At 39.3% G+C, this 57,671-nt stretch carries 55 protein-coding genes and 3 pseudogenes (2 of these 58 cut by a window edge); 18 read left to right on the top strand and 40 right to left on the bottom strand.

Annotated features, from left to right (window positions below; all coding sequences use genetic code 11):
* Both J2Y67_RS11895 and J2Y67_RS11890 read right to left on the bottom strand, forming a co-directional pair.
* Nucleotides 1–110: the 5' portion of a purine/pyrimidine permease gene (locus J2Y67_RS11895; protein WP_310174226.1), read on the bottom strand. The gene continues 1,207 nt to the left of window position 1, outside the view; 110 of the gene's 1,317 nt are visible here — the first part of the coding sequence; its start codon is at nucleotides 108–110; the stop codon falls past the left edge of the window.
* Complete coding sequence (locus tag J2Y67_RS11890; protein ID WP_396954070.1) at nucleotides 111–470, bottom strand: rhodanese-like domain-containing protein; 360 nt, start codon at nucleotides 468–470, stop codon at nucleotides 111–113. It lies immediately after the preceding gene.
* Nucleotides 471–676: 206 nt separating this feature from the next.
* Between J2Y67_RS11890 and liaG the strand changes: the two genes are divergently transcribed.
* Nucleotides 677–1,528, top strand: coding sequence for a LiaG family protein (liaG, locus tag J2Y67_RS11885; RefSeq protein ID WP_310174223.1), 852 nt, complete (start codon nucleotides 677–679; stop codon nucleotides 1,526–1,528).
* A gap of 174 nt (nucleotides 1,529–1,702) precedes the next feature.
* Here liaG and J2Y67_RS11880 read toward each other — a convergent pair whose 3' ends face one another.
* The gene (locus tag J2Y67_RS11880; protein ID WP_310174221.1) at nucleotides 1,703–2,638 is read right to left on the bottom strand and encodes a COX15/CtaA family protein; all 936 of its coding nucleotides are present in this window, start codon (nucleotides 2,636–2,638) and stop codon (nucleotides 1,703–1,705) included.
* Nucleotides 2,639–3,012: 374 nt separating this feature from the next.
* Here J2Y67_RS11880 and J2Y67_RS11875 point away from each other — a divergent pair, with 374 nt between their 5' ends.
* On the top strand, nucleotides 3,013–3,258 hold the full coding sequence (locus J2Y67_RS11875; protein WP_310174220.1) for a hypothetical protein: 246 nt from the start codon (nucleotides 3,013–3,015) through the stop codon (nucleotides 3,256–3,258).
* Nucleotides 3,259–3,438: 180 nt separating this feature from the next.
* Here the strand turns inward: J2Y67_RS11875 and J2Y67_RS11870 are convergent, their stop codons facing one another.
* Nucleotides 3,439–5,664, bottom strand: a complete 2,226-nt coding sequence (locus J2Y67_RS11870; RefSeq protein WP_310174218.1) for a sensor domain-containing protein — start codon at nucleotides 5,662–5,664, stop codon at nucleotides 3,439–3,441.
* A gap of 263 nt (nucleotides 5,665–5,927) precedes the next feature.
* Here J2Y67_RS11870 and J2Y67_RS11865 point away from each other — a divergent pair, with 263 nt between their 5' ends.
* Nucleotides 5,928–6,443, top strand: coding sequence for a DoxX family protein (locus tag J2Y67_RS11865; protein WP_310174216.1), 516 nt, complete (start codon nucleotides 5,928–5,930; stop codon nucleotides 6,441–6,443).
* Between the two features lie 44 nt (nucleotides 6,444–6,487).
* Here the strand turns inward: J2Y67_RS11865 and J2Y67_RS11860 are convergent, their stop codons facing one another.
* The 5 genes from J2Y67_RS11860 to J2Y67_RS11840 all read right to left on the bottom strand — a co-directional run bounded on the left by J2Y67_RS11860 (nucleotide 6,488) and on the right by J2Y67_RS11840 (nucleotide 13,017).
* The gene (locus J2Y67_RS11860; RefSeq protein ID WP_310174214.1) at nucleotides 6,488–8,152 is read right to left on the bottom strand and encodes a glycoside hydrolase family 13 protein; all 1,665 of its coding nucleotides are present in this window, start codon (nucleotides 8,150–8,152) and stop codon (nucleotides 6,488–6,490) included.
* Between the two features lie 34 nt (nucleotides 8,153–8,186).
* The gene (locus tag J2Y67_RS11855) at nucleotides 8,187–9,212 is read right to left on the bottom strand and encodes a LacI family DNA-binding transcriptional regulator (RefSeq protein ID WP_310174212.1); all 1,026 of its coding nucleotides are present in this window, start codon (nucleotides 9,210–9,212) and stop codon (nucleotides 8,187–8,189) included.
* Between the two features lie 253 nt (nucleotides 9,213–9,465).
* On the bottom strand, nucleotides 9,466–10,308 hold the full coding sequence (locus J2Y67_RS11850; RefSeq protein ID WP_310174211.1) for a sugar ABC transporter permease: 843 nt from the start codon (nucleotides 10,306–10,308) through the stop codon (nucleotides 9,466–9,468).
* Nucleotide 10,309: 1 nt separating this feature from the next.
* Nucleotides 10,310–11,602: a carbohydrate ABC transporter permease gene (locus tag J2Y67_RS11845; protein WP_310174209.1), complete on the bottom strand. Its 1,293-nt coding sequence runs from the start codon at nucleotides 11,600–11,602 to the stop codon at nucleotides 10,310–10,312.
* Nucleotides 11,603–11,748: 146 nt separating this feature from the next.
* Nucleotides 11,749–13,017, bottom strand: a complete 1,269-nt coding sequence (locus tag J2Y67_RS11840; RefSeq protein WP_310174207.1) for an extracellular solute-binding protein — start codon at nucleotides 13,015–13,017, stop codon at nucleotides 11,749–11,751.
* 258 nt (nucleotides 13,018–13,275) lie between these two features.
* On the opposite strand from J2Y67_RS11840, the gene J2Y67_RS11835 reads away from it, so the two are divergent.
* Nucleotides 13,276–15,036 carry an alpha-glycosidase gene (locus J2Y67_RS11835; RefSeq protein ID WP_310174205.1) on the top strand — a complete coding sequence of 587 codons (1,761 nt, stop codon included), beginning with the start codon at nucleotides 13,276–13,278 and terminating at the stop codon, nucleotides 15,034–15,036.
* A gap of 81 nt (nucleotides 15,037–15,117) precedes the next feature.
* Here J2Y67_RS11835 and J2Y67_RS11830 read toward each other — a convergent pair whose 3' ends face one another.
* Nucleotides 15,118–16,785 carry a glycoside hydrolase family 13 protein gene (locus tag J2Y67_RS11830; RefSeq protein ID WP_310174204.1) on the bottom strand — a complete coding sequence of 556 codons (1,668 nt, stop codon included), beginning with the start codon at nucleotides 16,783–16,785 and terminating at the stop codon, nucleotides 15,118–15,120.
* A 201-nt stretch (nucleotides 16,786–16,986) separates the two neighbouring features.
* On the opposite strand from J2Y67_RS11830, the gene J2Y67_RS11825 reads away from it, so the two are divergent.
* Nucleotides 16,987–19,215 carry a SpoIID/LytB domain-containing protein gene (locus tag J2Y67_RS11825; protein ID WP_310174202.1) on the top strand — a complete coding sequence of 743 codons (2,229 nt, stop codon included), beginning with the start codon at nucleotides 16,987–16,989 and terminating at the stop codon, nucleotides 19,213–19,215.
* Nucleotides 19,216–19,709: 494 nt separating this feature from the next.
* Here J2Y67_RS11825 and J2Y67_RS11820 read toward each other — a convergent pair whose 3' ends face one another.
* From J2Y67_RS11820 to J2Y67_RS11800, 5 genes are all read right to left on the bottom strand, one after another.
* The gene (locus J2Y67_RS11820) at nucleotides 19,710–20,261 is read right to left on the bottom strand and encodes an ECF transporter S component (protein ID WP_310174200.1); all 552 of its coding nucleotides are present in this window, start codon (nucleotides 20,259–20,261) and stop codon (nucleotides 19,710–19,712) included.
* 104 nt (nucleotides 20,262–20,365) lie between these two features.
* Nucleotides 20,366–20,569, bottom strand: coding sequence for a hypothetical protein (locus J2Y67_RS11815; protein ID WP_396954069.1), 204 nt, complete (start codon nucleotides 20,567–20,569; stop codon nucleotides 20,366–20,368).
* A 73-nt stretch (nucleotides 20,570–20,642) separates the two neighbouring features.
* Nucleotides 20,643–21,119, bottom strand: coding sequence for an ATP-binding cassette domain-containing protein (locus tag J2Y67_RS11810; RefSeq protein WP_310174198.1), 477 nt, complete (start codon nucleotides 21,117–21,119; stop codon nucleotides 20,643–20,645).
* Nucleotides 21,119–21,970 carry an energy-coupling factor transporter ATPase gene (locus J2Y67_RS11805; protein WP_310174196.1) on the bottom strand — a complete coding sequence of 284 codons (852 nt, stop codon included), beginning with the start codon at nucleotides 21,968–21,970 and terminating at the stop codon, nucleotides 21,119–21,121. Before J2Y67_RS11805 ends, J2Y67_RS11810 begins: the two co-directional genes overlap by 1 nt.
* Before the next feature lie 179 nt (nucleotides 21,971–22,149).
* Nucleotides 22,150–23,184 (bottom strand): TDT family transporter, encoded by a 1,035-nt coding sequence (locus J2Y67_RS11800; protein ID WP_310174194.1) that lies wholly within the window; start codon nucleotides 23,182–23,184, stop codon nucleotides 22,150–22,152.
* Between the two features lie 244 nt (nucleotides 23,185–23,428).
* On the opposite strand from J2Y67_RS11800, the gene J2Y67_RS11795 reads away from it, so the two are divergent.
* The gene (locus J2Y67_RS11795; protein ID WP_310174192.1) at nucleotides 23,429–23,953 is read left to right on the top strand and encodes a DinB family protein; all 525 of its coding nucleotides are present in this window, start codon (nucleotides 23,429–23,431) and stop codon (nucleotides 23,951–23,953) included.
* Nucleotides 23,954–24,202: 249 nt separating this feature from the next.
* Complete coding sequence (locus J2Y67_RS11790; RefSeq protein ID WP_310174190.1) at nucleotides 24,203–24,631, top strand: VOC family protein; 429 nt, start codon at nucleotides 24,203–24,205, stop codon at nucleotides 24,629–24,631.
* A gap of 86 nt (nucleotides 24,632–24,717) precedes the next feature.
* On the opposite strand, the gene J2Y67_RS11785 is transcribed toward J2Y67_RS11790, so the two are convergent.
* The 9 genes from J2Y67_RS11785 to J2Y67_RS11745 form a co-directional block, all read right to left on the bottom strand.
* Complete coding sequence (locus tag J2Y67_RS11785) at nucleotides 24,718–25,335, bottom strand: exonuclease domain-containing protein (RefSeq protein WP_310174188.1); 618 nt, start codon at nucleotides 25,333–25,335, stop codon at nucleotides 24,718–24,720.
* Nucleotides 25,336–25,607: 272 nt separating this feature from the next.
* Complete coding sequence (locus J2Y67_RS11780; protein WP_310174186.1) at nucleotides 25,608–26,282, bottom strand: DUF2642 domain-containing protein; 675 nt, start codon at nucleotides 26,280–26,282, stop codon at nucleotides 25,608–25,610.
* 27 nt (nucleotides 26,283–26,309) lie between these two features.
* Nucleotides 26,310–27,674, bottom strand: a complete 1,365-nt coding sequence (locus J2Y67_RS11775; RefSeq protein ID WP_310174184.1) for an arsenic transporter — start codon at nucleotides 27,672–27,674, stop codon at nucleotides 26,310–26,312.
* Nucleotides 27,675–28,056: 382 nt separating this feature from the next.
* A complete protein-coding gene (locus J2Y67_RS11770; RefSeq protein WP_310174182.1) occupies nucleotides 28,057–28,623 on the bottom strand; it encodes a TetR/AcrR family transcriptional regulator in 567 nt (188 codons plus the stop codon).
* Nucleotides 28,624–28,627: 4 nt separating this feature from the next.
* Nucleotides 28,628–29,344, bottom strand: coding sequence for an MBL fold metallo-hydrolase (locus J2Y67_RS11765; protein WP_310174180.1), 717 nt, complete (start codon nucleotides 29,342–29,344; stop codon nucleotides 28,628–28,630).
* A 318-nt stretch (nucleotides 29,345–29,662) separates the two neighbouring features.
* Nucleotides 29,663–29,893 (bottom strand): hypothetical protein, encoded by a 231-nt coding sequence (locus tag J2Y67_RS11760; RefSeq protein WP_310174178.1) that lies wholly within the window; start codon nucleotides 29,891–29,893, stop codon nucleotides 29,663–29,665.
* Nucleotides 29,894–30,229: 336 nt separating this feature from the next.
* Entirely contained in the window at nucleotides 30,230–30,367 is a 138-nt protein-coding gene (locus J2Y67_RS11755) for a hypothetical protein (protein ID WP_310174175.1), read from the bottom strand.
* 12 nt (nucleotides 30,368–30,379) lie between these two features.
* Nucleotides 30,380–31,639: a helix-turn-helix domain-containing protein gene (locus J2Y67_RS11750; protein WP_310174173.1), complete on the bottom strand. Its 1,260-nt coding sequence runs from the start codon at nucleotides 31,637–31,639 to the stop codon at nucleotides 30,380–30,382.
* Between the two features lie 107 nt (nucleotides 31,640–31,746).
* On the bottom strand, nucleotides 31,747–33,378 hold the full coding sequence (locus J2Y67_RS11745) for a M4 family metallopeptidase (RefSeq protein WP_310174169.1): 1,632 nt from the start codon (nucleotides 33,376–33,378) through the stop codon (nucleotides 31,747–31,749).
* Between the two features lie 247 nt (nucleotides 33,379–33,625).
* Here J2Y67_RS11745 and J2Y67_RS11740 point away from each other — a divergent pair, with 247 nt between their 5' ends.
* The 4 genes from J2Y67_RS11740 (at nucleotide 33,626) to J2Y67_RS11725 (ending at nucleotide 37,546) form a co-directional block, all read left to right on the top strand.
* Nucleotides 33,626–34,219 (top strand): biotin transporter BioY, encoded by a 594-nt coding sequence (locus J2Y67_RS11740; protein ID WP_310174165.1) that lies wholly within the window; start codon nucleotides 33,626–33,628, stop codon nucleotides 34,217–34,219.
* A 211-nt stretch (nucleotides 34,220–34,430) separates the two neighbouring features.
* On the top strand, nucleotides 34,431–35,894 hold the full coding sequence (locus J2Y67_RS11735; protein WP_310174162.1) for an AMP-binding protein: 1,464 nt from the start codon (nucleotides 34,431–34,433) through the stop codon (nucleotides 35,892–35,894).
* Entirely contained in the window at nucleotides 35,890–36,981 is a 1,092-nt protein-coding gene (locus tag J2Y67_RS11730) for an acetyl-CoA C-acyltransferase (RefSeq protein ID WP_310174252.1), read from the top strand. The genes J2Y67_RS11735 and J2Y67_RS11730 overlap by 5 nt, the downstream gene beginning before the upstream one ends.
* Nucleotides 36,982–37,072: 91 nt before the next feature.
* Nucleotides 37,073–37,546 carry a hypothetical protein gene (locus J2Y67_RS11725; protein ID WP_310174160.1) on the top strand — a complete coding sequence of 158 codons (474 nt, stop codon included), beginning with the start codon at nucleotides 37,073–37,075 and terminating at the stop codon, nucleotides 37,544–37,546.
* A 44-nt stretch (nucleotides 37,547–37,590) separates the two neighbouring features.
* On the opposite strand, the gene J2Y67_RS11720 is transcribed toward J2Y67_RS11725, so the two are convergent.
* Nucleotides 37,591–38,835 (bottom strand): MFS transporter, encoded by a 1,245-nt coding sequence (locus J2Y67_RS11720; protein WP_310174157.1) that lies wholly within the window; start codon nucleotides 38,833–38,835, stop codon nucleotides 37,591–37,593.
* Nucleotides 38,836–39,338: 503 nt separating this feature from the next.
* Here J2Y67_RS11720 and J2Y67_RS11715 point away from each other — a divergent pair.
* Nucleotides 39,339–39,749, top strand: coding sequence for a VWA-like domain-containing protein (locus tag J2Y67_RS11715; RefSeq protein WP_310174154.1), 411 nt, complete (start codon nucleotides 39,339–39,341; stop codon nucleotides 39,747–39,749).
* A 49-nt stretch (nucleotides 39,750–39,798) separates the two neighbouring features.
* Here J2Y67_RS11715 and J2Y67_RS11710 read toward each other — a convergent pair whose 3' ends face one another.
* Entirely contained in the window at nucleotides 39,799–41,046 is a 1,248-nt protein-coding gene (locus J2Y67_RS11710; RefSeq protein WP_310174152.1) for a cation:dicarboxylate symporter family transporter, read from the bottom strand.
* Between the two features lie 351 nt (nucleotides 41,047–41,397).
* Nucleotides 41,398–41,859 carry a hypothetical protein gene (locus J2Y67_RS11705; protein ID WP_310174149.1) on the bottom strand — a complete coding sequence of 154 codons (462 nt, stop codon included), beginning with the start codon at nucleotides 41,857–41,859 and terminating at the stop codon, nucleotides 41,398–41,400.
* A gap of 183 nt (nucleotides 41,860–42,042) precedes the next feature.
* Here J2Y67_RS11705 and J2Y67_RS11700 point away from each other — a divergent pair.
* Nucleotides 42,043–42,333 (top strand): annotated as a pseudogene (locus J2Y67_RS11700) (glutathione-dependent formaldehyde dehydrogenase); the annotation flags it as partial.
* 347 nt (nucleotides 42,334–42,680) lie between these two features.
* Here J2Y67_RS11700 and J2Y67_RS27980 read toward each other — a convergent pair.
* Nucleotides 42,681–42,988: pseudogene (locus J2Y67_RS27980) on the bottom strand (aminoglycoside 6-adenylyltransferase).
* 151 nt (nucleotides 42,989–43,139) lie between these two features.
* Between J2Y67_RS27980 and J2Y67_RS11690 the strand changes: the two are divergent.
* The 3 genes from J2Y67_RS11690 to J2Y67_RS11680 all read left to right on the top strand — a co-directional run bounded on the left by J2Y67_RS11690 (nucleotide 43,140) and on the right by J2Y67_RS11680 (nucleotide 43,797).
* On the top strand, nucleotides 43,140–43,238 hold the full coding sequence (locus J2Y67_RS11690; RefSeq protein ID WP_310174143.1) for a YjcZ family sporulation protein: 99 nt from the start codon (nucleotides 43,140–43,142) through the stop codon (nucleotides 43,236–43,238).
* 37 nt (nucleotides 43,239–43,275) lie between these two features.
* Complete coding sequence (locus J2Y67_RS11685) at nucleotides 43,276–43,413, top strand: YjcZ family sporulation protein (RefSeq protein WP_310174139.1); 138 nt, start codon at nucleotides 43,276–43,278, stop codon at nucleotides 43,411–43,413.
* Between the two features lie 234 nt (nucleotides 43,414–43,647).
* Complete coding sequence (locus J2Y67_RS11680; protein ID WP_310174135.1) at nucleotides 43,648–43,797, top strand: hypothetical protein; 150 nt, start codon at nucleotides 43,648–43,650, stop codon at nucleotides 43,795–43,797.
* Nucleotides 43,798–43,895: 98 nt separating this feature from the next.
* On the opposite strand, the gene J2Y67_RS11675 is transcribed toward J2Y67_RS11680, so the two are convergent.
* The 6 genes from J2Y67_RS11675 to J2Y67_RS11650 form a co-directional block, all read right to left on the bottom strand.
* Entirely contained in the window at nucleotides 43,896–44,927 is a 1,032-nt protein-coding gene (locus J2Y67_RS11675; RefSeq protein ID WP_310174132.1) for a DUF4030 domain-containing protein, read from the bottom strand.
* A complete protein-coding gene (locus J2Y67_RS11670; protein WP_310174250.1) occupies nucleotides 44,917–45,450 on the bottom strand; it encodes a sigma-70 family RNA polymerase sigma factor in 534 nt (177 codons plus the stop codon). The genes J2Y67_RS11675 and J2Y67_RS11670 overlap by 11 nt, the downstream gene beginning before the upstream one ends.
* 283 nt (nucleotides 45,451–45,733) lie before the next feature.
* Nucleotides 45,734–46,021 (bottom strand): hypothetical protein, encoded by a 288-nt coding sequence (locus J2Y67_RS11665; protein ID WP_310174130.1) that lies wholly within the window; start codon nucleotides 46,019–46,021, stop codon nucleotides 45,734–45,736.
* A gap of 140 nt (nucleotides 46,022–46,161) precedes the next feature.
* Nucleotides 46,162–48,393, bottom strand: a complete 2,232-nt coding sequence (locus J2Y67_RS11660) for a sensor histidine kinase (protein ID WP_310174127.1) — start codon at nucleotides 48,391–48,393, stop codon at nucleotides 46,162–46,164.
* Nucleotides 48,371–49,063, bottom strand: a complete 693-nt coding sequence (locus tag J2Y67_RS11655) for a response regulator transcription factor (RefSeq protein ID WP_310174126.1) — start codon at nucleotides 49,061–49,063, stop codon at nucleotides 48,371–48,373. Before J2Y67_RS11655 ends, J2Y67_RS11660 begins: the two co-directional genes overlap by 23 nt.
* A gap of 221 nt (nucleotides 49,064–49,284) precedes the next feature.
* Entirely contained in the window at nucleotides 49,285–49,551 is a 267-nt protein-coding gene (locus J2Y67_RS11650) for a hypothetical protein (protein WP_310174124.1), read from the bottom strand.
* A 90-nt stretch (nucleotides 49,552–49,641) separates the two neighbouring features.
* Here J2Y67_RS11650 and J2Y67_RS11645 point away from each other — a divergent pair, with 90 nt between their 5' ends.
* Nucleotides 49,642–50,403: a hypothetical protein gene (locus tag J2Y67_RS11645; RefSeq protein ID WP_310174123.1), complete on the top strand. Its 762-nt coding sequence runs from the start codon at nucleotides 49,642–49,644 to the stop codon at nucleotides 50,401–50,403.
* Between the two features lie 747 nt (nucleotides 50,404–51,150).
* Here J2Y67_RS11645 and J2Y67_RS11640 read toward each other — a convergent pair.
* The 5 genes and pseudogenes from J2Y67_RS11640 to tnpA all read right to left on the bottom strand — a co-directional run bounded on the left by J2Y67_RS11640 (nucleotide 51,151) and on the right by tnpA (nucleotide 55,985).
* Entirely contained in the window at nucleotides 51,151–51,642 is a 492-nt protein-coding gene (locus J2Y67_RS11640; RefSeq protein WP_310174121.1) for an SRPBCC family protein, read from the bottom strand.
* Nucleotides 51,643–51,736: 94 nt separating this feature from the next.
* Nucleotides 51,737–51,925: pseudogene (locus tag J2Y67_RS11635) on the bottom strand (hypothetical protein); the annotation flags it as partial.
* An 863-nt stretch (nucleotides 51,926–52,788) separates the two neighbouring features.
* Nucleotides 52,789–53,856, bottom strand: coding sequence for an undecaprenyldiphospho-muramoylpentapeptide beta-N-acetylglucosaminyltransferase (locus tag J2Y67_RS11630; RefSeq protein WP_310174119.1), 1,068 nt, complete (start codon nucleotides 53,854–53,856; stop codon nucleotides 52,789–52,791).
* Nucleotides 53,857–54,159: 303 nt separating this feature from the next.
* Nucleotides 54,160–55,575 carry a transposase gene (locus J2Y67_RS11625; RefSeq protein ID WP_310174116.1) on the bottom strand — a complete coding sequence of 472 codons (1,416 nt, stop codon included), beginning with the start codon at nucleotides 55,573–55,575 and terminating at the stop codon, nucleotides 54,160–54,162.
* 5 nt (nucleotides 55,576–55,580) lie between these two features.
* Nucleotides 55,581–55,985 carry an IS200/IS605 family transposase gene (gene tnpA, locus J2Y67_RS11620; protein WP_310174114.1) on the bottom strand — a complete coding sequence of 135 codons (405 nt, stop codon included), beginning with the start codon at nucleotides 55,983–55,985 and terminating at the stop codon, nucleotides 55,581–55,583.
* 218 nt (nucleotides 55,986–56,203) lie between these two features.
* Here tnpA and J2Y67_RS11615 point away from each other — a divergent pair, with 218 nt between their 5' ends.
* Complete coding sequence (locus tag J2Y67_RS11615) at nucleotides 56,204–56,695, top strand: hypothetical protein (protein ID WP_310174113.1); 492 nt, start codon at nucleotides 56,204–56,206, stop codon at nucleotides 56,693–56,695.
* 202 nt (nucleotides 56,696–56,897) lie between these two features.
* Here J2Y67_RS11615 and J2Y67_RS11610 read toward each other — a convergent pair whose 3' ends face one another.
* A protein-coding gene (locus tag J2Y67_RS11610) for a LysR family transcriptional regulator (protein WP_310174111.1) crosses the window boundary here: on the bottom strand, nucleotides 56,898–57,671 show its 3' portion. The gene runs 135 nt beyond the window's last position; only the last 774 of its 909 coding nucleotides appear in the window; its start codon lies beyond the right edge, outside the window; the stop codon is at nucleotides 56,898–56,900.

The following is a 57,671-nucleotide window of genomic DNA, read 5'->3' as shown; positions in this document are numbered from 1 at the left end:
TCCCCGACGACTACAGGGACGGCAATAATATTGGTAAGCATGAAGACCGCCCACTGAATGCTTTGAATACCAGTCAAAAACCCGCTTCTTTTTTTTGTTAAATCATTCATTTATTTTTTTTCCAGTGATTTTTGATATTCCTTCCATGCCGTTAGACCACCATCTAAAACTTTTACTTTATAATCAAGGCTGCTAAGGATATTCGCACATTTTGCTGCTGAATTTCCGGTAGTACAGGTTACAATAATCTCATCTTCTTTTGAAAGGGATAATTTCGCATCCTCTTTTGTTTCCTCCGCTTCAAAAATGATCGTTTTAGGAATGTTTAAACTCTCCATTTGAGGGGCAGATATGTGTTCAGCCTGAAATTTTTCTTCCGCTCTGACATCGAGGAGAAAAACCTTTTCATTTCGTTTTAATCGTTCATGTAATTCTTTTGGCGTAATTTTTTCCGTTAACAACTTAAACACCTCCATTACAAAGAATATCACAAATTCTAATAAATTGAAGTATTTCGACGTCCAAAATATTACCATTTACAATTCATTTTAAAAGTCCTTAGTTCTATACGTCTTAAGTCTTAAAAATAATTAAATCTCCAGTGCATTGTGGAAATCCCCTTTCCCCTATATGATGTCACTAGAGATAAAAATTGGAAATAAGAAAGGGGAAAAGTATGAAAAGAATTGTAATTTTATTATTGATCATTACCGGTTTATATATTATTTTTCAACAATCGTTGCGGTTCGATTGGTTTTTAGCGGGGAATCGGGAAGGAAAGGCAGCTATTTCGAGTGATATTCATGTCATTAAAGTAGATGTTTCGGCTGTAAATGCTGATATTATCCCAGAGGATCGGATGAATTTAAAAGCCGTTCTTGATGGAAATGGCAAACTGACCGTGAAGGAAGACGGGGATACAGTCGTGGTAACCGTGAAAAAGAAATGGTTTGACTGGTTTGATTGGGCTCCATTTACAAAGAAATCGTTAAAAATCTATGCCCCTGAAAGTTATCATGAGAATATGGAAATCGATTTGGGATCCGGAAATCTTAACTATTCGGGGAAATCCATGAAATTAGATGAATTATCAGTCGGTATTGGATCAGGAAATATGAATCTTAACAACCTTACCGTCCATCATTTTATCCATGACGGTTCATCAGGTAATGTTCATATCAATTCATTAACCACCAAAACCGGTTCATTTGATCTTAGTTCAGGAAATCTCGATATTCAACATTATATAGGTAAAATAAACGGAGATGTTTCATCCGGAAGAGCGAAAATCCAGGTAGACAAATTAACAGATTCAATTGATCTTGATTTAAGTTCCGGTATTGTCGATCTTGACCTGCCAAATAATGCTGACTTTAATTTAGACGGGGAAGTGAGCAGCGGGACTATTTCCTGTGATTTTCCTTTGAAATCCAAAGAATTTAATCGAAAAAGCATTAAAGGAACACATGGCAACGGAGAACATAAAATCAATTTGTCCGTTTCAAGCGGAAAAATTGATATTCATTAGGAAAAAAGCGTTTGGATTTTTGATATCCAAACGCTTTTGAATTTATCAGCGTATTTTTCACTTTTATCAGCGAATCTGAGCAATTTATCAGCGAATCAAGACAATTTATCAGCGAATTTAAGTGTTTTATCAGCGATTCAAAGAAAGCAACAATCATTTAGAACCGGAAGCTTTTCAAAAACTCCCTCGTTGCCCATGCTCTTCCACTTTGGGCTTAAACGCAGGTCCTGTTTTAATAGACAAATTCCCCGCATAAACCCTTGCTTCCATAACAAAAGCGAACAAAGCAGTAGCAATGGCCAGATGGAAAACAGCCCATGGAAGATCAAGCTTTGTGATAATGACCATTGCGCCAATCACGAGCTGTAAAAGCACTGTAAAGGCACACAGCAGCATGCGTCTCCTTAAAGCTCGGCCCCATTTTTTTGAAAAAGCATAATAGGTTACAAAAAGAAGGTAAAGTGCCGTGACAACAGCTAACCCTCTATGAATCGATTGGAACAGCTCTGGTGTTGTCCCCGGGAAGATCGATTGCCTGCAGCCAAGCCAGCCACAGGCCAGCCCATATGTTTCATGCTTGATAAAAGCTCCAAATCCAAGTGTTAAAAGGGTAAGACCCAGCACGATGTTTAAATGAAACATAATCGATTTCTGAACACGGAGATGAATCTGATTGACCTGTTGCGCACCATCTAAATAAGGATACCTCCATATCCATATTAAACATCCCATAAAAAGCATAGCAATTAATAAATGAATGGTAATGATAATCGAAGGCAGGTCGCGTACCACAACCACTGCACCAAGAAGAACCTGAACCGTGAGCAGCCCGAGCATTGTAAAGGATACAATACGAGCCATAAAACCCAGCTTGGAACGGAGAATTTGGAAAAATAACAGTAATGAAAGACCGCCAAGTAAGGCTCCTATCACCCGATGCAGGTACTCAATCAATGTAGCTCCTTTTAAGGATGGAACAATTTCACCATTACACATCGGCCATTCCGGGCCGCACCCCATACCGGAATTCGAAGAAGCCACATACCCGCCAAAAACAATTAAAAAATAGGTAAGTAAAATAGTCAGCAATGCTAAATTTCGTTTGTTCAACCTTCATCCCCCTGTATTGAATATTTTGAATCTAGGAACAATTTACCAAAATAAGACAACCATTTCGGTGATATGTATCACGTTACCCGAGGAATTCTCCAATAAACCTTCCGACACCGTTTTACATTACTCACCCGCTATGAAAGGTATTGTTATAAAGTAACTAAAATATTCCACCCCACATAAGGTATAATGCCTTGTGTTTTTCTACTATGGAAGGAGAGTTACGAATGTACTATAACCCTTTTCATTACCCAATTTATCCTCCCGTATCTGCCTACCCTGGTTATTATGTAAACCACCCCATACCGAGAACGTATCCTCCCGTTGACATAAAAATATTTTCAAATTCAGTGAAGTCCTTTCGCCTCTTAATGGAACAGGGAAGTATTTTATTAGACCGTTTAGGGGATGCCGGATTTGCTCAGAAAATGATGACAGTCGCCCAACAGGGGAAAAAAGCGGAGGTCGACCAGTTAATAAAATCCATTGGCTTGAAAGTCCCTGTGATTACTAAGTTTACTCCCTCCGGTATAATCTTTGAGCTCATCACCCAAGCCACCCAGCAAGCACCGATGAGTTGCTGCACTTTAACCGTTTCCATGAAATGGGGAACATAGCTTATTAAATATGAATTACCTATTCTAAAAAACCCACATAAGAGTACAATGATTTTTATAGTTTAAAAGAGTGAAGGTGATTCAACTTTGGAGGAGAATTCCTACAAATATAAATAAGAAAAGCGCAAGCGCCAGCTGGTGTGGGTCATAACCTAATTATGTAAAAAAGCAGTGTTTCTCTTATCCGAGAGAGACACCGCTTTTTTTCCTAATATATTCAGCCATTTCTTTTGCAGGAACTGGCTTGCTATAAAAATAGCCTTGACCAACCTCACAATGATTATCCCGTAGAAACTGTACTTGTTCCTCTGTTTCAATCCCTTCAGCAATAACGGTAAACTGCAGATTATTCCCCATATCGATAATCGTTTTTACCATCATTCCTTGGTTGGAGTGATACAGAATATCGTCTACAAATGATTTATCAATCTTGATTTTATCAATAGGAAGATGCTTTAGATAACTTAATGAAGAATACCCTGTTCCAAAATCGTCTACCGACAGCAGCACGCCAATTTCCTTCAATTGATTAAGGATAATTGTAGACTGTTCGATATTTTGCATGATGCTTTCTGTAATCTCCAACTCTAGAAATCTGCCTTCCAATCCAACCTGATCCAATATCTCAGAAATATAGTCGATTAAATGATCATCCTGAAACTGCCGAACAGATATATTTACTGCAATCAGAACAGCTTGTAACCCCGCCTTCTGCCAGGCACTCATTTGCTCACAAGCTTTTCTGATAATCCATTTTCCTAATGGAACGATTAAACCTGTTTCTTCAGCAAGCGGGATAAACTCGGATGGTGAGACAAATCCAAACTTAGAATCGTGCCAGCGGATTAATGCCTCAATCCCCACTACTTTTCCAGTTTTCAATTCAATTTGCGGTTGATAATACAGCTCTAATTTTTCCTGTTCAAATGCTTTTCGGAGACGGTTTTCTATTTCCATTTTCCGATCCGAATTTCCATTAAAAGCAGTGGAATAGAATTGATAATTGTTCCCTAGCTCTTTTGCTTTGTACATGGCTGTGTCAGCATGTTTAATTAACATTTCCTCATCTTGTCCATCCGAAGGGTATAGACTGATCCCAATGCTCGGTGTGACAAAAAATTCTTGGCCATTGATATGAAATGGAATGGAAAAGTCCTCAAGTATTCTTTTCGCTATCTCTATCACACGTTCTTTTTTCAGTTCTTCTAAAACAATAATAAACTCGTCGCCACCTTGTCTTGAAACCAAACCCTCTTGTTGGACTGAGTTTTCCAGCCTGTTGGCTACTTTTTGGAGGATTAAATCTCCAACGGTATGTCCTTTTGTATCATTAATAATTTTAAATCGATCTAAATCCAGGAACATAACGGCCAGACATTTGGTTCCATTTCGATTTAATACTTTGTTTAAATGTTTTTTAAATTTATTTCGATTTGGCAGCCCCGTCAATGTATCATAGAAGGCCATCGTTTGAATTGTCTTTTCCGCCTTCTTTCGTTCTGATATATCCCTGCCTACGATCTGCTTAGCCAGCCTTCCTTCAATTAAAATCGTTGTTGCCGTCATTTCTACATCAATTGTTTGTCCATCTATCCGCTTCACTTGGAACTCATGTCTAATTTTTTTATCATTGCGGTCCAAGACATTTTCTTTCACTTTAAACATGTTAAAAATCTCTGGAGGGACAAAGTCCAAAACAGCCCTTCCAATAATCTCATCAGGATTTTTTGCACCAACAAGCTTGGAGCCCGTTTCATTTATATAATCGATTACTCCTCCGCTTGTAACTGCAATAATGTCCGGTGACATTTCTACTAAACTTCGGTAACGTTCTTCACTTTCTTTGCGGTCTGTAATATCAAATAGAACACTATTAAAATCTACAAATTTCCCTTTTTGATCAAAGGTTGGAAAACCTCTGTCAAGAATCCAGCGTACCTCCCCGTCCGGTCGAATAATCCGATATTCGCTCGTAACCGTTTCTCCCAACGCAATTTTCCGTTTTCTTTCCGCTATTACCGGCAAATCCTCAGGAAAAATCACCTTTTCCCAAAGAGATTGGTCATGGTAAAAATCGTCTAATGAATACCCATATAATTTTTCAATCCCTGGAGTGATTAATAATGTGTCGGTGATTAAGTCATGAGACCAGATGGCAGTATCAAATGTATCGAATATATTTTTTAGCTTTTGCTTATTTTCCATTAATTCTTTGGTCGTCTTCTTCATCACCTTTAACGTGGAAAAAAAAACGGTTAAAGGACATAGCAAAACGAAAATAGAGGTATAGCTAAAAAGGTGAACAGACGAAAAAATGGCCTCTCCAATTTCGTTTAGGAGCTCTATGACAATCAGGACACAAATAAAAATCCAATTATACTGATATTTTTTCTGATTTTTGTTCATTTATTAGCCTACTTTCACTTGTAATCCTTATTTTAAAATAACAAATATTTAAAAAAATCTCAATCTACCTTTTTTTTCATCTAAGAATCGTAGTATTGGATGCAATTAAGAATGAAATCTGTCTCGCTAACAAACCCATTCAACAGTTTGTCAAAACATTTCGAACAAACGGTGAACTTAATCATATCAATAGGTTAAAAAGATGGCAGGCGAATAAATTGTAGTATAAAGAATCAATAAAAAAATGAAAGGTGGAATGAGTTATGTTTAATCAATTTTTACGGGAAAATAAAAGCGCTACCGTCATTTTAACGATCTTACGTTTATACTTGGGCTACTCTTGGTTCACTGCAGGTTTACACAAAGTAATGGGAGGATTCGACGCAACTGGCTATTTAAAAGGAGCGATTGCTAACCCTGTAAAAGGTCCTGAAGGAGAGGTGGTATTCGGCTGGTTTGTAGGTTTCTTAAAAGGATTTGCCCTTCCAAATGTTGATTTATTCAATATTCTCGTACCATGGGGAGAACTATTCATTGGACTTGGATTAATTTTAGGCTGCTTTACCACTGCTGCTATTTTCTTCGGATTAATGATGAACTTCACTTTCTTCCTAGCAGGTACAGTATCTCACAATCCAAGGGACATATTCCTAGGCTTCATCATCCTAGCCGCTGGATATAACGCCGGTAAAATTGGCTTAGACCACTGGGTTATTCCTTTCATCCGAAAAACTACTAAAAACCGAATCGAAAAAGAAAAGCCTAAAGCAGTATCTTAATAGAGATTTAAAAAGCGGAGGTACGTATAACCCTCCGCTTTTTTCTATAATCGATAGACTCTTGTTTCGTATGGTCTTAACATGATTTTCTTAAGTGGTTCATGCTTCTCTAATTTATAGTTGTTTAAAAGTAAGTTTTTATGATCAAATACAATGCCGAGTGCCTCCGGTATGTCGGCGGACCGGTCAGAAAGATTGGCCATCACAACCACCCGGTCTTGCGATAATGTTCTTGTGTAGGCATAAATCTGCGGATCTTCCGCCAATAACAAATCATACGCCCCATAAGTAAACACTTCGTTCGCTTTTTTTAACTGAATCATTTTTTTATAAAAATTCAAGACAGAATCTGGAATCTTCTCTTGGCCGGCAACATTGATAGCTTGATAATTGGGATTGACCTTCATCCAAGGTGTACCAGTAGAAAAACCTGCATTTTGTTCAGCAGACCATTGCATCGGTGTACGGGAGTTATCACGGCTTGACGCCCAAATGATCCTCATAATTTCTTCATGTGGAACACCGGCTGCCGTTTTCAAGTAATAAAGATTTTTCGTTGCAACATCGTCGTAATCATCGATGGAATCAAACTTTACATTGGTCATCCCAATTTCCTGCCCCTGGTAAATAAAAGGAGTTCCCTGCATCAAAAAGTACATCGCCGCAAATGCCTTTGCACTTTCCTGCCAATATTCCTGGTCATTTCCCCACGTGGAAACAACCCGGGCCTTATCATGATTCTCGATAAATAGGGCATTCCATCCCTTACCTTCAAGTCCTTTTTGCCAGCGCGATAAAACGCCTTTTAGTTCAACCATATCCAGTTCTTTTTTCAACTCCGCATCCCAAAGGTTGAGGTGCTCGAATTGAAAGACCATATTGAATTTCCCCTGCTTCTCATCGACCCAAAGCTCAATATCGTCAACTGACACGCCATTCGCTTCGCCAACAGTCATAATGTCATATTTCGCAAAGGTTTCCTTTTTTAACTCTTTTAAAAAGGTGTGAATCCCTTTTACATTCATATGTTTATCAAAGGAAGAGACATATTTTACGCCTTCTGGATTTGGCATATTCTCTAGACCCGGTTCCTTTTTAATATGGCTGATGGCATCCACACGGAAGCCGTCGATTCCTTTTTCAAGCCACCAATTGATCATTTCATAAAGGGAATTCCGCACCTCGGGATTTTCCCAATTCAGATCAGGCTGCTTTCGAGAGAATATATGTAGAAAATATTGATCCGTTTTCTCATCATATTCCCATGCTGATCCGCCAAAAATGCTTTCCCAATTATTCGGCTCTTCCCCATTTTTTCCATCACGCCAAATATACCAATCCCGTTTTGAACTTTCCTTAGAAGAACGGGATTCAATAAACCATGGATGTTCATCACTCGTATGATTGATCACTAAATCAAGGATTAATTTCATACCACGGCGGTGAACTTCTTGTAAAAGTTGGTCAAAATCAGCCATCGTCCCGAATTCATCCATGATTTGTTGATAATCGCTAATATCATAGCCATTGTCATCGTTCGGAGATTTGAACATGGGGCAAACCCAAATGACATCAATCCCCAACCCTTTTAAATAGTCCAATTTTGCGATAATCCCCTGGATATCTCCAATCCCATCCCCATTTGAGTCCATAAAACTCCGGGGATATATCTGATAGGCAACCGCTTCTTTCCACCATAATTTATTCATATTCTTTCCTTCCCCAATCGTACTTTTACCCTTGTTACTTGATCGGATCTGAACAAGAAAGACGTTCGACCAATTTGTGAGCGATAATAATCCGTTTTGTCGGTTCTTTACTATTTTCAATCAATTGGATCAAGCTCTTTGATGCCTGATAGCCAAGGTCAAAGATATTTATATCAACAGATGTTAACGGCGGTTTTGACATCTCCGCCAAAAGAACATTATTAAAGCTGACAATGGAGATATCTTCGGGAACCCTTATCCCTAATTCATCAAGCATATTTAAAACACCCAGCGCCATAAAATCATCTGCGACGACCAGTGCTGTTGGGCGTTCTTCAAGTGACATTAACTCCCTTACTGCCTCTTGTCCGCCTTCTCGTAAAAATTCCTCGTGAATAATATATTCATTTTTCAAAGGAATATTGGCATTCCTTAGCGCCCTCTCGTAACCTAAAAGCCGCTCAACCGTTACCGTCAGTTCAAGACTCCCGCCGATAAAGGCAATTTGGCTGTGCCCGTGCTGAATTAAATATTCAGTTGCTTCTTTCATTGCCCGGAAATTATCATTATCAACATGGGTAATTTCTTCTACATCCTTATAGGGCTTTCCAATCAGTACAAATGGAAATTCTCTCTCCTTTAAAAAAGAAATCACCTTATCCTCTACCTTGGAATTTAGAAGAATGACACCATCCACACTTTTTCCCTGGACCATGCGAATGACTGCATCGAGGATTTCTTTTTCTGTCTTTCCCGTTGTCAAGGCAATCGCATATTGTTTTTCATGGGCACCTTCACTGATACCTTGTAAAACCGTAGGGAAAAACGGGTTTTGGAAAACTACATCGCCTGAACTTGGCATCACAAGCCCGATTGTTTGCGTGGATTGGCTAGCCAAATTCCGTGCATTTAAGTTCGGGTGATACCCTAATTGCTCCATCGCCTTTTTCACTTTTTGTGAGGTTGCTTTACTAATCCGGGGATTATTGGCAATAACCCTCGATACGGTAGACGGGGCCACATTCGCAAGCTTTGCTACATCTTTAATCGTTACAGTCATCTATTTCACCCCACTTTATTTAGAAATGCGTAAGCGCCTTGGTCAGCCCCGATATAGGGAGATTTATCGACTGGCAATCGTAGAGAAGCCAGAGATTAGTCTCCCTTAATGCGTACAGAAAGCGTTAGCTTTCTGTAGCCAAGCACAAGACAAGCCGGCCGAAAGGTTGTTCTTTAACCTTTTGGACGGATTGGCTTGTGACCTCGAGGGGCTAGGCGCTGAAGCTGGACAATTCTCAAAGATTAAAATGATTTTAACCTTTTGTACCTCCAGCGGTTAAACCTGAAACAAAGTAGCGCTGGAAGGATAAGAAAAGAATCGCTATTGGTACGGCAATCAATACAGCTCCAGCTGCAAAGGTCGTAAATTCAGCACCAAACTGTTTTGCAACGAGATCATATAATCCTACTGCTAATGTATAATTTTTTTCCGTTCTTAGCAAAATGCTCGCGATGATAAAATCAGCAAAAGGTGCAATAAAAGCGAATAATGCAACAACTGCAATCATCGGTCTTGCAAGCGGTATCACAATTTGGAAAAAGATTCGTAAATGACCGGCCCCATCAATTTTCGCCGATTCATCCAACTCTTTTGGAATCGTATCTAAGTATCCTTTCATCAGCCAAGTATTCATCGGAATTTGACCGCCGACATACACACAAATAAGTCCAATATGTGTATCAATCAAGCCAGTCAATGTTGCTAAAATATAAATAGCGATAAGCGCTGCAAAGTTTGGAATCATCTGCAGGATTAGAAACGTCATTAAACCGTTCTTTCTCCCTACAAACCGGTACCTGGAAAAAGAATAAGCAGTCAGACTGACGATGATAACGGTAAAGACCATCGTTAAAATACTAACCTTTAATGAATTGATATACCAGAATACATAGTTGCTTTTATCGAGATCAAACAGATGTTTGTAATGACTTAGGGTAGCATGTTTGGGAATGATGCTCGACCCTGATAAACTTTGACCGGGATTAAATGAGGATCCGATAATCCATGCGAGTGGATACAAAATTAGGACGAACATAATTAAGATGATCAGATAAGTTAACGTCAGCCGAACGAAATTTTGTCTTTTCGTATTCATATTACATCATATCCTCTTCTTGGAATGACTTTGTTCTCTTAAACTGCCAAAGCGCAACGGTAATAACAATCACGGATAATAGTAAGGTTAACGTGGCAGCCTTCGAGTATTGTGCTGAAGTCATGGTCAAACGATAAATCCATGAAATGAGAATGTCTGTGCCGCCAGCGTTTTGACCGGTAACTGCCGGGCCGCCGCCATTAAATAAATAGATGATATTAAAGTTATTAAAGTTAAAGGTATACTGTGTAATGATGACAGGAGCAGTGGCGAACAGCACCAATGGCAAGGTAATATTTTTAAACTTTTGAAAGTTATTTGCTCCGTCAACTGTTGCCGCTTCATAAAGATCGGCAGGGATAGATTGCAGCACCCCAGTTGTCATCGCAAAGATGAACGGAAAACCAAGCCAGGTTTGAATGAAAATCAAGGCAATCCTTGTATATACTTTTTCCGTCATCCATGGGAGACCATCGATTCCGAAAAATCCAAGAATATCTCGGTTAATGGCACCGAAGGATTCGTTAAACATCCCGGCAAAAACAAGAATGGATACAAATGCCGGTACAGCCCATGGCAAGATAAATACGGTACGGATGAGTGCTTTTCCTTTGACATCCTTTTGGTTCACAATCACGGCAAGGAAAATTCCTAAAGCAACCTGAAGTGTAGTGGCAACAAATGTCCACACCAATGTCCAGGCCAATACGGAGAAGAAGGTTTGCCGCCAAATATCGATTTCAAAGATTTCCGCAAAGTTCTTGAATCCGACCCAGTCCACCAGTTTCGCAGGAGGTGTATGGTAAAGGTCATAGTTAGTGAAGGCTAGCAACACAACGAAAATAATCGGAAAAATAACAACGAAGACTAATAGTAAAAAACCAGGTGACATAATTAAGTATGGAAATCCCTGATCAACAAGATTACGATATTGTTCCTTGATGGTACTGATTGGTTCTTGGCTATCGTGTTTTTTCCCTACCTTATAGGCATCACGCAAATTAAATAGATAGAATCCAAGACCAAAAATAATGACGATGACCGATAAAATGCCATAAACGAGTAAGAAAATCGAATGATCTTCCGGAACAATTTCACCTAATGTAATTAAACCCCATAGTCCAATGTTAATTAAATCTTTAAAGACATATGCAAATGCCGCACTCAGAATAAGAAATGAAAATCCTTTTAAAAATTGTTTGTTGTACAATTGCCCGATTCCAGGAATAATGGATAGAATTAGTGCTAATTTACGGTGGCTGGTTGGATAGGATTCAGAAACAGTTTTCGGCATCCCCTCGCACCCCTTTCAGTATGTACTTTATTTTCAGATGCTTTGTCAGAAAAAAATATGTTCCTTTCTCACAGAGCATCTGATGAGTTTCTTCTATTATTTAAGACAGCAGCACCTCAGGGGGAAGAGGTACTGCTGAGAAACCATTACTTAGAAGTTTTGATATTTGCTTGAATTTGTTTTACAGCATCATCAAGTGCATTTTTAGGAGTTGCTTTACCCGTTACAACCGTTTGAAGAGAATCAGCCATTGGCTTCCAAACTTGACCCATTTCAGGAATGTTTGGCATTGGCACAGCGTATTGAGATTGCTCAGCAACCGCTTTGGCACCTTCGTTATCTTTAATGGCTGGATCATCCAGTAATGCCTTGTTCGTTGGAACTTCAGCCGTTTGTTCGAAACGGTATTTCGCGTTTTCATCATTTGTAATAAATTCTAAAAATTTCGTTGCCCATTCTTGCTTTTTAGAATAAGCAGAAACATGCCATCCTTTTACACCCATGAACGTTTTAATATGTTCCCCATTTGGCATGGTAGGAAGTACACTCATCCCAATTTTGATGCCGGCATCCTGGTATGGTTTATATGCCCATGGTCCGTTCATAACGGAAGCTACTTTTCCTTCCGTGAATAGTCCGTCTAAAGCCGAACCGCCATTTTCACCAATGATACCTTTCGGGAATAATCCTTCTTTATACCATTTTTGGATATATTCAGTTCCTTTAACAGCACCCTCGTTGTTTAAACCAATGTCATTTGGATCAAGTGTTCCATTATTGTTTTTGAACACATATCCACCCATTCCGCCAATGATTCCATGTGCGAAATAGAAGTTATCCCAAAGCGCTAAGAAACCGTATTTTCCGCCTTTAGTAAAATCCTTTGAAAATTTGTACACTTCATCCATCGTTTTTGGTGGTTCTGACATTAAGTCCTTATTGTAAATGAAAACAGGTGTTTCAGAAGACTTCGGAAGTCCGTAAAGCTTACCTTTGTAAGTTTCTGCATCAATAGAAGATTGAGAGAATGTATCGGTTACACTTTTATCCACTTTTAACTCAGCGATTAAACCTTCCGTTGCTACCTGACCAATTTGATCATGTGGTAATGTAACAATATCCGGGCCTGTATCAGCCGGTCCGTCAAGACGTAATTGATCACGCATTTTTGTTGCCATTTCAACTTCTTTGTATTCAATTTTGATTCCATATTTCTTTTCAAAATCAGCTGCAACCTTTTTCAACCAGCCTGATTTATCTTTATCTTCCCAAACGACTAATTTTTCCGGTTTAGCTGTGGTTTCTTCTTTTTTGCCATTATCTTTGGTGCTTGAAGCGTCTCTTTTTGGGCCGCATGCCGCGAGAACACCTAGCATTAAGACAAGCATCATAAAAATCGAAAGTCCTTTTTTCATTTCTACCCCTCCTGTTTTATGTAAGATATAAATTTGTGGTGTGCTTTTATTTTCACCAAAATACTATAGCGCTTCCATTTTAGGAAAACGGTTGCACAACCTACTTTCATTATAAGTGGATTACTAAATTTTACAACTACTTTTTTGAAAATATTTTTAATATTTTTTGATAAATGGTAAAACTAAATTCTACTAAAAATAGTTATTTTCTAGTAAAATAAACCGTATATAATACTAAAACGAAAGAGTTGATTCGTATTGTTAAAAGAAGCGATTTTCCACCGGCCAAAAGATAATTATGCATACGCTTGCACAAATGGGGATTTACACATTCAACTTCGGACGAAAAAAAACGATGTAAAAGAAGTATTACTCCTTCATGGTGACCCATACTATTGGGCTGACAGTAAGTGGCAGCCGACAACTGCACCGATGAAAAAAACCGGTTCTGACCAATTGTTTGATTACTGGTTTATTGCGGTCACTCCCCCATACAAGAGACTGCGTTACGGTTTTATCTTAACGGATGGATCCGAGTCAACTTGCTTTACTGAAAAAGGATTTTATTCGGAACCACCATTGGATGATACCGCCTATTATTTTAGCTTTCCTTTTTTGAATAACATTGATATTTTCCGAGCCCCTGCTTGGGTAAAAAATACGGTTTGGTATCAGATTTTCCCGGAGCGGTTTGCGAACGGGAACCCTGCCAATAATCCAAAGGGAACCCTGCCTTGGGGAAGCGTTGAACCCTCACCTATCAATTTTTTCGGCGGGGATTTAGAAGGAGTAATTCAACATATTGATTATTTAAAGGATTTAGGGATTAGCGGTATTTACTTTACCCCTATCTTTAAAGCCTATTCCAACCACAAATACGATACCATTGACTATATGGAGATTGACCCGCAATTTGGCACGAAGAAAACCTTTAAAAAATTAATCGAGGTTTGTCATTTAAAAGGTATAAAGGTCATGCTTGATGCCGTGTTCAATCATAGTGGATTTTACTTCCCACAGTTTCAGGATGTTTTAAAAAATGGAGAAAAATCCCGTTATAAAGATTGGTTTTATATCCGGGAGTTTCCACTGATGACGGAACCGGAGCCGAATTATGATACGTTTGCCTTTACTCCGTTTATGCCAAAGTTAAATACAGAAAACCCGGAAGTAAAGGAATATTTGCTGGAGGTTGGCCGTTACTGGGTAAGAGAGTTTGATATTGACGGCTGGCGTTTAGATGTAGCGAATGAAGTGGATCATGCATTTTGGCGTGATTTTCGCCGGGAAGTAAAAGCCATTAAGCCCGATTTGTATATTCTCGGTGAAATTTGGCATGATGCTATTGCCTGGCTGCGCGGTGAGCAGTTTGATGCAGTGATGAACTATCCTTTTACCACCAATATCCTGAACCTATTTGCCAAGCAAAAGATTTCAGCAAAAGAGTTTGTGGAAAATATGACGGGTGTCATTCATATGTATCCTCGTATCGTCAATGAGGTGGCTTTTAATTTAGTTGGAAGTCATGATACACCAAGAATTTTAACGGAATGCGGAGAAGATATTGAACGAGTTAAACAGGTCTTTACTCTTTTATTGACCTTTATCGGTACACCATGTATCTACTACGGCGATGAAATAGGCATGACGGGAGTGATGGATCCTGGCTGCCGTAAATGTATGGAGTGGGATACAGCTGGGCAAAATCATGAGCTTTTTGCTCATATACAAAAATTGATTAGGGTGCGCCGTGAAAATCCATTACTAGCAAATGAGGGGCAATTATCTTTCATTCCTCCCACTGATAACAATCAATGTTTGGCCTATACAAAATCCAATGGAGATCGAACCATTTTGGTGATTTTAAATACGAGTACGGAAGAGACGGAATATGTAGTTCCTTTTGAGTTGTACGGAAAAACGGTTAGAAATCTTTGGGAAAACGAAAATGTGGTTGTATCTGGGGACGAATTTAGTGTTGTTCTGCCTGGAAACGGTAATATGATATTGGAATTTTAAAGCTTGAAAGTTTTTTAGGACATTTCTCGGGTTGGTGTGACCAGAAATGTCCTTTATTTTGACCACTAACCTTAAATCCTGCTATCTTTTTAATACAATCGCCTCGTATGGTCTCAGCTCTTTCGGATCCCCATTTTTATAGTTAGAAAGAACGGTTTCATACTCTGGAAAACGGCTAAGCAGCCCTTCATCCTCAATCGCTATCGTTTTATCACCAAAATTACAAAACACAAGCAGGCTTTCATCCTTCCAGCTGCGCTCATAAGCAAATATCACCGGATGATCCTTTAAAAGCAACTGAAAATCTCCCTCAACCATAATTTCCATTTCTTTACGCATAGCAATTAATTTTTGATAAAAATAAAAAATTGAATTCGGGTCCTCCAGAGCGGCCTTTACATTAATCTCTTTGTATCTTGGATTCACTTTAATCCACGGAGTACCGCTCGTAAAACCGCCATGTTCGGAATCATCCCATTGCACTGGAGTTCTGGCATTATCCCTTCCTTTGGCATAAATCGATTGCATGATCCCATTATGTGTATACCCTAATGCTTTTCGTTCCTGATACATATTAAGGGTCTCAATATCACGATAATCATCCAGCGACTCAAATTTAACATTGGTCATACCAATCTCTTCACCCTGGTAAATATAAGGAGTCCCCTGCATGAAATGGAGGCAGGCTGCCAGCATTTTGGCCGATTCTACTCGGTGTTTCTGATCATTACCAAAGCGGGAAACAATGCGCGGCTGGTCATGGTTATTCCAATATAGGCTGTTCCAGCCTTTATTGTGTAAGGCCGTCTGCCATTTTGCCAAGTTTTCCTTCAAATCCACAAGATTAACCGGCTTTAAATTCCACTTCCCTCCTGGAGCACTATCCAAATCCATGTGTTCAAACGTAAAAATCATGTTTAGCTCATTTCGGTTCGGGTCCGTATATAGAGCAGCATTCTCCGGTGAGGCACCTGGCATTTCGCCCACTGTCATGACCGAATAATCTGTTAACACCTTTTCATTCATTTCCTGTAAAAATTCATGGATTCTAGAACCATTCATGAAATAACGGCTGCCATCCCCATATGTTTGACCATCGTGAACTTCGCCGTCCGGCATTCCGGGCTGCTTTGAAATGAAATTAATGACATCCATACGGAAACCATCAATCCCCTTATCCAGCCAAAACTTCATTATTTGATATACTTCTTGTCGTAGCTTTGGATTTTCCCAGTTGAGGTCGGGCTGTTTTTTTGAAAAAATATGTAAATAATATTCATCAGTAGTTTCATCATATTGCCACGCGGACCCGCCAAAAACAGATCCCCAATTATTCGGTTCTCTTCCTTCTTTCCCTTCACGCCAAAAATAATAATCCCGATAGGGGCTTTCCTTCGATTTTTTTGACTCCACAAACCATTGATGTTCATCAGAGGTATGATTCACGACCAAGTCCATCACAAGCTTCATCCCGCGTTGATGAACCTGTTCCAGTAATTGATTGAAATCTTCCATCGTTCCGAACTCCTGCATGATTTCCTGGTAGTTGCGGATATCGTACCCGTTATCATCATTAGGTGAGTCATAAACAGGACTTAACCAAAGAACGTCCACACCTAAAAGCTTCAAATAATCCAATTTTTCAATAATCCCTTGAAGATCACCAATCCCATCCTGATTGGCATCATGAAAACTTCGCGGATAAATTTGATAAACCACATTCTTTTTCCACCATTGATTATTTTCCAATTTGAATCCCTCCTATATTCGTCAATATAGCATACCTATTTTTTGAAAATTAGTCATCGACTTTTGCAGCTCTTTAATTTGGTGAAGTATCCATTCAAGGGAAAAAACTAGCATTGTGACCATTTTAATAAATTAATATAGTTATATTACAAATATGTTACACTATCGTAATAGATTATAAATATACATCAGGGGGAAAATATGAAGAAGATTTGTTCTGCCTTTCTAGTCCTGCTGCTATTGCTCTCTTCACTTAATTTTATAAATGTAGCAAGGGCTCAGGAAGTTAAATTGTTGACGGTTAAGCTGAAAAATTACATTGGAAATCAGAAGAAACTGACGATTACTGTTAAAGATGAATACGATATTCCCGACACGGATGTTTCACTAGTAGAAGGAAAAACGTATACAGTGCAAGTAGAAAACCGTTCACTTTCTTTATATGAAAATAGTACATTGATTTCAAAGTTTACTAGTTTTACTGCCGTTCCGAAAGAGTATGGACCACCCAATGTAATCTCCATCAATAATCGCCCGTACCTCGGGACAATGAATTTTACTTTAGAAAACAATACTTATGTCCGCCCCCTTAACACCCTTCCATTAGAAGACTACTTAAAAGGGGTTGTTCCTTTTGAAATGATGGCGTCTTGGAACAAGGAAGCATTAAAGGCCCAGGCCGTTGCTGCTAGAACCTATGCAGACCGTTACAAATCATTATCCGGTTTTGATGATACCGTCAGCTTTCAAGCATACGGCGGATATTCTTGGAATCCAAATAGTACAGCTGCTGTAGAAGAAACAATCTCGCAAACTTTAACGGATAATGGCAGGTTGATTGACGCTTTTTATTCCGCAAGCAATGGGGGAATGACAGAGTCTAATGCAAGTGTTTGGGGAGGTACTCCGCTCGGGTTTTACCCTATAAAGCAAGATCCATACGATAAAAAAGTACCTTGGAGTTTTACTTTAAATAAAACACAAATTGACACCACCTCGTTAGATTTAACCAATCCGCAAACCTGGTGGACTTCTGTAAAAGAAATTGATTCCTCGCTCGTTACGAGTATGAAAAATTGGATGGCGCAAAATGGCTATGCAGACAAAGAAATTAAAATTACCTCCATCCCGGCACTTTCTTTCTCTGACAAATTGACTTCCGGGGGGCGGGTAAGGTATGGAACGATTATACTCAAGTTCTATTTAAAAGATAAAACCACCGGTGCATTTGTGCTTGATGAACAGAAACAAATTAAAACAAACACGCTTGAATTTACTGATGTAAAAGCAGCAAGAATTCGTGTCATGATTGGCATTAATGTGATGAAAAGTTATTTAGTCACAAGCTACAAGGAAAATAGTATAGCATATGCCGTTTCAGGGCTTGGGAATGGTCATGGCGTTGGAATGAGCCAGTGGGGCGCGAAAGCGATGGCTGACCAAGGACTGAGTTATCGAGATATTTTAAGTTTTTATTATCCCGGAACAACTTTAACAAATGCTGATTTTGTACCAGTAGTGAATACAGGTACTTCTAACAATACTGGTGCAATCGCTGCAGTGAATGAGAATCCTGCTCCTACGGGTTCAAGCGATGGCAATGTTCCTGAGCAACCGCCACAAACAGTTGGTATTCCAGAGAATACTGCGAAACCACCGAGTATTGCAAATGTAATCTCTAGTTACAATCCAAAAACAAAGCAAATAACGGTTAACTATACCGTTTTTGAAAATGTTACTACAACTGTTTATGTAAAAAATGCTGCAGGAAAAGTCCTTTCCTATCCAGTAAAAACGGTTAAGCAAAAAGCGGGTAATCAGCATGCGGCATTTGACGTTTCAAAGGTTCCAAATGGTGTTTATACATTCGGGATTATTGTTTCAAACGCACAAAAGGCTTCTGCTATTAGTAAAGTTACCGTTAGCAAGATTGTCTTAACTCCAAAGGTTGGGGTTGTTTCCAACAAGGATTCATCCGTTTCCGGAACAGCTGAAGCAAAAGCGACCATTTATGTAAAAGCCGGGTCTAAAGTGATTAGGAAAGGTGCCGCTGACACAAAGGGTAAATTTAAAGTAACAATTCCAAAACAAAAAGCGGGAACAAAACTTTCTATTTCTGCTAAAGATACAGCAGGCAATACAAGCAAATCCTTTAATTTAATAGTAAAAGATAAAATTGCCCCTTCTAAACCAAAGGTCAATCCTGTTACGCATCGAGATACAGTGGTAACAGGGACAACCGAGGCCAAAGCCACGATTACGATTAAAACACGTACAAAAGTACTGAAGTATGCAAAGGCAGACTCAAAAGGAAAGTTCAGAGCAGCAATTTCTAGACAAAAAGCCGGCACAACCCTCTATGTGACCTCCAAGGATACTTCGGGAAATGTAAGCAGTGCCACCGTAGTGAAGGTGAAAACGAGAAGATAATGAGAACCAGGTTTCTGGTTCTTTTTTATTTTAACTAGTGGGATGCTTTTTATGTTTATTGTGGATTTGTTGATATATTGGAAATTTGTGTTGATATCTCGCTTTTTTGTGTCGATATCCTTTAATTTTGTGTTGATATCTCACTTTTTTGTGTTGATATCCCTTAAAAACGGGTTGATATCTGAAATCGGAGCTCCCTTTTTGTCTAAATCTAGTCCTTTATTTGCGGAAAACCCAAGTTTATTTGCAAATCGGCACGTTTTATTTGCGAATCTAAGAAGCTTATTTGCATATCCAGCAGCTTTATTTGCGAATCACCCTTCCATTCGCTTAAACATATAGATTTCAGCTCCTCCCTTTAGACAGAAAGGCACCCGACAGCAAAACGGGCGCCCGGGCAATTCTACTTTTACATTAATCCATGTACGCAATATTTCCTTCTGAAAATACCTCTAGTGAACTTCTTGTACACCGATGATAAGATCATGTATACATTACTCATCCTCAGAGATCTTCGATTTTTTGCCTTTACCAATTTGCTTCCACGCTAAAACAACCGCTAATGTTACAATCGTCCCGACAATCGCTTCCGGAATTCCGTTGGTTAACCCGACCGTCCAGGCTACTCCGGCCGTTAAATAATGGCGAATGACAGCCATTGTTAAGACAAGAACCGTATTGGTTAGGGTTCCGATAAATGCAGCAGCGCCAACAGCAAAGTATTCACTTTTGCGGCGGAGACCCACATACACGAGCCAAGCCACTACCCCGATAAAGAGACGAGGCAATATCGCCACTAACGGATCTTTAAAAAGCGGCACAGTTGCATTTAGGAAAGATGAAATCCCAAAAATGGCACCCACAATCAGACCGACAACCGGTCCCTGCATAATTCCGCCAATAATTGCCGGAATATGCATGATGGTCGCATTCCCCGCCGCAGTTGGGACAGGAATATAGCCCAGACGTGTTACCCCTAAAAGAATGGCCACCGCACCAAGCACACCCGCAATGACAATATCACGAACCGTCAAAGACCTTTTCATTCAAACTTCCCCCTTTTTGTTTTTTTAAAAAGCAGAAAAATTTCCGACCTTTGAGAATTGTCTAGCTCCAGCGACCAAAAAACGGTCGCTTCCTCTTTTCTAATTTAAAATGGAAACGGGTAAAAAAGTAATAAAAATGCGAATAAAAGTCCAATAAATAAAACAAGGTAATCCTTTGCTAATGCTTTATACACAGAGAAGGTACTTCTTTCGCCCCCCGGCGTATAACAGCGGGACTCCATTGCAAGAATTAAGTCCTCCGCTCTAGACAAGGCAATATTAAATAACGGAATAATAATTGGAAACATTTCTTTCGTCCTTTGAATGATCCTCCACCAGCCGCCAGTACCGAAGTCTTTGGTTTTAATGCAAGGATTCCGGCTAAACCACCTTCCGTTTCTGTCCACCGCTTAAGGCAAAGGTCTGTCTGTCCTTCATTTCATCGAAATCCAAACCAACAACGGACATCGCCCATTTAACGCGTTCCCTTACCTCCTTTAAAGGAAGACCTAATTTGAACGGTCCATAAGCAATATCATCTCCAATGATTTTTTCAAAAATTTGATCCTCCGGGTTTTGAAAAACAAGTCCTACTTTCCGTCTCAATGTTTTCAAATCGACCTTTTTCTTCGAGAGATCTTCCCCATCAATGATGACTTTTCCGGATTCCGGTCGCATCAGTCCATTAAAGTGCTGGATTAATGTCGACTTTCCAGACCCAGTATGACCAATAATGGCAATACATTCCCCTTCCTCGACATACAGGTTGGCTCCTTTTAAGGCAACATGCTCCATCGGGGTTCCTTTTAGATAGGTATGTGACAAATTTTCTATTTCAATAATTGGTTTGCCAGGCATTATATCACCTCCTCTCCGGTGAACTTTTTCACTTCCTCAATCAGTTCATCATCATGAATTAACTCCTTTGAAAAATCAGGATATTGACCATGAATGATTTCAGCCATTTGGCTGACGGAAGGCACGTCTAATTGCAGCTCCGCTAATTCCTGCTTATGCTTAAAAATATCACGCGGAGCTCCGTCCATGACGATTTTTCCATCTTCGACGACAATGATCCGGCTGGCTTCTGCCGCTTCTGACATGCGGTGGGTAACGGTAATAATCGTCATTCCCACCTCATTCATTTTCCTCATTACTTGAAGGACTTCTTTCCTTCCAAAACTGTCCAGCATACTTGTCGATTCATCAAAAACAATACAATCCGGCTGCATTGCAAGGACACCGGCAATTGCCACTCTTTGCTTCTGCCCGCCTGATAAATGATGGGGCGGGCGGTGGCGAAACTCTGACATTTTAACAATGTTTAAGGCCTCATCTATCCTTCTCTTCATTTCATCCCTAGGCACTCCGATATTTTCGAGCCCAAATGCTACATCTTCCTCGACAATGGTCGCAACAATTTGGTTATCCGGATGCTGAAAGACCATACCAACTGCTTTACGTATATCCCGTTTCTTTTTGCTATCCTTCGTGTTATGACCGTGAACCCAGACCTCCCCGTTTTCAGGAGTTAGAATCCCGTTAAGATGCTTCGATAATGTAGATTTACCCGAACCATTGTGGCCAATAATCGCCACATATTCTCCAGGGAAGATGGAAAAGGAGACATCTTTGAGTACAGATACGGATGTTTTTTCATTAATTTTATAGGAAAATGAAACTGAATCTAAACGAATAATAGGTTCCATGTGTCCTCCTCTCCTTATAGTTTTATAATATTCAGAAAATTTATGTTGCATGTCTATGATTTTAGCAGGGAACATCGTCATTGGAAAGTCATTCACCGTTCATTGTCCATAAAATCTCACGATGCAAAAGGAAAAAAGAGCTACACCTTTCTATTAAAGGTTTCAGCTCTTTCTTTATGCTACGCATTTAACTCGCTGTTTTTTTGATATTGTTTAGAATAGTTTCGATTCACTTGGAGGAAGTGATTGGCACAAAGGCATACTTCCAAAATGAGCAGGCATGGAACTGCCCAAATTCCAATCGTTATAATTATTTTTTGAATGGCGGATAATGCGGATATGCCGGGTGCAAGCATGTATGTAAAAGTAAAAAACATACCAAACGTAAAAACCCTGCTCCACTGACTTAAATCGTAAATTAAGATTGCCTTTTTTAAGCCGTAAGATTTCATTCGCTTATACATTCGATAGACTTCTATCGATTCAACCAATACAAAAATAGTAGCCGCACATACCCATAATACGATGATTACCTGTTCATTTACTGCTTGGGAACGAATACAAGCCAGCCCTGTGATGGACAAGGCACCATGAAGAATACAGTTGGTGTTATTCCAATCCTTTTCAACGGACCACGAGGATGAATTACTAAGATAGCGCTTCATGATGATAAACGCACTGATTAAATAGAAGCACACCCCGAGCGTGAGTAAGAAATGATCCACGGCGTTGGGTACCTTTTTGTATACAGCACTTATGACAAGCACTAAGGATTGTGTACTGACAGTGGTTAAAAGTAGGATACCGTGAACATTTTTGTTGAGCTGTTTGGTGTTTAATTCGAAAAATGCTTGAATGCAAATGAGAACATAAATAAACCACAAGCCAAAATTTAAATAGGAAATCATTTTTGCAATCAGCGCCCAGTCGCTAAACTGTTTCGCAATTAAAATTGCACAAATCGAAGTTCCTGCCACCCATGTCCCGATTCCGAATCGATTGATTGGATTGGAATAATGGATTTCTCTAAATTTTTTGCTTAAAAAAGCCATGAGGATCGAAAAGGAAAAAGAGCCCCATAAGGCGAAATTGATGACACTGAGAATTTTTTCAAGGGAATGGATTCCGAAAAAATTAGAAAGGACCCCCTGTGTGATAATTCCCAACGACATAACAGCAGCCATTGTCGAAGTAGCAACATATATTTTTTTCAAAAGAAAAAACGCAATGAGACCCGCGCACAGAAGGATAAAAATAAAAACATATAACACTATTATCACCTTAGAAATATTAATAAATTCACCTAATTGTAACATTTATAGATTGATTTTTTAATTGGTTAATGGATTTTATTTAAATATGGTAGAGTACAGGGTTTGCAATTTAGTCAGCATGAAAAATGTGGTAGGATAGTGTTAGGATTGATTTATTAAACGAATGGGAAGGGAGAGTTTGAAAATGTTGCAGCGACCAAATGAAAATGAATTTCCAGCTTATTATCAACCTTATATTCAATTAGTTCCTGAGGGTGACCTCCTACAGGTGCTAAAAGAGGATCTCCAAGAAACGATTACGCTTTTCGAAGGAATTTCCGAGGAAGATAGTTATTTTCGGTATGACGAGAATAAATGGAGCATAAAAGAAGTGCTTTGCCATGTAACAGATACGGAGAGAATTATGAGCTACCGCTTGCTGCGGGTGGGCCGTGGTGACGAGACCACTTTAGCCGGATTTAATGAAAATGATTATATTAAAGGCGCACAAATTGAACGGCTGCCATTGAAAAATATTCTTGATGATTTCATTGCAACAAGGAATGCCACCATCAGTTTGATTCAAAACATGCAGGAAACCGTGTGGGAAAATAAAGGATTTGCCAACAAAATGCCCATCACCACCCGTGCCATTGCCTACATCATCGCCGGTCACGCCATCCACCACAAAAAAATCGTAACAGAAAGATACCTCACAGCTCTAAAATAAATATGCCTGTCACCGTCCGTGGACAAATGACCAAATTTGTCCACCTTGGCGGATACACCCATTCCCACCTAAATTTGTTATTTTTTAATTTTCACATTGCAAACATACGTTCTTGGTTATATAATTTATTTATGGGTAATAATAGGATTTGTGTTTCTTCATTGGTTTTTGTAAAAATTGATGAACTAGGGTTTAATCTTTACCCATAGCAAAATAAAAAATATGAATGAACCGGGAGATGATTGATTTATGACAGTACGTTTAATTCCTTATTTAGTGATGGATGGAAATGCAAAAGAAGCAATCCAATTTTACCAAAAAGCATTGGATGCCCAAGTCCTTTTTTCTCAATCTTTTGGTGAAATGCCGGAAAATCCGGACTTTCCTCTTCCAGCTGATGCAAAGGATCGTATTTCACATGCCACGATAAAAGTGGGTGAAACGGAACTGATGTTTTCTGATACGTTTCCTGGTCAGCCGCATCAAAGTGGATCACAGGTTACAATCTGTATCTCAACCGATGACGCAGAACAAGCAAGAAAATTCTTTGATGCTTTATCGGACAACGGCCAAGTGACCATGCCGCTGCAAGAAACCTTTTTCAGCCCTGCATATGGCAATGTAATTGACAAATTCGGTGTACACTTCCAAATTTTCACCGAAGGCAAACAACATTAAAAAAATCGCATCTAGTGATACATAAAAAACAAGAAAGTCCCCTTCCAAAAAGGGGACTTTCTTGTTTTTCAAAATATCTAACTCGCTTACCCCATTTTCCTCTTGACAGCTGCCGGCTGATATTTCCGCATCGGTCCGTATTCAAGAACTTCCTGTAAATAGAGATTCCCATTTGGACTTATTTTCTTGAGCAACTCCATTAAGTATGTAATATCATCCATTGCTCTATGCGTTTGGTAATTGGTGATATTATGTGATTGTAAAAGGGTTAAAAGCTTTCCATTTGCGAACCCATAGTTTTTCCAAGGAATATTTCGCATCGTGCAATACCATTTCGAGTCGTTCACCTCTGGGTACATATGAACCAAAAAGCTGCGGTCAAATGAGGCATTATGGGCAAATATGGAATCCGCGCGGTGAAAATAGGTTTTAATTTTTACATCATAAAAGCTTTTCCCCCTTACGGTTTCGTAGGGAATGCCATGTACCCTAAACGCTCTTTCATAGTTATTCCTGGCAGTACTGGATAATGGCTCTCTCAGAAAAGAATCTTCCTCAAGAACATCCAAAATCTCTCCAGTATCATCCCGATAAGAAAATAATTTTAAGGCAAGTTCAATTACTTCATCAGTAGCAGGTCCTAATCCAGTTGTTTCAACATCGACTAACAAACCCAATTTTTCAATACTTCGCAAACTAATCACCTTTTATCTGTAATGTTATCCCTATTATAACAAAGCTTATCTTTCCTTCCTATTTCCAAAATAAGCAAAGAATGAGACAGTGGGAACAATGTGATTGCAAACAACATATCTTAATAGTAAATAAATGGTGAAAGTCCGTGGCACCCATATGCCACGGACGGATTTTAAAAACGGAATTCATTTATCCATCTTGCCTGTCCAACAGAAGATGGATTATTTTTTGCCTTTTTCCGCCTTAATAAGCACAGGTTCTTAGTCTCCTTTCCATTTCTTTACGGTAATTGAATGGTTTTGATATGCTCTAAGTTCCGATACACCGTTTCTCTTTCTGCTGTAATAATCATCAATTTGTTATTTCGAACTCTTTGCAACAGCCCGATTTTTTCCGGATGGTCACCGCCGTCTAAAATGACCATTTGGTTTTCTAATTTTTTCAACTGTTCTTCAAAGGTCCTCGCTAATGGAGCCGATGCAGGTATTAGGGGAATATTTTCTTTACTTAAATTATAAGGTGTTGCATTTTCTGGATACGGGATTAGCCACTTTACATGATGCATCGAAATAAACATCGTCTTATAAGCGGGCGAATGGAAAACAAAATAGTCATTTAAAATGCTGGTTAAATATCCATGGATGGATTTGTTTCCTGTCACATAAACCTGGACAAACCGGCCTTTCGCATTGTTTAATATTTTCCGAAAAGAGATAGATTGGATGTCCATTTCAATTGGTTTTTCTGAAGGAGGGCTTTCAAAATAATATTCCTCGATCACGATTTCCTTTAATCTCTGAATGTGAACAATAGGAATGTAGAGAAAGGATTGAGTTCTGCCATCATAGATCACAATGATATCCAGCCCGGAATCGACAAGAACCCCCAAATGGAAACTGCCTCCGGAAATTTCGACCTCGATATTTTTTCCTAATAATTCATTAAAATCATTCATTATGATTCTCCTTTTTCCTTTCGACGATTATGATTGAAGTGCTCCTCCAAAAATCCACGAAACCCAATAATATAAGACTACTAATGTGAATATTACAGCAGGAGGAATAACGACACCTGTGATTTTTACATACTCCCACCATGTGATGCAGACTTTTCCTTTTCTAACAATATGCATCCACATCAAGGTTGCCAAGGTTCCCATTGGGAGCAGCAAGGACCCCATATCACTACCAATGACATTCGCAAGATAGGAAACTTTCAAAGTAAGCGTGTCCAACCCCATATTGGTTAAAGTTAGGGTTCCAACCATTAATGCCGGGTGGTTATTAAAGATATTGGAGAGGACCGATAAAAGAACCCCCATCACAACACTTGCATGAAGCAGACTTCCAGACACAATTGGACGCATAAATCCAATCAGCCATTCGGTCAAGCCAATATTGTGAAGTCCGTAAATGATCACATACATACTAAAAGCGAAAATGAGAATGTACCACGGTGTTTTTTTCAGCATATCGATTGGTGAAACTTTTAAATACATCCACCTCCAGCCTAAAAGAACAAGCGAGCCAAATACCGCCATCACGGAGACAGGAATGGAAAGGAACGATGCGACAAACAGGCTGACTCGGACAGCAAATACGAATAAAAGAACGTTTCGCATAAAACGGGAGCGCTGTTTTTCCGTTTTATATAGTGGTCCTGGTTTGAGCGGGTGGTAGGATGGGAATGACAGCCCGGTAACTTTTGTCGGGACAGTCTTTGGCAAGATTTTATAAAATCGTAGAAACAGCAGCCCTACGAGAAAAAGCAATCCAAGTGTGGCCGGGACAAACATCATCGCGGTATGCATATACAAAGACATATCGACGATTTTTAACGCAATAAGATTCACAATATTACTTACTCCAATCGGTGCGCTCGATGCAGTCGCAATCAGGCCCCCGGAAAGTAGGTAAGGAATCTTTTGGTGATTTTTCAACCCCATATTATTGAGTAACATAACAAGAATGGGGGTGGTAATTAAAATACTTCCATCATTGTTGAAAAAAAGAGTCATGAGAAAACATAAAAGGTTGACGTACCAGAATAACCGAATTCCCGACCCTTTTGCTTTGGAAGCGAGCTTCTCAGCAACCCAGTGGAAAAATCCAAAACTCTCGAGAACAATCGCCATAACAATGGTGGCCATAATGGTAATGGCGGCACCGCTGATTGTTTCAGTGATAATTCCCAGGTCAGAGAGTGAAACACTGCCGCTTAATAATACAAGAATAGCGCCAATGCTAGCCGGAATGGCTTCGTTCATTCCTTTCGGTCTCCAAAGAATGAAAAGCAGTGTAACAACAAAAGTGAGTATGGTCATCCATACCATCGGTTGAAGAAACATGTCTTTCCCCTTTCAATCTAGTTGATATTTCATAATGTTTCATAAGACCACCTCCCTCCTCATTGGCTAATAATCCGCTGTTGTCCCCCCCTTCCATCTATCCCTATAGTCAGATTGTATTTTATTTATATGTATCACGAGAGAGACAAGCTTGGGTTTATACCCGTTTTTCCTACAAATCCGCAAGACTCTATAAACGTTTGTCAGATTAGAAAAGCGGAAGCGCCTTGGTCAGCCCCGAAGCAACCTCGAGGGACTAGGACGCTTGCGCTGGACAATGGAAAAGTGACAGGCACTATGTAAAAAATTCACATAGTGCCTGTCACCGTTCGTGGACTTTTTGCTGAATTTGTCCGTGTGTAATGGACACTTAAACGAAGGGTTACTCCCCCATCCCTGCAAGGAAGGCCCTTATTATGATGATTAGACTTTCATCTGCAGCCAGTTCCATTTTAAATCCGCCCCTTTGCTCTAATGAGGAAAAGCCGTGGAGGATGCTGCGCAGGCCTCTTACTGCATGAATTGCCTGGTTTCCATGCAGCTCATAAGCCTGAAGGACACGAATGGTGAGCTCGACGATTTTTGCTCCTGCCTGCTGCACCTCCTCATCCTCTGGATCCGGCGCCAGCAATGTTGCCTCGTAAAGCCCCCGGTGTCTCCTCGCAAACTGAACATATGCTTTACTTAATGCAATGACCGCTTTATCGCCTGAAACCCCAATCGCTGCCTGTGCCAATTCTCCATAAAGCTGATTTAACCCATAGATGGCAAGTTCCTTCCTTAGACCTGACAGCCCATCAAAATGGTTATATAGCGATGGCGGCCGGATGTTTAATTTTTTTGCCAGATTGGCCAAGGTGACTTCAACTGTTCCATGTTGGTCAGCGATTTCCCCTGCCGCTTCAAGGATAGTTACTAAATCGAGTCCTACTTTCGGTCTGGGTGACATTTCCTTAAGCTCCTTTTCTTACTTTTCTCTCAAAATTTCCAATCGCCTGTTCCATTGCATTTACAGGATTCCCTATCATTTCACCATGTCCGACTGCAAGCAGTGCAGGTCGAATCCCCGCTAATTTCTTTGCACTAGCTAACGCTGTTGCTTTGCTCCAAGTACCAAAAGCAGGAAAGGGAAACCAAGGTTTTATGTCCCCAGCGACCGCGATGCCACCTCTTGTTTGAAAAGCATCACCGGCGATTAACGCATTGGTTCGGTTGTCTATAAAAGACATCGAACCTGGTGTGTGCCCCGGTGTTTCTATTGCCGTCAAAGAGCCAACTTGATTCCCATCCTTTAATAATACATTAGCCCTCGTTTGTAAAGTTTTCGGAACTCCCCCTTTGATCGGGGTTTGGTCTTCGTGTGAATCTAGCGAGCGATCGCCGTTCATTAATCTGTGGTCCCGTTCGGAAATATAAACCGGCACCTCCGGAAATTCTGCTTTGATCAAATCAAGTGCGCCAACATGGTCTTCATGCGCATGGGTTAAAACAATTTTTGTAATCGGCTTTCCAATTCTATTCACAGCTTGAAGAATCCCCTTTGCATTAAAAGCAAGTGCAGCATCAACAAGGATTAAGCCCTCTTCTTCTTCCACCAAATAACAATTTACAGGAAAAACATTCGCCATAAACGTCACTTGATATAAAAATCCATTTTTGATCATTCTCATTATGATCATTCCCCTTTAACTAATATCGTTAGTTATATTTTAACTAATCAAATTAGTTAAATCAAGTACATTTTGGAAAATATTATAAGAAAAGCGCAAGCGCCTTGGTCAGCCCCGACAAGTGCTGGAGGGCCTGACAGTGAAGTCGTTCTTTGACTTCATTGGCAGGACCGAAGCAACCTAGGAAAAAAGCAGTTCATTTTTTCCCTCGAGGGGCTAGGCGCTGGAGCTGGACAATTCTCAAAGTCATAAAAATTTTATACTTTCCTATAAAAAAACCTCACTTTCGGAGTAACTTCCAAAGTGAGGAACTAAAATTTAGAAACTATTATCTTCATTACCTTCTCCAATAGCGTTTCTATTTTGATACCAATTTGTCACCTGTGTCAGAATGGCAAAAACCAAGAAGAAATTCATCGCCCATACATTGATAAATGGAGTCATTCCTCCGAATTCAATCGTTTGGTACCCTTTTAAATACATGACAATCAGTGATTCTAGAAACATAAAGATAAAACCAAGAACCCCCGCAACTGCAGCACGAATCAATACGTTCCCCTCCATTAGCTTCCAAAGCTTAAGTTTCTGACAAATTTGTGAACATCTTTAATACAATTATATTCCAACTGTATTTAAAAAAATAGTCTTAACGCTTTCGATTTGGACTCAAATAAGCTCTGATAAATAAATTTTCATCTTCACAACTTCCACACAACTTCTCCCTAAGTTCTACACATCTGTATTTTATGATTAGAGTAACTTAATTTAAGGTTTTGGAACCTAAAAATCCAAAAACTTCCCATAATTTGATTGGTGCATCCCACCAATCTCTTTTTTTGCACAAAAAAACCTTGCCAGCATTAGCAAGGTTTTCATTTATTGCATCTACAACATTTCATCCCCTTGTGTGTAAATGACTTTTGGTAGGATATCATGGGCTGAATCATGACTCGAAGACACCTTTAATGCTCCTGCAAGAAATGCCCCGATCATCACGGTTACCAAAATGAATTTTTTTAACAAAGAAATTCCCCCTCAGTTTATTTTTTTACGAGCGTTATTCGCTAAACGATAATATTCGCTTGCTTTTTTATACTTTGTATCTTTAAAATAATAATTTGCCAGTTTTTCCGAGCATTCCGTAACATAATGATATAATTGCACCCGTTCAAAATATCGGATCGCTTCCAAAAGCCATTCTACATAATGGCTGTTTTCAACTTGCTCAATCTCTAAATCTTGCAAGTGAATATGGTAATAGTATTCATCGATGGATGTCGTTTTTAGCATCATTAGTGCTTTATCACACCAAGCCCTTGCCTCTTGTTTATTTCCTATACTCGAATATTCCTTTGCCATTAAGTAATAGGTTCCTAAAAGTTCATGATCAACAATGCCATTGGAATCCAGTGCTGCATGGAAATTTTGAAGCGCCTCCTCAGAACGATTCATACTGGAGTATAAATAACCTAAGTTGTGGTATAGGATTGAAGTGGAGTGCTGATTCTTTAATTTTTGTGATAACTGCAAAGCTTTTTTTAAAAATCGTTCCGATTCACTGTAATTATGAACGCGGCGATGGTTGACCCCTAATAAAATAAGCGATTTAAGACTGCTTTCATTATCAAATTCCCGGCGAAAATAATCCAATGCCCTCTGGGTAAAATGAATCGATTGAAAATATTGATAGATACTCGTACAGGCTAGTGCCTGATTATAATAAATTTTGCCTTTTTCCTCTTCGGTCACTTCGGGGAGATTGAATAATGGAATCATATTTTCATTGCAAACCATTGCCTGTTGAAACTGTTCCTGAAGATAATAATAGATGCTTAAAAAATAATAGTAGTCAAAACGAAGATGCGTCCTGTCCTGCAAAAGTTCCGGGTATTTTTTAATTTTTTCAAGTAAAGATTTGGACTGTGCGGGTTTCCCTGAAAAAACATATAGGCCAAAAAGATAGATATCATACTTCATATGGACCTGCTGTGATTGACTCTTTTGTATCGCTTCCTTTAAAGACTCCTGCATTTTTTCAGCTTCTGGAAATTGTTTGTTCTTTACTGCCAATTTAAATTGATCGATTTTTTCAAGTAGATCCCCATCAAATCCTTCATCTAACGTTCCATTACTCAGTTCCAGTCTTTCACAGAGCAAACGAATAACTTCTTCACTCGCAGCTGCTGTTCCACTCTCAATTTTTGAAAGATAGGAAATCGCACATATCCCCGCGGCCAGCTGTTTTTGCGTGATATTTTTCATTTTTCGAAAATAGCGAATCCGTTCTCCGATCAATTTGCCTCGCTCCCTGCACCTCCAATTGTATTAAGAATATTCTAATTTTTACAAACTAATAAGTCAATAGGACTGGTAACGTATTACCAGTCCTACCATCGCTATTTTTAGTAGACTCCAACCTGTGACCATGCAGACGCAACTGCATTATACTGGGTGCTGCTTGTTCCATAAAGGTCTGCTGCAGCAGCAAGAAGGGAGGCCCGCGCATCACTAAAGTTACTCTTTGGTGATAGATAAACGGTTAGGGCACGATAATAAATTTTTTGAGCTGTATCGAATCCGACCGTTTGAATTGTTAAATAGGCAGCTTTATTTGGAATACCGCTGTTCGTGTGCACCCCTCCGTTGTCAGAGGTGGTGTTCACATAGCCGCTCATATTATCCGGCTGTCCGTAGAGTGTTGGGTCGGATAAACTTCTTAAGGCATCTCCTGACTTTTGCGGTGTATAAACATCCTCGCCAATCAAATAATCGCCCCGATCCATAAACACTCCGAACGTATCGGAAATTGATTCATTGAGGGCTCCTGATTGATTTTGGTACTCTAATCCGGCTGTTCTTTCAGTGACTGCATGGGTTAGCTCATGACCGACGACATCCAGTGAACCGGATAAAGAGGTAAAGGTTGTCCCATCGCCGTCCCCATAAACCATTTGCGAGCCATTCCAGAAAGCATTGTTGTAATTTCTACTATAGTGGACCGTTGAACGAATTGTCGCACCATTGTTATCAAAGCTGTTGCGGTTAAAATTATTTTTGTAATAATCATAAACAACGCCAGCATAATAGTGGGCATCTACATCTGCACGTTGCGAGGTTGCATTAAAATTATTATCAGCGTCTACGGAAGAGCTACCCGGTAAGCGCGTCCTATTTGCAGCTGTTCTTGTTTCAATAACACCACTCATCGGTTTCGTGGTATCGTACAAATAATAGGTTCCACCTGAATAATAGGTGTTAATCGTTTTTGTATCCCCTAAAACTCCAACGCCTGTACCTTCTGCCACAGCATTATAGGAATCTAGGATATTCCCATTGTTTGCATCCACATAGACGACCCAGTTGGCCGGATAGGGCTGAATAAATTGAAGATTGATTTTGTAGGCGTGGTAGAAATCATTCCCTTTTTTGTAAATCACCTGCTGGCTCTTTTCAACTAAGCCTCGTTCTTTTTCCCCTCTAGGACCGACTTCAGCATCAGTGAGGGTTTCTTCTTTTGTCAGGTTGATTGATATCCAGGCATTGGCAAGGGCTGTATCCTTTGAAAGTTGTGCTTTCAAATTCCCTTTAAAATAGTTAGCAGCCTCTGGGAATACATCCCCATTGACAGCGGTTACAATTCCATTTTTATCGGTATGAACCTTAAAGGCTGCCCCGTCGACTGGAATTCCCTGAACGGATTGAACAAAATCATAGTGTGTGCTGCCAATTTCATCGGTTTGGACATTCAATAATGTAAGATCTTTATCACTATCCAATTGATAGATTTGTTTATTTTCTTTTATAAATTGTTTAATAGCTTCCTTGTCTTTATGGCTTTTAGTAGATAATTTTCCATGGACAAAGGTTGGAACGGCTTGTCCCTTTTTCCAGGTCACCTTTGTATCTTTATTGAACTGGACTTCCTTTGCAGCCATCACATTATAAGGAGTTTTTGCTTGTGCTGCAGCCGTGAATGGCATGACTGCTCCTACTGTTAGACCAAGGGCAAGAACAATTGAAGTACGCTTTTTCATCTACTTTAGACCTCCTGAAAGATAATTTACAATTTTCAAAATAATTATATCACGGGAAAAAGCTAGGGAATATTGGGAAACAAACCTCAAAATCTATGAAAATTTCACAAATAATAGAATCATTTTCCCAATATTTTATTTCTATATGTTAACTGCAAATAAAATTAAGTTGACATATAACTCTGCCGCTTTTAAAATAAAAATTGAAATTATTACGAATCTATTGTTAAATATGAGGAGATGGAATATGAAACTTTTAGACATTACATATGTAGCTTTATTAGCTGCCTTTATGGGAGCTTTAGGGTTTGTCCCGCCAATCATGCTTTCATTTACGCCGGTTCCGATTACACTGCAAACATTAGGTGTTTTGCTTGCCGGAGGTTTATTAGGTGCAAAACGCGGCGCTTGGAGTATGATCATTTTCCTTTTGCTTGTTGCCGCAGGTGCACCATTGTTATCCGGTGGACGAGGAGGATTTGCTGTATTTGTAGGACCAAGCGCCGGCTATTTAATTTCATGGCCAATAACCGCTTGCTGTCTTGGCTACCTCATCTCGCGTTTCAGTAAATTACGCTTTGGGAGAATTCTATTCATCAACCTAACCGTTGGAATACTCATGATGTACCTAATCGGCATCCCGGTTCAAGCCTACATCATGCACATCAAACTTACCGACGCCATCATCACAAGCCTAATCTATATCCCTGGAGACATCCTAAAAGCAACCCTGGCATCCTACCTCGTATACAGACTAGCTAAATCACCAGCTATAAAACGAAACCTGCAAAAAGAAAACTCGCCGACTGGCGAGCTCCTAAGGGCGAAGAAAGAGGCGTAGTTCGTCGAAAAGCACAGCTTTTCGACTGCGATGCCTATGCTTCGAAGCTTTCCTTAGTGCACTTATGCCTGATAGGAAAGTTATACTTTCCTATCGGCCAAAAATGCGGAGACACTATAACGGTGTCTCTTTTTACTATCAATCGACAAATTTCGGGTGGTGCCTGTCACCGCCCGAAATTTGTCGTTTCCACCTAGAGAGGAGAATATTGATGACTTCGATTACTGACTCTTACGCCAGTCATGCACAGAAATTTCCGGAGAAGATGGCGGTTCTGACGGCTGCAGAGGGGATTACGTATCAGGAGTGGGATGAACGGGTTTGTCAGACGGCGAATTGGTTTGGGTCTTTCCACTTTCCCAATCGAACGGTTGCAATTTTGCTGCCTAATGGGGTCCCTTTTCTACAGCTTTTTACGGGGGCGGCGGCAGCAGGTTGGACGGCAGTCCCCTTTGATCTAAAATGGACTGAGTCCGAGGTAGAAAAACGACTCAAACTTTCCAAGGCTTCACTTATTATCACTACACAAAAAAGGAGTGCTTCCTTAAAAAAACTCCGCCTCCCTGCTCAAGTTTTCATTTGGGAGGAATGCCTGGAAAAAATCAAGCTGGAACCCGCCCAAAGAACCATTCAATCAAACGGGGAGCTTCCCTTTTATATGGGCTTTACCTCTGGAACAACAGGTAATCCAAAAGCCTTTATTCGTTCTCACAAATCATGGCTGGCAAGCTTTGAATGCAACCGCGTTGATTTTCAGATGAATGAGAATGACCATATTCTCATTCACGGTGCGTTGATTCATTCCCACTTTCTCTACGGTGCAATCAGTACACTGTACCTGGGTGGAACCGTTTATTTGCTTGAAAAATACATCCCCTCCCAGGCCATGATGTGGATAGAGACAAAGCCAATTACCGTTATCTATGTTGTCCCGACGATGATATCCTCCCTATTAAAAGCGGAACGTACCATCGAAAAGCCATTGAAAATCCTTTCCTCCGGAGCCAAATGGGAGGAGCATTCCAAGAACCAGGTCCGCAGCCTATTTCCGAACCTCACTTTGTATGAGTTTTACGGGGCAAGCGAGCTTAGCTTTGTGACTGTATTATCTGATCAGGAAATGGAGCAGAAACCCGATTCAGTTGGCAGGCCCTGCCATAATGTGAAAATTGAAATTCGCCTGGAAGATTCTACCTTGGCGAGGCCGAATGAAATAGGGAAGATTTATGTAAAAAGTAACATGATTTTCAGTGGATACTTGGAGCCTGATCCAAACACGGTTCAAACAGAAAATGATTGGATTACAGTTCATGACATGGGCTATTTGGATGAAGAAAGCTACCTGCATATTGTCGGCCGAGAGAAGAACATGATTCTCTACGGCGGCATCAATATTTTCCCGGAAGAGATTGAAAAAGTACTATCCTTACATCATGATGTAGAGGAAGTTGCGGTGGTTGGATTAAATGACCCCTACTGGGGGCAAATCGTGACGGCAGTCATTAAAGGTTCTGCCACAAAATTAGTGCTACAAAGATTGTGCAAGGAAAAGCTTGCCCCGTTTAAAATCCCGCGCAAATGGGTATTCGTCGATGAAATGCCTTATACAAGCGGTGGAAAAATTGCCCGCAGGCAGGTACAAGAATTAGTCGAAAGCAAGGTGACCAGCCATTAAAAAAGCAGTTATTGTCCAAGCAAAGCGAACTCCCATTGGAAAACAAAATGGAATATTCCAATCCTTACAGCCAAATGAATTGGCAGCTCCCCTGCTTCAGCACTTGGCAAGCGGAATCGAGGATCAAATTGACGACGTTCTTTTAGGAAATGTGACGGGGCCGGGAGGAAATGTTGCCCGGCTTTCTACCTTAACCGCTGGGTTACCATTAAAGGTCCCCGGTGTAACCCTTGACCGCCAATGCAGTGCCGGTCTCGAAGCGGTCCGCATGGCTTGCTATTTTATCCAAGGAGGTGCAGGTCATTGCTATATCGCCGGTGGTGTCGAAAGTCCGAGCACCTCGCCTTTTCCAAAAAGAGCCCGTTTCTCACCCGACCAAATCGGCGATCCTGATATGGGGGCTGCAGCTGAATTTGTTGCACAAAAATTTGAAATCACCAAAGAAACACAGGATGAATACGCATTGCTAAGCTATCATCGCAGCTGGGAGGCATTTAAAAACGGGCTTTTTGCTGAGGAAATTATCGCTGTTGAACAGCAGAGTGAGGACGAGGAATTCAGTAAGGAACGAAACATGCAGGGATTGCTAAAGCGGGCAAAACCGATTTTTGTAAAAGGCGGGACCGTGACAGCAGCAAATAGCTGCGGGATTCATGACGGTGCTGCTGGCGTAGTCGTAATGGAGGAATCAACCGCACATCAGCATGGATACAAGCCGGTTCTCCGCTTCGTTGACAGCCAGGTGGCAGGAGTACACCCCCACTATCCCGGAGCAGCACCCATTCCAGCCATCCAAACCCTGCTAAAAAGAAATGGTCTGACAACTAAGGACATTGACCTTTTTGAAATCAACGAGGCCTTCGCTTCAAAAATTGCCGCTTGCTCCCGTGAACTCTCAATCCCATACGAAAAACTTAATGTGTCTGGCGGCGCCCTAACCATCGGTCACCCCTACGGAGCATCAGGGGCCATCTTGGTTACCAGGCTGTTTTATGAAGTGCAGCGAAGAGAGAAGACCCGATTCGTTATTGCCGCTATTGGCAGCGGCGGAGGTGTCGGAGTTACCGTGTTATTTGAAGTTGTATAATGAGTCAGGCGGTCTGTCTGGCTTATTTTGCGTTTAACCGTATAAAATAACGAACACTTTGGGTAAATTAAACTAAAAAAAGGAAAATTTTATGATTGGACTTATTTTAGCCATTGTAGTATTTAACCTTACTGCCTTTAAAATAAATAAAATCCTAACCGTCAATCAAATTGTCCATATTTGGGTTTTTACAGTTGCTTTTCAAAGCCTGTTCGACATCATGGTTGAATTCAAATTCCATGCTTATTGGTATTTTGGCAAGGAAGTAGAATGGTCTGGACTTATTCCTCATCTCATTTTAGTCCCACCAGTTAATATCACTTTTCTTAACTGGTTTCCCTATTCGGCCAAAATTCTAAAAAAGGCTATGTACATTTTCTTTTTTGTCATCGCCATTTTATTATATGAACTGGTAACTCTTCTACCGGAACCTTGGGGATATTTTCATTACGGGTGGTGGACAATCTGGCATGCTGCCATTCTTGACCCCGTTTTGCTGCTCATTTTACTAGGATATTATAAGTGGATTTGTCGTTTAGAGAGGAAAGTTTTAGGAAAAAACTGATTATAAAAAGAGCTTGGAATCCAAGCTCTTTTTGATGCGACCAATTACATTTCTTCCGTTCCTTTTAACACCGAGGAAGAGCGCTTAAATAAAGGCACTAAGGCCAGTACCCCTACAATAAATAACAGGGCTGAAGCTTCATACATGGTTAGAAGTGAAAATGTTTTTTTCAACCATCCACTTGCACTCATCGAAATCACCATCGTTCCCATAAACAATGGGGTTAAGATCCCATTAACCCTTCCGATAAAAGCAGCCTCAGAATTTTGCAAAATCATCGTATTAATTCCAATATGGATGCACGGCATGAACAGTCCGCTGATAAATTGGGCTGTCAGTGTCAGCCATAATTGATCCGAGATCCCCATTACGAAGAATCCGATCGCACTTACAGACATGCCTAGCGCAAGAAGGATTTGCGGCGGGGTTTTTTTCGCAAGACCTATCGTCAGGCCTCCTCCTAAAATCATCCCGATTCCAAAAGCAGCCATCAGCCATTGCAACTGTTCTTTTGGTAACCCAAGCCGTTCTGTCACAAGGAAAACGGCTAATGGCTGGGTAAGCCCTAACCCTAGGCCTGCAGCAGCAAAACATCCGCCAAGCAATGTTAAAGCCCGACTGTTCCACACATAACGGAATCCCGCTTTCATTTCATTTAAAAGCGTAGTCTTCTCTTGATTTTCCTCGCTCTCTTTATCAGGCGGCAGCATGAATAGAATCGCCGCGGAAAGCAGGAATGCGATCCCCATGATAGCAATTGCAGCCTTTATACCGTAATGCTGATATACAAAAGTTCCAATAATTGGTCCAAGAATCATAAACAAAGCGAATACCGTCTGGTACATCGACATCCCCATTTGGATCAATTCTTCTTTGACATGAATCTTGAATAGCTTCATTCCCGATGGCTGTGAAAACTGTGAAAGAATCGATGAAACAAGGGTCGCAAAGAAAATGACCTTCCAGCTCCCAAAAAGAAGTGTCAATAAGACAACAAAAATGGACATGGCACTGAGAAAATCACACCAAATCATGGTCCGCTTTGGACGCCAGCGGTCGGCAAAGGTTCCGCCAATAAAGGAAAACAGAAAGATTGGGGCAAATTCAGCCACAGAAATAAGCGAAACGGCTACCGGATTCTCATGCGTTCGCTCGATTACATAGAGTAAGATTGAATAGTTACGTACCCAGATACCAATTTGCAGGAAAAATACCGATAATAAAATGGTACGTATTACGCGATTTCGAAATAATGCTCCGACGGTGATGTCTGATTTTGTTTTTTCCATAAAAAAACCTCCTTATTCCTAACCTGGACAGGAGGCAAAACATACACAAATGGGCATAGTACACTAAATTTTCCTGTACTCCCCATAACTTATGTAAAAAAGTCCGCACTAATCCTATCCAGAAATATTTTCGTTTTATACGAATTTTTTCTTACAATAGGATTAGTAAATCATCGGCTTAATGGTCACCCTTTTCATAAATAGTAAGTTAATACTACTTTAATTTGAGTGAATAATCAAGATAAATTTGTAATTAAATGGCAAGTTTAGGATTCTTGCCCTGTTAAATTTTTTCGATTTTCGCTCCAATCAACTCTGAATGGCAATTCTTCTCTTTTCGCAAATATAAGAAGTTGAAGAAGGACGTATGAGGAAGGAACCCTGATTTAAAACGAGAGTTCGACTATATTTAAGATTAAGCTAGAAGCATTAACCAAAATATTTTCTTCGCTGTAAAAGCAAACTAAAAACTGCTGCTCATTCATAAAAGGGAGTTGGTCTAGTTGAAATGGCATATGAGACTTTTATCGATGATTCAAAAAAGAGGGGATAAAAAAATCGCTTTGGCGGTTGATACCTCATCAGCTGAAGTACGTGCAATTCTGATTAATAACATTGTGAAATTATTTGAAACTGTTAAACCCGATACGATTCTCGTTCAAGCCGATTTCAAAATACGCAGCATTACCCCAGTTAAATCCGATACCATCAAATATCAAACACATGGGAAATCCTCTTACACAGATGTTTTAGAATGGGCCGAAAAGGAAGAGATTGATACCTTATTCTACATAACCGACGTAACTGGTTATATTTATGAAGAAATCACAAATGTCGATTACGAGCTTTACTGGTTAGTTCCAGATGAATTTTTACCAAAGGTCCCTTTTGGGAAAGCCATAAAGATTGCTTGAAACAACAAAAAAGGTGCCGGCAAAATTGCTTAGGCACCTTCTTTTTATTCTACGCTACTTGCTCTTCGTTATGTTCATCTAGCTTATGGCCTTCCCATTTTGTAATGACAATGGCTGCCAAGGAGTTCCCGACAACGTTGACGGCTGTGCGTGCCATGTCTAGAATCCGGTCAATACCGGCAATAAAGGCAAGACCTTCAACGGGGATACCGACAGTTCCTAATGTTGCGAGTAAAACAACAAACGATACACCAGGAACCCCGGCAATCCCTTTTGATGTGATCATTAACACTAATACTAATGTAATTTGATGACCAATGCTCATGTGAATGCCATACATTTGTGCAAGGAATAAAGCTGCAATCGCTTGGTAAAGTGTTGAACCATCAAGGTTAAAGGAATATCCCGTTGGTATAACAAACGATGTAATCGCTTTTGGACATCCGAGCTTCTCCATTTTCTCCATGATTTTCGGCAATACAGTTTCAGAGCTTGCCGTTGAATATCCTAATAGAAGCTCATCCTTCAAATACTTTAAGAATTTAAAGATATTAATTCCAACAAGTTTTGCTACAAGTCCCAGCACGACCAAAATAAAGAAGAACATCGCACCATATACGACAATAACAAGTTTTCCAAGTGGAATTAAAGAGCTTAAGCCAAATTTAGATACAGTGACTCCAATTAAGGCAAAAACACCCAGCGGCGCAACCTTCATCACTTGATTCGTCACGTAAAACATGGCCTCTGCCGTTCCTTTAAAGAAATTCACGATCGGGGTTCCTTTTTCTCCAATTGCTGCCACTCCAAGTCCAAACATAACGGAGAAGAAAATGATCGCAAGCATGTCACCATTTGCAAGGGATTGCATAATATTGGTCGGAACAATATTGACGAAAGTATCAACCATGGAATGCGTCTCGGTTGTTTTCGCAGTTTCAACATACGTATTAATATCGGTCTTCGTTAAGCGGGACATATCCACACCTGTACCTGGATGAAATATATTTGCCGCTAAAAGACCGACTACAATCGCAACCGTGGTAATAAGCTCAAAATAAAGAAGTGTTTTTCCACCGAGCTTACCTAATGATTTCATGTCGCCAGTTCCGGCTACACCAACAATCAAGCTCGAGACAACAATCGGAACAACAATCATTTTAATTAAACGAATAAAGATATTCCCAATTGGCTGCAAATAAGTTTCAACATGAGGGTTTCCATAAAAAATAGCACCGACAATGATCCCTAATGCTAACCCAATAAAAATTTGCCATGCTAAGCTAATTTTCCTCATCTGTATCTCCCCTTTTTGTAAAATAATCAAGCTGTTTTTTGAAATACAACTTGAGGATGATGAAACCCGGAGTATAAGAAAGATATTATTTTAAAATAACGCTTTCAATATATAGTTTAAAGGAATGACAGCTTTATAGCAATGAAAAATTACTGGAAGTTGAATAAGAGTTCAGGTTTTATTCGTTATTTTACTATAAAATTCTACAATATATAACCGTTCCGTTTGCTGAATATTGTTTTCTTAATTTGAAATAATATCCGTGAATTATTCATTAAGAATAATTACCCTCAACAAACAACAGAAGCTCAAATTTCGAGCTTCTTTTTTCATAAAAATAAAAAGAATCACCTATGAGAAATGGAGGATAATTTTTCGAATGACCATTCCAATGAATAATCCGGGAATCATAAACAACATCGGAAGCCATACAGGGCCAAATAGAACCCCAAACAATTTAAAGGTATTGGAATACATACAGCCAACTGTAACAAAGTATGCAGCAAACACAAAAGGCATAAAGGAATATCGGTCCTTTCCACCTCCAGCATCCTTCCATGCATCCCACATCGCGAAAAAATACAAACACGGATAAAACAAAATCCACTGATAGTTCGTCTCTTGGATTGCTTTTGCAATTTCCCCTTGAAAACTTAACATGATAATCGTATTAAAATGGGCTTTAACATTTATCAGAAATTCTAATGCGACAAATAATAGCCCTTTTAGGTATTTACCATTTAGGAGTTGCCCAAATCCAGGGAGGGCAATACTCCAAAAAAGCATCTCAACTTTGCGGTCGCATTTTCCCATTAACTTCCCAACTTTACCATGAACTTTTTTATAACACTTCAGCTAAATCCTCATTCTGTATTTTGAACCATTCACCTCATTTTTATGAGTCCAAGGACCTAATCGAAGGTATATTTATAATGTTTAAAAAAATACTAAGACAAATACCAAAAGGAACTGAGGGCATGGAATCAGACCAAAAAAATGGGGGCGATTGTGATTGCGAGCCAGGCAGTGCGAAAGGGTGGAACGATTCGGCTGACGGGAGTTTATGGAGGCAGGTATAATGCCTTCCCGTTTAGGGATATTTTCCAACGTAATGTTGATATTAAAACGGGGCAGACACCGGTCATTCCATACATGCCGTTCCTATATGATCTGTTTAATGAAGGTCAAGTTGATCCAAGTGATATCATCCCTCACGTCCTTCCATTGAATCAGGCCAAGCATGGGTATGAGGTGTTTGATACAAAAACGGAAAATTGCATGCATTAAGGTGATTTTGCAACCGTGATTCGACGGCAGATTGGGGACAGATTTTAAGTAATTTGTTTTGTCCCCAATCTGGTTTATTGAAGACAGTTCCCTCGGTTAGCTTTGTCTCCAATGGGGCTTATTGGAGACACTTTCACTGATTTGATCTCCGTTTTTGTCGCCTATACCCCTTATTGGCGACACTTTCACTGATTTGAACTCCGTTTTTGTCGCCTATACCCCTTATTGGCGACACTTTCGCTGATTTGATCTCTGATTTTGTCGCCTATACCCTTTATTGGCGACACTTGCAGCGATTTGACTATCAATTTTGTCTCCAACCGTATCCCCTTCCACTGGCACTTTCTTCATTTAGCGTAATAAATCTCTTCTGCATCCTTTGATAAACTTTTTATATGTCTTAAATGGTCGCTCATATTTAGATCATCCATATACGGATATTCATAATCAAAATGTTGGGTCACTTCTAATGCTTTTTTTCTAAACAAATCACACATTTTAAAAAGAGCTTTCCAAATGTTTTTGTAATCAACATCTGAATAGAGGAAACGAATTCATCCCATTCGTTCTTCTCTAGGAAATCTATAAGATATTTGCCAAAGCTGCCCGCGCTTTTTGAAAAATTTGTTTGGATACCGATTGACCATTCCAGCATACGGATTAACAAATTTCGATTAATTTGTAGCAAAAATAATACTTCTTTTTTCCTTAGATTTCTCCTCATCTTCTTGAAATAGGTATATGCCCTTCCATTCTCTCCATCTATTACATATTTTGTTATTACCTAAAACGGGGGGTGTAATAAGATGTCTGATGGATATGCTGGAGGCTTTGCATTGATTGTTGTATTGTTTATCCTCCTTATTATTGTAGGAGCTGCCTACATTGGCTGTGGCTTCTATTAAGAAGTGAATATATTTTATTCTTGAAAGGGGGATTTTTATGTTTGGCTATGGAGGATTTGGCTATGGTTGTGGCGGATTCGGTTACGGTGGATTCGGCTGTGGTGCTGGCGGTTTTGCCTTAATCGTAGTATTATTTATTCTTTTAATCATCGTTGGAGCAGCTTGCTTCTATTAATAAAGAGAGTTAGTTTGATAGCACAAAAAGCAATGCAAATGAACCTGCATTGCTTTTTACTTTTGGGAAAACGAGCGGAGCCATTGTTGCAAATACAAGCTACTTGCAGGGAATAATTAAAAAATTAGTGATGAATAAAAATGTTCCAAAAACACCTTGGACCATTTTTTTGCAGTCTCACTAGTGAATAGTTCTATTCATCAAAGAAACCATATTAAGTGGAGGTGGATTCTTATGACCAGTAAAAACAATGACCCAAATACAGTAAAATACAGTATTTGGGAAACACGGACCGATGAAGATCAAACTAAGAATAAACAGAAAATCACAGAAGCTTTTCAGGGAACAAATCTCGAGTCAAACATTGTGGAAAAACACGAATAACAAGCTAAAAGCAACCAATAGGAGGTTGCTTTTTTTCTACAGAGTCTGTCTAACAATACTCTTTCAAAATTCTATGCTGCGGCAAACAGTTCCCACATTTAGTTAATCTTCTTGTTATCCTTGCTCTTGACAATAATTTCATATGGCTCATTCTTCAAAATTGACGATATTTCCTTTGAATTCAAAAATTCAACAATCATCTGGTCGAGTTTCTTCCCAAGTTCTTTTACCTTAGGATCCGAACTTTGGACGGAGGTTCTAATAATAAAGGTTAACGGTTTGCTTTTATACGCAACCCCTATAACCTTAAATTCCTTTTTAGACATAAGCCCTTCTGCAAGCGGACCTGTGATTTGAGAGCCTTTATCTGCTGGTACAACCCTTGCATTTACCCTCGTTACATTAATTTTATAACCCTTATAATGATTTGCACTAACCGTTTCTAGTGCCGCTTTTTCCACATCTTCCTTAACAGCATTGTAGTAATTCTTGCTTCCGGTGATGTTAATAAAAATGGTAGGTTCCGTTGGATCCGTTTGGACATGATCAAATTGATAATTCAACTGCTTCAATTTTTTGGTAACTTCTCGATTTAGGAGATTCATTTCTTTCTTTTCCTCTTCACTTGGAACATAATCCTGACGTGGTACATATTTACTAATCTCAATCGAAAACGCATCATAGCCCCTAGTTTTTAATATGTCTTTTACAATCTTTTCAACATCCGGTTTTGCTTTTTTAAACTCCTGGTCCTTCATATCTAACACGACTGAAACGGTTTTCTTCGGATTGTAACCGATTCCCGAAGAACTTAATTTATACCCTTTCCTCTCTAATTGCTCGTAAATTTCCTCGCCCACCGATTTTGAGTGAAAAATTAAATTTAAATAGGGAATCTTTGAAGCAAGTGCTTCCATTTTCGGTGAAACAAAAGCCGACCCGATAAACAATCCGCATAACAGCACAGCAATACCACTAAAGTATGTTACTTTCTTTCCAAAACTCCGGCTTTTTTTATTCGTGAGTGGTGTCATTTCAGCCTTCGCTTGTTCCACTCCTAATAGAATCCTCTCTCGAAGCTCTTGCGGAATTTCAATCTGATTGAGTTCCTTCCTAATCTTATTGTCCATACAAGTCTTCCCTCCTGGTCCGTTTCCGAAGTTTCTCCAATGAACGATACAAAACTGACTTTACCGTACTGGCGGGTTTATTGATAAACTCTGAAATCTCTTGAAAGGTATAGCCTTGATAAAATTTTAATAACACAATGGTCTTTTCATCCTCGTCTAATAATTCAAGTAAATCTTGTAATGATAAAGATAAAGATAAAGGAATATCTCCCATACTAGTGGAAAGGAATTCGGTATCTGTCGTTTGCAGATGAACAACTTTCTTTTTTTTCCTTAATAAATCAACCGCACAATTGATGGTAATTTTGATGAGCCATGTTTTAAAATACTGGACTTCCTTCAATCTTTCAAATTTCAAAAAAGCTCGAAATGCCGATTCCTGTACGACATCCAGCGCATCGTCTTTGTTTTTCACATATACATAGGCCATTCGGTAAATATCCTGTTCGAATTGTTGAAACAGTTCCAAAAAAGCTTGCTCATTACTTTTTTGATTTTTACGTTTAAAGCCAATGATGATCATCACCTTCTTTTTTCTTTATATCTATTAGACAAATAACCACTCATTTTAGACGAAGAAATTTTCATTTTTTTCGTTTGCTTGTCCCAAATAATAATGACCGCCCTTTTGGCGGTCAAAATTGTTGATATCCTTTAAAAATATGTTGATATATCCTAAATTTGTGTTGATATCGCTTCAAAATGTGTCGATATATCTTAAAAATGTGTCGATATCCTGCCAAAATGTGTTGATATATCTTAAAAATGTGTTGATATCCAATCCATGATTTAAAAAATTTCCATTCTTATTGGTTCAACACCACATATCCAAGCCAGCCAATCAAATAAAAGTTCGGAATAACCAGCAAAATAGCGAGCCACATGATTTTTTTCTTAAGAGATACCGCCGCGCCCCAATAAAAGAATGGAAAAATCAATCCCCACCACTCAAAACGCGGTGTTGCCGCAAGATAAAGAGATATAGGTACGAGTAAAATAGCGGATAGAACGAGTAATTTTGATTTCTTCAGACCAATGGCGCATATTGCAAGGATTATCGATGCAATCATACATGGCCAAAAAAGTAATTGCACTTTTAAAACCCCCTTATTCATCTAGAAGATCCACTATTTTTATTGATATTCGATTGTCATCCTGGAATTCCCTTCCCAAAACAGAAAAGGACATGATCTTGGCATTAAAAACTGCCGTAACCAGTGTCCCTTTCACCGAACTATTCAGAAAACCATAACGAAATACTCACCTTAAACAAATCGCCATCCGTCTCAATATCAAGGCTGCCTTCGTGGAGGTCGACGATCGATTTGGCAATGGCAAGGCCTAGACCGGAGCCATTTGTATGGCGCGAAGTGTCTCCACGCTTAAACCGTTCAAACAGCTCATCACTATTATCATTCAATTCGTATTTGGAAACATTTTTAAAAGTAATCATCGCTTGACCATTCAATTTTGAAATCGTTATAAAAACGCGGGAATTCTCCAATGAATATTTCAGGATATTACCTATTAAATTATCAAACACACGCCAAAGTTTCTGACCATCCACGATAGCGTAAATGGGCTTTTCCGTGTTTGTTACCCGAAACTGCAGGCTGGAATCATTGATCATATCATCATATTCTCCCAGTGCCTGCTGTAAAAGCTGGACGAGGTCCACCTTTTCCTTTTTCAAATCCATATTGCCGCTTGCCATTTTAGATACTTCAAACAAATCATCAATTAACACCTTTAACCGCTTCGACTTCCGGTCAATGATTTCAAGATAGGCGGAACGGTCCTCACTTGATACCTCTTCTGTTTTTAACAGCTGAGTATAGGTAATAATGGAGGTCAGCGGTGTTCTCAGATCATGGCTGACATTCGTAATTAACTCCGTTTTCAGGCGTTCGCTCTTGGCCTGTGCATTCTGCGATGTTTTTACCCCTTGCTTTAACACATTGATATTGCCAGCCAGTGTTGCCAGAACTGATTTACCGGAAACCTGCAGGTCCTTTCCCATCTTTCCGGAAGCAAGCTCATTCGTTTTTTCAACAATTTGGTTCAAATACGCCATTCGATTGACCAGCATCACGACGATTGGAATGGCCGAAACCCCCACTAGGATTAGATAAAAAGGAAGAAATATTGGTTGTACAACAACCAATACAGCAGCTAATCCTAACCCGAACGCTGCGGCTAAAAGGATAAATACCTGTGTAGCTGCAGTTTGATTTAAAAAGGCCTCTCTTAATTTTGCTGCAGTTTTTTTAAAAATTACTTTTATCCAATTCCCCATTTTAATGAGTAGGGCTTTTTCCAATTGTGCTTTAACCGTTTTCCAATCCTTTACAACAGAAATAAGATAGTTCCATTGTAAAAGGATAAGTGCACTAAAAACCGCTCCCGCAATCAGAAAAATGACGACGTCTCTTCCCGAGCTAATCGGATTTTCACCAACATATTGGATTTCATCGTTTGTTGCGAACAAACTAAGGATGAAACCTATACATGAAAAGACGAAAAAGGCGGCTCTAACATCGATGGGGAGCTTGTCATAATAAGGGTGATATCTTTCAATCTCCGCTTGAATCCCCTTCGATTTTTTTCGAATGAAGTATCCCAGAATAAGGGCGGCAATGCTTGATATAACATAAACCAATAGGATGATTCGCTGTTTTTTGTATTTTTCGGCCTCCATCATCAGCCAATTGCCTGCCGAAAGCGTTTTTGGCAGAGCAATTTTCCCCACAAATATTTCCGTTTTCTTATCGGCAATGGAGTTCATTAATTCAAATCCCGGTACATCGGAATACATAACATGATCAGCGGAGGTTGTATAGTTTGTTAAAAATTTCATCTCTTTTCTGTTCATCCGATTCTCTTGTGTTGGATCCAAATTTGTGTAAACTTTGCCTGTTTGACTGCTTTTAAAATAATAAAGAAAGGAATCCAGGTATCTTTGATAATCCGCTCGATGATTTTCTTCTACTTTAAGATATTCTTCAATCTTCTTTTCCTTTTCTTTAACAATCTTCTCTTTGAAATACTCATCACTTTTAAAATTGTTTGTAATGTCTTGGACTTTTTTATCTCTTTCCTCCGTTAGAGAATCCACTGTTACTTGGTCATCTGCAGCTTTCGCTTCCTCAATTCGTGGTTCATACTGCGCTACTATGTTGTCTTTCTGTTCAAAAAGGCTTCCATACCGATAACGATACTCGTCTATTTCGTTCTTCGTCACCTTAATCGATTCTTTTGCTTCCTTTAAAGTAATGGGATTTAACTCGAACATGGTTAAATACTCGGTGAATTGGTCCAGTTCACTTTGAAACTCCGAGGTGTTAAAATAGTCACGGCTTATGTAACGGTCCCCCGTAGTGCAACCGATAAAGAGTCCACTTATACCAAAAGTGATTAGAATGGCCCAAAGTCCAATCAGAACTTTATTTTTCCATTTTGTACCCAATCCCCCACACCACCTTCAAATATCTTGGATTTTTTGAATCGATTTCAATTTTTTCTCTAATTTTCCGGATATGAACCGCTACCGTATTTTCCGCGTTATAGCCAGGTTCCTTCCATACCCGTTCATAGATTTCATCAATGGAAAACACCCGACCTGAGTTTGTCATCAGGAGTTCCACGATTTTATATTCAATTGGCGTGAGCTTCACCGGTTCTCCGTGGACTGTCACTTCTTTTGCGGATTGATCTAAAATAAGTCCATTTAAATCAATCACCTTTTTGATTCCTTCATATGTACCCAATGTAACATACCTTCTAAGCTGAGATTTGACGCGAGCTACGAGCTCCATTGGATTAAATGGCTTTGTAACATAGTCATCCGCACCAACCTGAAGGCCTAAAATTTTATCGGTATCCTCACTTTTTGCACTTAAAATAATGATGGGGATATTTTTCAATTCGCGTATTTTATAGGTGGCCGCAATCCCATCCAGCTTCGGCATCATGACATCAAGAATAATCAGATGGACCGTTTGTTCATTTAAAATTTCTAATGCTTCCAGACCGTCCTTCGCTTTTAACACCGTAACCCCTTCGTTTTTCAAATAGATCTCGATGACATCGCGAATTTCCTTTTCGTCATCCACCACGAGAACATAATAAGGATACATCCTTCCCCCCACTTTCTATCTATCATTTTTCATTATTTATAGAATAAACGGAAAATCTTAACATTCATTCAGGATAATTCTTAAGAATTTCTTAAGATTATTTTATACTAGAAAGCTGTTCAAATGGACACATTTGGAAAAAGTTGCATGATGAATGGAAAAAGCGCATTGGCAAGTGTACCAATGCGCTTTAGTTTTATTTTAATATTCCACAGGCCTGATTATTTACCTCTTTGAAAAAAACGTACAAGCCCATATCCTAAAAATCCAATTAAGAGATACACAATGACATATCCAAAGGCACTGCTATTTGCCCAAAGCAATACTGTCACTAAAAACCCAAAAACAGAAACAGCTAATGTTAGTAAAATACTACTATTTAACATTGCAGTAACTACACCTTGGAGTAGAAATAATAATGGATAAATAATAATGAGCGAAAGGAAGAAATACTTATGGTCTGTTTGTTGAATAATTTGTTTTGCCATATTTATTTTGCTTACTTTTTTTAAAATAATCCATTTGCCGTCTGGAATATTTCCGTTATTTTAAAGGGATTCTAATAATAGGTGATGAATATGAAAAAAGCATTCATTGTATTTTTTCTGGTAATTGGATGTATGATGGCACCTTTTTCGATAAAGGCAAAGTCCCCTGATTCCACGCAGGCTGTCCTTCATGATTTTGTGAACGCTATAATGAAGAAGGATGACCGTTTGGCAAAAAAGTTGATTAAGCCTTCTGTTAAAATCCCAGAAATCCGTGAGAATACACCGATTCAAGGAGTTCAAACACTGCCCTCCCCCCATAGGAATGCAAGAATCCTCTTGGCACATTTTGAACGAGAATATTTTGATAACAACTCATTCGCCGAAAGGATTGCTTTTATTTGGGAAGTTTACGTCGAGAACAATAAAATTTCTAGGATCAAAGTGCTTTCTGATCTATCCAACCCACTTATGAATGAACCAATCAAGGAGTACCAGGAAAAATTTAATAAGCAGCTGCTCGTTCCGGCTTATTTTCCCTTTAAAATTACCCATGTTCAAGGGAATGTGGTTTACAATGAGGCGATCTGGTTTTATCGAAATAAAAACGGTAAATTATCCCTACAAGCAACGCCTCATTCAGGAAAGTTGGGGCCTTTAAAGGATTATCGTTCCCTGATTCTGAAGAATGGTCTAGAGGCTTTTATTATAGAGATTCAAGCTGGCTATCAAGTTATTTTTCATTATGATGATATTCAATACACAGTGAAACTTGAGGGTGAAAAGAAGCTGTATCAACCTTTGGAAAAAGAACTGATTGATGTTGTGGAATCGATGTTTCCGAATGATTAGCAGCTTGGGATAAATGAAGGACACTTTCACGGGGGGCTTACCGATTTTTGGCCTTCATCGACCTTATGAAGGACATTTTCACGGGGGACCTTCCGATTTTTGGCCTTCATCGACCTTATGAAGGAACTTTCACGGAGGCTTACCGATTTTTGGCCCTCATCGACCTTATGAAGGACACTTTCACGGGAGGCTTACCGATTTTTGGCCTTCATTGACCTTATGAAGGGCATTTCACGGGGGGCCTTCCGATTTTTGGCCTTCATCAACCTTATGAAGGACACTTTCACGGGGGACCTTCCGATTTTTGGCCTTCATCAACCTTATGAAGGGCACTTTCACGGGGGGCCTTCCGATTTTTGTCCTTCATCAACCTTATGAAGGACACTTTCACGGGGGGCCTTCCGATTTTTGTCCTTCATCAACCTTATGAAGGACACTTTCACGGGGGACCTTCCGATTTTTGGCCTTCATCGACCTTATGAAGGACACTTTCACGGGGGGCTTACCGATTTTTGGCCCTCATCGACCTTATGAAGGACACTTTCACGGGGGGGCTTACCGATTTTTGGCCTTCATCGACCTTATGAAGGGCATTTCACGGGGGGCCTTCCGATTTTTAGCCTTCATCAACCTTATGAAGGACACTTTCACGGGGGACCTTCCGATTTTTGGCCTTCATCGACCTTATGAAGGACCTTCCCATAGTCTTCAAACTTGGATTTGTCCTTCAACACATAAAATAAAATTTTATTTAGATTTTGCTGAGGTAAATTCATTTACAGCATGAATATATTTTTCATACCAGATCTTCCATTCCTCAGTTCTTGATTCGATGGTTCTTCCATCTAACAGTGCAAGGATTACTTCCAGACACATATGCCAGCCGGCGAGATCTTTTGGCGTGTGGTCTGTGATTTCCTTTATTTCCTCCGTTAACACCAACAGGCATCCATGCGTTTCCGGGTCCAATTCAAAGCGCATCGTGTTATCCCACCAGGTAAGTTCCAATACAGAATTCATTTTCAGTTCGGTAATCGTCAGCTTGTCAAAAGTACCATTGGGCATTTTAAATCTAATCGTCCCGCCTTCATGGAGCTCTTCAACATGTAGCTCAGGAAACCATTGAGAAAGTTTATTATTTTCCGTCAACCATGCCCAAACCTCTTGGACGGAATGTTCCCAATGCCGTTCATACCGGGCAATTGCCCCATCTCCTGTTATTATCATTTCCGCTATCATTTCTTAATCCCCCTAACCGATTGAGAAGTTTTTTACTATTTTAAAAATACCATTTTCTATATAGGAAAAAAACTTTTCAATTAAAATTGCTTTCTTATCTGTCATATTCTCCATTTTTCTGGGGAATTTTATTTTCAATTCCTGCATTTAAAACTCTTTTATGAAAAGAGGTTACATCTGGACGAGTGGCCAACCCTAAAACTCCACCGCTCGCTTGCATTGCAAGAATGGACATATTTCGTAAATACATTAACACGAAAGTATCAGAAAAAAGTTTTGGAGTTTGTGGATTTACACCTTAATCATGGTACCCTTCGTTTTCTTCAAAAAATCCAATCATGTGATTAGAAGTAAAGACATGCTCTTTTTTGAGATTAAAGCGTAATATGTAAAAAAAATTCAAGGTGATCGAATGCACACTATTATTACGGGAACGGATACGGGTCCCATTTATTTAGGCTATTCTTCCCCAATGTTTGGACCTTGGAATCAGTTCATACACCATCATAGTATTGAACTTGGCCATCACGTTATTCACATCATCCCCGCTCTTCATGGGTATCCTCCTATGTTTCCATATTTCGGACCGTTCGTGCCTTTCCGAAAAAATATTAATATTTAACTTGGGTAGAATAATGACCGAAATAACCCACTTTCACAGCGATTAGTCCACATGCATAACAATTTCACCCCCGGTTGGCTTGTCCTTATATGGAGTTTTAAACTCTTTAATAATCAGTAACAGAAAATAGTATTTTTACTAAAAAAAGATACCCGTGGTTTCAGGTATCGTCATGAAAGATGTAATTTATAAGCTTCTAACAATTAAAATAATAATAGCCAAAATTAGTACCGCCATTATGATAAAAGGAGTTAGTCCTGAACTAAAAACTACATAAACCGTAATATGGCGGAAAGCATTTACGACCATATAAATGAATAAAACGAAACCCAAAAATACGATTAGAGCCGCATTATTTTCTCTCTTCACATTAACGAGCCCCTTTCAAAAGCAAAACCAATCCCGACAGACAGTTAGTCCTTTATATAACACTTTATTAGCTACAATTTGTATTATTCTTGAAGTCCCAAATTTCCCATAAAAAAAGCGATCCTCCATAATCGAAGAATCACATACTAACAATTTTAGGGCCTTAGCCCGTTAATTTCATTTACAAGGGTTTGCAATGCATCCCCCATTTTTGACTGTTCCATTTTCCTGCGAATATCTCCACTTCTCTTCTGCAAAGTCTCCAATTGTTCAACCAATGTTTCATTCGTCAGGTTTTCTTCCTTTAACGTTAGCGAGTACCCTTTATCTTCGAAGGCTTTGGCATTTAAAATTTGGTCCCCGCGGCTTTGTTCCAAACCTAAAGGAATAATCAGCATTGGGATTTTTAAAGCTAAAAATTCAAAAATCGAATTGGAGCCGCCTCTGGTAATAACCAAATCCGTAGCCGCTAAAATATCAGGCAGTTCATCATGAATATATTCAAATTGCTTATATCCAGGCACATTAGAAAAACTCGGATCGATATTATTTTTGCCACATAAATGCACAATCTGGTACTCAGCAGTCAGCTCTTTTAAAGCCCCTCTCACGGCCTCATTAATTTTTTTCGCGCCCAAACTTCCACCCATTATCGTCAAAATCGGCTGGTCATGATGAAAATCGAGAAACCTTTTGCCTTTTTCATCCGATCCTTTAAAAATCTCTCTTCGAATCGGCGACCCAATCACGAAAGTCTTTTGAGCTGGGAAATACTTCTTCGTTTCATCAAAGGAAGTAAATATTTTGGTCGCAAATCTTTGAGAAATTTTATTGGCCAAGCCAGGGGTAATATCACTTTCATGAATAAAAATCGGGATTTTTAAAGACCTGGCTGCAATAATTACCGGTACGGACACAAACCCGCCTTTTGAGAAAACAAGTTTTGGTTTTACCTTTTTCAAAATTCTCCTCGCATCGAGGCACCCTTTTAATACCCGAAAAACATCGATAACATTCTCTACATCTATGTATCTTCTTAGCTTTCCGCTGCTGATTCCATGATAGGAAATATTAATTTTTGTAATTAACTCTTTTTCAATCCCCTTTTTAGAACCGATATATTGAACGTTCCAGTCATTGCCGATTTCCTTAATAATCGCAATATTAGGTGTTACATGTCCGGCCGAGCCTCCGCCAGTTAATACAATCGTCTTTTTCGACATAAATCCTCCTAATCAACAAAGCATTTTGGTATTCATTATATGGGAAAATAGACCCTGACGCTCACCCATCCATAAATGGAGGGGGTTCCACCTTTAAATAACTCGGGCTCTTCCAATCTCTAGATGGATTCTAGAAAATGAACTTCACTTCTGTCTAAAAGGCTTCGACAGCCGAAATCGTTCTAATGCAAATAATCGAAACAGGACTATTTACACGGGCTCGGATTCCCTTGCCACTAACAATTTATTGACTGTTTCGGGGTACGTCTGCACCGAGAGATTTAACCTCCTATCTCAAAAGGTTTATATTCCAAATGTTGAAATGTATTTTCTTTCCGGCTTCATGATTTTCAATTTTGAAACACACTCATCCAATACAATGGAAAATTTAATCCAATCCTCGCATGCCTTTTGGATATTTATACGATTCGTTTTGGTTACATATCTAGCTAAATACGCACTAAATAAATCGCGTTGAGCGATTACTCCACACTCACAATTATGCCATCTCTGTTTAAGCGGCTTCTTCTTGACCCTTCCACAATGACAGGATTGTGATAATTTAGTGGAGTTGGTAGGAAATTCTCGAAATTCGCCGCCCTGAGAAATCACTTTTCGTTTTAAGATAGTTAAAAACTTGCTGGGGGCCTTTCTGCCAATACTTTTCCCGAATATTTTTTGAAAGGCCTTGTAGGAGAGTTTTTCTGTTTGTATAGAAAAAGCTCGTTGTAAGATTTGGTTCGTGTCCCGTCCATGCAGCTGCTTTCTTACTTCTTTGATCTTTCGCTCCAATTCTCGGTGCTCTGAACGAGTATGTTGATATCGATTGGAGAATACCCACTTCTTTTTCCCTTTTTTTACGACTCCATTGTTTTGATAGTTACTCGGATTGTTGGCTCTTCGTTGCCTGTCCATTTTACGGTTTATTCGTCTTTTTTCTTTTTCCATTAAAACGACTTCTTCACAAAACTCTTTTAATTCTGCTTTCGACTCTCCTACTATCGCAATGGTAGAAGGACCAATGTCTAGTCCAATATTCTCCTTTCCAAGTTCATATTTGCGATAAGGATATCCTTCCAAGATTAACTGGATATAAAAATGATTTTTCCCTTTTACTTCTTTTTTAATAATCCTGCAGTATTTTATTTTCTGCTTTAAGGCATACTGCATCCATTTATCTTTCGGATCAAATAAGCATTTCAAGGTAAGCCTTTTCCCGATCAAAACATATCCATTCGAATAAGTGAGAAATGTTTGATTATTTTTCCCTTCTAATGAGACAAACTCACCCTTGCGTTTAAACCTTACTTTTTTGGCTTGTTTAAAGGCATATTTCTGAACAGCTTTAAAAGCGCGGGTAGCGATTTTTTGGCATACATGGGTTCCCAAATGTTCTGCAATAAAGATGGAATCATTTTTCGTTTTAGTCCCAAATGATTGGATCGAAAAATCCGTAAACCCAAATTTCTCATTGAGAGTTCTAAAATTATCTTTGCGTTTTTCTTTATCTTCTTTTAAACATTTTGAAAGCTGAATCGTTTCCTTGTAGAGGTCCGTTCTTTGAATTACCTTAAGCCTTTTCATAGATTCACCAAGACAGGCGTTGTACAGCTGCCTTCCACAATCAGACAACACCAAAAGCTGTTTCTCTTCCTTCCAATTCGTTTTCAATCGAATCGTCGCTACAAAAGAGGGAGTTCTTTCTTTCGATGTTGCCATGGGATTTACACTCCTTTTTGGTTTTCTATATACTGTTTTACCACTTCAAGTGTTGTGCCGCCGACAGTGGAAACAAAATAGCTACTCGTCCATAAAGAAGGGATTCTACTCTTTAACCACGGAAATTCACCGCGTAAATATCGGGAACTTCTTCCTTTCATCATTCTAATAAGTTTATTAATTCCAAATTGGGGATCGCACTCAACAAGGAGGTGTACAAGATCAGGCATAATCTCCATTTCAATCACTTCTGAACGAGTTTCTTCGGCTACCTCGTGAATAATAGATTTAAGCCTCTCATCTACTCCGTCGACTAAGACACTTCTTCTATATTTCGGGCACCAAACTACATGGTATTTACAAGAATATACTACATTGTTATTACTTTTATACTCTATTAGACTTTTCATATATTTATTATATCAAAAACCTCAAACTACTTCAATATTTTCAGGAACATTTGTTCCCTGAAATTCAAAAACAACCTCACCCCTTACATGAATGCAGGGGCTTGCAGTTGTTTCCTTGGTCAATTCCACTAAGATTAGCGAAAATCAATTTTGTTTTCATACTTCATTCCATTTTGGGAAAAATAATCACGACTAAAATGTTGGGGGAAATTTGAAAGATGAAAACAAAACTAACCACCTTTGCGTTAATTCTTTTATTTCTTATCTCCATAGCTTTAGAGACTGAAGCACTGAGCTTTAATAAATTACCAATCAAACATACATCGAAGCAGTGGTCCGTAGAAGTAGCAGAGCCTGGGCATGGCAAAGGGCTAGTTAAATCTGAGAAAGGAAAATTTAATACCTACTCTTTAGAGATTCACAAGATTGGGAAGGATGTAAAATCAGTAGAAGTGTTTATGTATCGCAATGAACCAAATTCTACTACAAAGTTTGCTCTTTTTGGATGTCCTGACGGCAAGGATTGCACGGAAGACCGTGTTGAACATGCACGCTTTTTAGCCAAGCAATTGAATAAGGGTAAACCCTATCGTTTTGAAAATTTCCCTTTGGCGAATAAAGCTACAGAATTGGAAGTTGAAATTATCTGGACGCAAAAGGGCCAGGAAGGCAGACCATTAAAAGAAACCTTTACTTTTGCAGTAGAGTGAAGACGGGCATCGCGCATTGCACGATGCCCTTTATTTGCATTATTTTGTCTCTCTAACTTCCGAAAAAGGAAAGAAAACAAATTCACCTTTCCCACTAATGCAATAACAATTGATTTTACCCAACTCTTTACTTCTTTTTTCGTATATAGATTCATTCTCCGTCCAACTCCTTTATTTTTCTATTTGTAAAAATTGTCCATTTTCACTTCAATTCCTTCATCCAGTTTTTAAGGGACGTAATAAATTCTCCTGTTTCCTGTATTTCTAGTTTCGTGACGACATAGGTAAAAGAAACAGGAGGAACGATTTTATCAGGTTTGATTTCGACCATTCTCCGATGCCTTAATTCTTCCTGAACAACTGATAATGGTAGATAAGAAACACCTAGTCCAGTTTCAATAAATCGCTTAGTAATTTCCATTTGAGTTACAGGGATGGTCCGAATTTTTGGATAGTATTTTTTAATCTCTGATAGTAAAGTATCCCAATAGGCTGGATGGTTATCGGTTAATAGCCTGAATTGCTGAAGCACATTCTCCTCATTTAAATTGGTTTTATGTTGTTTTTTTTCCTCAAGATTAGGCGCCACCAGGATAACAGGATCTCGATGAATCCTCTCACATGAAAGATCTGTTTGAATGGGCTTCATCCTGGATAAACCAATGTCGGCTTTTCCTAAGCTTATTTCCTTACCTATCTCAAAGGAACGAACCACATTGATCATCACCTCAATATTTGGGTGTTGTTCCATAAAGATTCGCAAAAATAAAGGTAAAATAGAAACAGCAATTTGGGGAGCCACAGCAATCGTCAGCTTACGGTTGTAGCCTTGCTTCCATCCTTCGAATTCCTCCATCTCATCCTCATATTTTTTCAAAATCTTAATGGCGGATGACAGAAACCTGGAACCTGCAGGGGTAAGCGAAACATTTTTCCCACTCCGTTCAAATAAGGAAATATGAAGATATTCCTCTAA

The organism is Neobacillus niacini (assembly GCF_031456445.1).
Classification (GTDB): domain Bacteria; phylum Bacillota; class Bacilli; order Bacillales; family Cytobacillaceae; genus Neobacillus; species Neobacillus niacini_I.
The sequence above is the reverse complement of the archived record's forward strand: the minus strand, read 5'-3'. Positions and strand labels throughout refer to the sequence as shown.

Coding starts and splice junctions, on each gene's coding strand:
- liaG (WP_310174223.1), top strand. CDS start 677: ATGAAAAGAATTGTAATTTTATTATTGATCATTACCGGTTTATATATT.
- J2Y67_RS11875 (WP_310174220.1), top strand. CDS start 3,013: ATGGAACAGGGAAGTATTTTATTAGACCGTTTAGGGGATGCCGGATTT.
- J2Y67_RS11870 (WP_310174218.1), bottom strand. CDS start 5,664: ATGAACAAAAATCAGAAAAAATATCAGTATAATTGGATTTTTATTTGT.
- J2Y67_RS11865 (WP_310174216.1), top strand. CDS start 5,928: ATGTTTAATCAATTTTTACGGGAAAATAAAAGCGCTACCGTCATTTTA.
- J2Y67_RS11860 (WP_310174214.1), bottom strand. CDS start 8,152: ATGAATAAATTATGGTGGAAAGAAGCGGTTGCCTATCAGATATATCCC.
- J2Y67_RS11855 (WP_310174212.1), bottom strand. CDS start 9,212: ATGACTGTAACGATTAAAGATGTAGCAAAGCTTGCGAATGTGGCCCCG.
- J2Y67_RS11850 (WP_310174211.1), bottom strand. CDS start 10,308: ATGAATACGAAAAGACAAAATTTCGTTCGGCTGACGTTAACTTATCTG.
- J2Y67_RS11845 (WP_310174209.1), bottom strand. CDS start 11,602: ATGCCGAAAACTGTTTCTGAATCCTATCCAACCAGCCACCGTAAATTA.
- J2Y67_RS11840 (WP_310174207.1), bottom strand. CDS start 13,017: ATGAAAAAAGGACTTTCGATTTTTATGATGCTTGTCTTAATGCTAGGT.
- J2Y67_RS11825 (WP_310174202.1), top strand. CDS start 16,987: ATGAAGAAGATTTGTTCTGCCTTTCTAGTCCTGCTGCTATTGCTCTCT.
- J2Y67_RS11820 (WP_310174200.1), bottom strand. CDS start 20,261: ATGAAAAGGTCTTTGACGGTTCGTGATATTGTCATTGCGGGTGTGCTT.
- J2Y67_RS11815 (WP_396954069.1), bottom strand. CDS start 20,569: ATGTTTCCAATTATTATTCCGTTATTTAATATTGCCTTGTCTAGAGCG.
- J2Y67_RS11810 (WP_310174198.1), bottom strand. CDS start 21,119: ATGCCTGGCAAACCAATTATTGAAATAGAAAATTTGTCACATACCTAT.
- J2Y67_RS11805 (WP_310174196.1), bottom strand. CDS start 21,970: ATGGAACCTATTATTCGTTTAGATTCAGTTTCATTTTCCTATAAAATT.
- J2Y67_RS11795 (WP_310174192.1), top strand. CDS start 23,429: ATGTTGCAGCGACCAAATGAAAATGAATTTCCAGCTTATTATCAACCT.
- J2Y67_RS11790 (WP_310174190.1), top strand. CDS start 24,203: ATGACAGTACGTTTAATTCCTTATTTAGTGATGGATGGAAATGCAAAA.
- J2Y67_RS11780 (WP_310174186.1), bottom strand. CDS start 26,282: ATGAATGATTTTAATGAATTATTAGGAAAAAATATCGAGGTCGAAATT.
- J2Y67_RS11775 (WP_310174184.1), bottom strand. CDS start 27,674: ATGTTTCTTCAACCGATGGTATGGATGACCATACTCACTTTTGTTGTT.
- J2Y67_RS11770 (WP_310174182.1), bottom strand. CDS start 28,623: ATGTCACCCAGACCGAAAGTAGGACTCGATTTAGTAACTATCCTTGAA.
- J2Y67_RS11765 (WP_310174180.1), bottom strand. CDS start 29,344: ATGAGAATGATCAAAAATGGATTTTTATATCAAGTGACGTTTATGGCG.
- J2Y67_RS11745 (WP_310174169.1), bottom strand. CDS start 33,378: ATGAAAAAGCGTACTTCAATTGTTCTTGCCCTTGGTCTAACAGTAGGA.
- J2Y67_RS11740 (WP_310174165.1), top strand. CDS start 33,626: ATGAAACTTTTAGACATTACATATGTAGCTTTATTAGCTGCCTTTATG.
- J2Y67_RS11735 (WP_310174162.1), top strand. CDS start 34,431: ATGACTTCGATTACTGACTCTTACGCCAGTCATGCACAGAAATTTCCG.
- J2Y67_RS11725 (WP_310174160.1), top strand. CDS start 37,073: ATGATTGGACTTATTTTAGCCATTGTAGTATTTAACCTTACTGCCTTT.
- J2Y67_RS11720 (WP_310174157.1), bottom strand. CDS start 38,835: ATGGAAAAAACAAAATCAGACATCACCGTCGGAGCATTATTTCGAAAT.
- J2Y67_RS11710 (WP_310174152.1), bottom strand. CDS start 41,046: ATGAGGAAAATTAGCTTAGCATGGCAAATTTTTATTGGGTTAGCATTA.
- J2Y67_RS11705 (WP_310174149.1), bottom strand. CDS start 41,859: ATGGGAAAATGCGACCGCAAAGTTGAGATGCTTTTTTGGAGTATTGCC.
- J2Y67_RS11690 (WP_310174143.1), top strand. CDS start 43,140: ATGTCTGATGGATATGCTGGAGGCTTTGCATTGATTGTTGTATTGTTT.
- J2Y67_RS11685 (WP_310174139.1), top strand. CDS start 43,276: ATGTTTGGCTATGGAGGATTTGGCTATGGTTGTGGCGGATTCGGTTAC.
- J2Y67_RS11680 (WP_310174135.1), top strand. CDS start 43,648: ATGACCAGTAAAAACAATGACCCAAATACAGTAAAATACAGTATTTGG.
- J2Y67_RS11675 (WP_310174132.1), bottom strand. CDS start 44,927: ATGGACAATAAGATTAGGAAGGAACTCAATCAGATTGAAATTCCGCAA.
- J2Y67_RS11670 (WP_310174250.1), bottom strand. CDS start 45,450: ATGATCATCATTGGCTTTAAACGTAAAAATCAAAAAAGTAATGAGCAA.
- J2Y67_RS11655 (WP_310174126.1), bottom strand. CDS start 49,063: ATGTATCCTTATTATGTTCTCGTGGTGGATGACGAAAAGGAAATTCGC.
- J2Y67_RS11650 (WP_310174124.1), bottom strand. CDS start 49,551: ATGGCAAAACAAATTATTCAACAAACAGACCATAAGTATTTCTTCCTT.
- J2Y67_RS11645 (WP_310174123.1), top strand. CDS start 49,642: ATGAAAAAAGCATTCATTGTATTTTTTCTGGTAATTGGATGTATGATG.
- J2Y67_RS11640 (WP_310174121.1), bottom strand. CDS start 51,642: ATGATAGCGGAAATGATAATAACAGGAGATGGGGCAATTGCCCGGTAT.
- J2Y67_RS11630 (WP_310174119.1), bottom strand. CDS start 53,856: ATGTCGAAAAAGACGATTGTATTAACTGGCGGAGGCTCGGCCGGACAT.
- J2Y67_RS11625 (WP_310174116.1), bottom strand. CDS start 55,575: ATGGCAACATCGAAAGAAAGAACTCCCTCTTTTGTAGCGACGATTCGA.
- tnpA (WP_310174114.1), bottom strand. CDS start 55,985: ATGAAAAGTCTAATAGAGTATAAAAGTAATAACAATGTAGTATATTCT.
- J2Y67_RS11615 (WP_310174113.1), top strand. CDS start 56,204: ATGAAAACAAAACTAACCACCTTTGCGTTAATTCTTTTATTTCTTATC.